We start from the raw sequence: 50,536 nt of genomic DNA on the forward strand, positions 1-50,536 counted from the left end.
TCGAAGCCATGGTGAGGAATTTTGCGCATTTGATTGATGTGGTTGGGCATATTCCGAATGGGAATCGAACTTATTTTATCAGCCGTTCTCAGCCTCCATTTTTTGTTAAAATGGTGGAGTTGTTAGCGGAAGTAAAGCAAGATGAAAGCATTTTGATTCATTATTTACCTCAGCTGGAGCGGGAGTACGCGTTTTGGATGAAAGGGGCTGAGGGATTACCTATTGGGGAAGCCTATGCACGGGTTGTACGATTAGATGAGGAAACAATTTTGAATCGGTATTGGGATGATGTGGACACTCCACGGGCAGAATCTTACCGGGAGGATGTAGAACTATTGCATCAGACCAATGGAGATTCCAGCAGTATGCGGCATATCCGTGCAGCCTGTGAGTCGGGCTGGGATTTTAGTTCGCGATGGCTGATGGATGAGCAGGATTTGAATACCATAGAGGCCGCACATATCATCCCTATAGATTTGAATGTGTTGTTGTTTGAATTGGAGCGAGTAATGCACTATATCTATTCATTGAAAGAAGATCTTGCTTATGCGGCTCATTATCAGCATTTGATGAGGAAAAGATTAAAGGGCATCGAGTTTTTTTTGTGGTCCTCGGAAAGTGAGTTGTATTTGGATTATCATTTTGTCCAACAAAAGTCCATGAAGCGACCTTCTTTGGCTATGCTATTTCCGCTTTGGTCGGGTTTTGCATCAGAGGAACAGGCAAGTTCAGTTTTGAATTATGTTGAAAAGCAATTTTTGAAACCTGGAGGTTTGGTTACGAGTACAAGTTATTCCGGCCAACAATGGGATGCTCCCAATGGCTGGGCACCTTTGCAGTGGATAGGGTTGGCGGCAAGTGTGAACTATGGATGGAAAAATCTTGCTACGACAATTGCTTCACGTTGGACTTTCTTGAATGAACAAGTATTCGAGCGGACTGGTAAAATGATGGAGAAATACAATGTAGAGGATCTGACCTTGGAGGCAGGAGGAGGAGAGTATCCTGTTCAAGATGGATTTGGTTGGTCTAATGGAATTTATTTGGCCATGAAAGAGTTTCTAAGAACATAAACCCTTATTATACATATGCGCTTTAACAAACATTTCTGGATTGCGACAATTGCACTTGTTTTTGCTTTGTCAGCAATTGCTCATGCACAACAAGCTACCCATGCCTTTTATCTGACTTGGACGGAGGATCCTACCAGTAGTATCAGTATCGATTGGCATTCAGATGCGACCTCAAGTACTACACTCAAATTCAGGAGAAAAGGAACCGAAGCTTGGAGAGATTTTGAAAGCACGGTGTTGCCGTATCCTTTTTCAGAGCGTAAAGTACATAGGGTTGGAATTGGTGGTTTGTCTCCAGCAACAACCTATGAATTGATGTTTCCGGGATTGGAAGCGGTCTATCATTTCCATACCATGCCAGCTGACCTGAATACTGCCAGCATTAAAATTGCTATCGGGGGAGACACCATGCACAGGAAAGAATGGTTTGAGCAAACGAATGGAATTGTCACTTCCTATGATCCTGATTTTGTGATCATAGGTGGGGATATGGCTTATGAAAATGGAGTTGCTGAGAATCTTCAACGAATCTATGATTGGTTTGATGCCTACACCAAGACTTTGGTAACTGCTGATAACCGTATTTTACCATGTATTGTAGCTGCCGGAAATCACGAAGTAGTAGGTGGCTATTATTCCCGTAACCCAGGCTATGAGCAGACCAATTCCTTCAGAAACCGTATTGCTCCTTATTTCTACTCCTTATTTCCATTCCCAGGCCAGCCAGGATATAATGTATTGGACTTTGGAAAATATTTGAGTTTGGTTATACTCGATACGGAGCATAGCAATCCTGTGGAGGGAGTTCAGACAGATTGGTTGAAGCAAACGCTAGAGGAGCGTAAAGATTTTCTTCATGTCTTGCCAATCTACCATGTCCCGGCATTTCCTTCTGTGAGAGATTTTAATGGAACTACCCAGACGTTGGTAAGGGATACATGGGTGCCCATATTTGAGCAATATCCAATCAGACTTGCTTTTGAAAACCATGATCATGCATATAAGCGAACCTTTCCTATAAGAAATGGGAAAATTGACCAAACGGGGATAACGTATGTCGGTGATGGATCGTGGGGAACTGAGCCTAGACCAATTCATTCAGTAGAAGATACTTGGTATTTGAAAGTGGCACAAAGTGTGAATGCATTTACCTTTTTGACCATCGAAGGCAGTCAATACTCGTTGATTTCTTTGGATTGGGAGGGAAATGTGATTGATAGTTACCCGCAAAATCCACTTATCGGTAAATAATATCCATAATTGTTGATTAATTTCCTTACAGCCTTTATCTTAGCGCTAGTAAGGTTTAATATTCAAGAGATTTGGCAGTTCTTGACTGACACTTCTTTAAATGGGGCTTCATAGAAGCCTTTTTTGGTTTATAGGCTTTTCTGTAATTTTACAACCGAATTCTCATACCCATACCCGTTCATGTCATTATCCATTCAACAGCTGAGTAAGTTTTATGGAAGCCAGAAGGCTTTGAATCAGATTTCCTTTACAGCAGAAAAAGGTCAAGTCGTGGGTTTTTTAGGCCCTAATGGTGCTGGTAAGTCCACCACCATGAAAATTGCGACAGGATACATGCTGGCAGATGAAGGAGATGTATTGGTAAATGGAATCTCCGTAGCAGAACGACCGCAGCAAATCAGTCAATTAATAGGGTATTTGCCAGAACATAATCCCTTGTATTTGGATATGTATGTGCGTGAATTTTTATCCTTTACGGGCGGCCTGTATGGCGTGTCTGGAAAAAGTCTTAAAAATCGTGTAGAAGAACTAATCGGACTCTGTGGATTGGAAAGAGAAGCCCACAAACAGATCCAGCAACTTTCCAAAGGCTACCGACAGCGGGTAGGTTTGGCAAAAGCCTTGATTCATGACCCGGAAGTCATCATCTTGGATGAACCTACCACAGGATTGGACCCTAATCAACTGGTAGAAATCAGAAAATTAATCAAAAACATCAGTGAAAATAAAACGCTGATTTTGAGTACGCATATCATGCAAGAGGTGGAGGCTATCTGTGATAAAGTTGTTATCATCAATCGTGGGGAAATAGTGGCAGAAGATTTATTGGCGAATTTAACCAAGGGAAGCGGTCAAGTAAGTTTGGTTTTGGAAACTGAAGAAGAACTGAATCTCGGTTGGTTTGAAGGTATTGGTTCGCATACAAGTTCCGAACGTTCTAATCTTATTAAAATCCATGTGACAAATGCTGCGATTGCTAGAAAAGCGATTCTTCAAGTAATTGCCGATCAAAATCTAAACTTGGTCAGTTTGCGACAAGAGAGTAAAAATTTAGAGTCCATTTTCCAACAAATTACCCAATCCTGAGTATGTGGGCACTGTATAAAAAAGAAATCAATGCTTTCTTTGGGAATTTGAGCGGGTATCTCATTTTGAGTCTGTTTTTGGTTTCCCTAGGTTTGATCGTTTGGGTTTTTCCTGATACATCGGTTTTAGAATATGGATTTGCCGATTTGGAGGCACTGTTTGTATACGCTCCCTATGTTTTCACCTTTCTGATTCCTGCTATGACCATGAAGATGATTGCAGAAGAACGGAAAACAGGGACTTGGGAATTATTGATGACTTCCCCACTTTCTATTTCAAAAATTATTTTGGCGAAGTACTTGGCGACAATCAGCTTGGTGTTGATTGCAGTTTTACCAACCTTGATTTACTATTGGAGCATCGTACAGCTAGGACAGCCAGTAGGGAATATTGACCATGCCGGTTTCTTTGGATCTTTTATTGGACTGTTATTTATGGGAGCTGTATTTGCTGCAATCGGGTTGTTTGGTTCTGCATTGACAGTGCATCAGGTAGTTGCCTTTGTATGGGGAGTCTTTTTGTGTTTCTTCCTGTATTTTGGCTTGACTGCCTTGGTGGAACTCAATGTTTATCATCCTTTTGCCTTATTATTGGAAGAGCTGAGTTTGAGCTTTCATTATCGTAGCATGAGTAGGGGAGTCATTGCAAGCAGCAATTTGTCGTACTTCATATTCATCATCGGCTTGATGTTGTTGTTGACTGGTCTAATCATCAAAAGGAGGTAATATGAAGAAAAATTCTGGTATAGCTCTGTTGATCGGTGTAGGTATTTTGGCTGCTATTGTTGTTTTGCTGACGTATGTGATACCATTTCGTATTGATTTGACCGAGGAAAAACGATACAGCCTCAATCCAGCTACAGTTGATTTTTTAAAGGAATTGAATGAGCCTGTTGAAATTGAAATCTTGCTGACTGGGAAGCTTCCGGGAGGTATGCGAAGATTGCAGCGGTCCACGGAGGAAATGATCCGAACGTTTGATGCCTATTCTTCCAAAAAAATAACGTTCTATTACCAAGATCCTTTGGCGCTGCCTAAAGATATTCAGGAGGATTACATCGTAGGTTTGGCAGAATACGGGATTAACCCCACGAATCTGTTTGTGACGGACGATGCTGGTCAGCAATCCATTTTGATTTGGCCTGGGATTGTGGCAAGGACAGAGGAGTTTGAGACAGGAGCTTTGATTTTGAAAGGGGAGCGAATGGCTACCAATGAAGAAAAATTGAATCAATCCATAGAAAATTTGGAGTTTGAACTCATAAACGCCATTCGAAAGTTGGTGGGAGAAAAGCAATATTCCATTGGTTTATTCATGGGACATGGGGAGTTAAGTGAAGATGATGGTTTTGGGTTGGTGGAAGCTTTGGTAGATGATTACGAAGTTTTCAAGATTCCTATTGAGCAAGCGAAAAAAGTAGAGGATTTGGATCCTTTTGCAGTGTTAATCATTTCTGGGCCGCGGGAAAGTTATGATGAGCGAGCCATTTATTTGATTGATCAGTACCTGATGAATGGAGGCAATGTCATTTTCTTAGTAGATGCCTTGGTGTATGATATGAAGGAAGCAGGAGGGGATGGTACGGTGGGGATGCCTTTTGATCACGGGTTGGATAATATGCTGTTTAGGTATGGGATACGTGTGAACAAGGATTTTATTCAAGACATCAATTTCGGGTATTATCCTGTGATGGCGGGTAATTTTGGGAATCAAGAACAATTGGTACCGTTACCTTGGCCTTTTTTCATCAAAGCTAGTTTGATGGCCAAGCATCCGATTACCAAGGGACTAGATCAGGTTTTATTTCGATTCAACAGTTCTTTGGATACGGTAAAAGCCGATGGCGTACATAAAATCCCTTTGATTTTCACCTCAGAATTTAGCCGTAAATTATCTACTCCAGTAAGAATTGCTTTTGAAGACATGGCTAACGAGCCTGATTTGGAAGAATTTAATCAATCCTTTCTTCCATTGATGTATTTGTTGGAAGGAGTATTTACATCGGTATTCAAAAATCGATTTCTACCAGATGGAGTGGACAAAAGTACCTTTCAAGAAAATGGGGATTCAGGGAAAGTGATTGTAGTGGGAAGCAGTACTGTTTTCACCAGTCAGTCAGACTTGGCCTCCAGTAACCCGCTGCCTTTGGGTAATGACCCATTCAACGCTATTACATTCGCCAATCGGCAATTGCTTTTAAATACAATTGCGTATTTGACCGAGCCTGAAGGCTTGATTGCTTCGCGAAACAAACAGTTTAAAATCAGACCCCTTAATAAGGCCAAAGTAAGACAAGAAAAAAGCTTTTGGCAGTGGTTTAATGTAGGAGCTCCCTTAGCATTCTTGATCGTCCTTGGAGGATTGTGGTTTTTTGTGCGGAAATTGAAGTACAAAAACAGGTGAATCCCTTAAATTTTGGAGAGAATTCTACAAATTTGCGAAATCTGTCGAGTTGAAGGCTCAAAATTAGATTTTATTTATAAATTTACTCTATTCAATCATTAGGAAAAAATTAGCAATAACGATATGAAATTCATTGTTTCCTCCTCTGCCCTTTTAAAGCAACTTTCTGCTATCAATGGCGTAGTGACTACCAACCCAGTTGTACCCATTTTGGAAAATTTCCTTTTTGAAATCAAAGAAGGTAAACTGACCATCACCGCATCTGACTTACAGACATCCATGATGACTGAAATTGAGGTGGAGTCAAAGGAGGATGGCAATATTGCAGTTCCTGCGAAGATATTAATCGAAACCTTGAAAAACCTTCCCGAGCAGCCGGTAACGTTCAGCATCGATCATGATACCTATAGTATCGAGATCAGTTCTGATAATGGTCGGTACAAGCTTTCAGGGGAAAATGCAACTGATTTCCCCAAAATACCTACTGTGACTAATGCTACTGCTGTAGATATGTCTACGGAAGTATTAAGTTCGGCGATCAGTAATACCATCTTTGCTACCAGCAATGATGAATTGAGACCAGCGATGACAGGTGTTTACATTAACTTGAGCAGTACCAATGCGACTTTTGTTGCTACGGATGGTCACCGATTGGTGCGCTACAGAAGAGTAGATATTGCATCTGCTGATGCAGCGAGTTTGATTATCCCTCGTAAAGCGTTGAACTTGTTGAAATCTACTTTACCATCTGAAAATGTTCCGGTAACCGTTGAGTTCAACTCTTCCAATGCCTACTTCAAGTTTGGCAGCATCAAAATGATTTGCCGCTTGATCGATGAGCGTTTCCCAGATTATGAAAATGTAATTCCGATTGACAATCCTAACCATATGACTATTGATCGTATGGATTTCTTGAGTTCCTTGAGAAGGATTGCCATCTATGCCAATAAAACTACGCATCAAGTCCGCTTGAAATTGACAGGTTCTGAATTACAAATCTCTGCTGAGGACTTAGACTTCTCCAATGAAGCAAACGAGCGTCTATCTTGTGAGCATGACGGTGAGGATATCGAAATCGGCTTCAACGCAAAATTCTTGGTAGAAATGTTGAATAACCTTTCTTCCAGAGAAGTTACGCTTCAGTTCTCTGCTCCAAATAGAGCTGGTCTGATCGTACCATCTGATAAGTCTGATAATGAGGATATCTTGATGTTGGTGATGCCGGTGATGTTGAATAACTATGTGTAGGAGAAGCGGGCTGGCTTGGGTATAGTTAGATGTTTGGGAAGGTTTGATTTTGAGGTGTAGCGACTGAAATATGCTTACGCGAAATAAATTGAAATATGCCTTCGGCGAAATAATTGGGGCGTGTGAGATTAAAGATTATTCTTAAAAGGAAAGAATAGTTTTCGAGAGATGTAAAATACAGATATAAAATATCCAAGACTCAAGACTCAAGAGTCAAGAGGCAAGAGCCAAGAATCAAGAAACAAGAGTAATAAAGAATTCCCTTTGGGGATCGTTTAAAAGAAAAAAGACCTTAAGGAATTAGGGTCTTTTTTGGTTTTTTGAAACTACCAAAAGGTTGGAAAGCATGGGATAAAAAGTAAGAAAAATATATGAAGACAGTTGATGATATCTTAAAACTGGGTGATCCGCGCTTGTATGAGGTTTGCGAACCTGTATTGGAATCCGAACTGCCTTTGGTGAAGGCTTGGGTACAAGACCTACACGAGGCCATGGAGGATATCCGGAATGTTTATGGTTTTGGGAGGGGCATTGCAGCACCGCAATTGGGGATCATGAAGCGGCTGTTTTACTTGAATTTGGATAAGCCATACATCATCATCAATCCTGAGATTGTTCAAGCGAGTTCGAAGAAGTTTGAGTTATGGGACGACTGCATGAGTTTCCCAAATTTGTTTGTAAAAGTCGAGCGTCATCAGTCTATTGTCTTGGAATACTTGGATGAAAATTGGGAAAAGCAACGATGGACAGTTGATGGTGCGATTTCAGAACTGATCCAGCATGAATATGACCATCTCAATGGAGTACTGTGCACGATGCGAGCGATAGATGAGAAGAGTTTTCGGTGGAGGTAGGTAAGAGAGACTAGAACCGAGACTTGCCTGCTGCAAGCAGGAGATGAGGTTTTAGAGCCAAGAAACAAGAAACAAGAATCAAGACTTGGATTCGTGTAAGAAGGAGGTTTGTCTTTTTGAAATAAGGTAGAAATAAAGTGGAAATAAGGGTAGAAACAGTTTTTAACTTGTTCTAGTTTTCGGATGATATTAGTCAATAATTGTATTTTCTGTGGCATTCAGGGGGAAGAATGATATGTCTAGAATTTTGTTGAAGATTGTTAGGTTTTGTAAGTCCTGAGAAGACCGACCTCGAAGAGGTCAAATGTTTATAGATACACATTGAATAGTAGCCCTATTCGACCCCTTTTCGGGGTCGCACCTTGGCCTTGGTTGATTTTGTGCTATAAACATATGATCCCTTTGGGATCGGAGAGCTTTCTTTTGGATAAAGGGATTCTTTTACGGTTTTGAATGAAAGGAATAGAGGAGGATTTAAAGATGCTATACCAAAAATGACAGTCCTTTTCTTTCCTGAAATCAGAACTTACTTTATAAAGTTGGCCCCTTAATTTCTTTGGTGTAGAATCTAATGGCTAAAGCAGTATATGCCAGCAGCACTATTAGCGCACATATGCCTATAAAGCTAGCATTTGAAAAGTGTATTAATTCCAACCAAACGGCTACTTGGGTTGCAAATAGCAATAATCCAGCTAATCGTAAGGGTTTAGCTACCTTAGATTTTTTTTTAAATCGTTCCAATAAACTGATTTGAGCAATGTTTGCCTGTTCACTGGGGGTAGCCTTAAGGTATTTGTAGAGAGCGTAATTAACTCCCGCTGCCATAAACAGGACAGTTAGCATGGGAATAACTTTTAATTGAGTAGGGCTGAAATAAACAAAGGCCACAAGTGCTAAGGTCCATGTTGGAATAATTATCTTTAGATACTTAATATTCATAATGCAATCAAAAGAATGACTGTTGAATTGGATAACTTCTACTTTTTTTAGATCTGCCTATTTATTGAAAAGTGATGAAATATCGTAAGAAATACTGTCCAAAACGATAATAATTTACCAAGTATATGGCCGTAATCATCATGGAATATACTACCCTGGAGAAAAAGACTTTAACTAGATTAGCTTATGGAATAAAGCTAATAATTAATTATTCTTATTTATCGTCATGAAACTTTGGTTTCCTAATAAAACTAGAATAAATAGCAAGAATTACAGCCCAAAATATTGTAACTTTACTAAATATAACGCCATATTCATCATGGGATATACCTATTATTAAAACAATAGTAACTATTAAAATTATTGCTTTTATAGCTTTATTCATAAGGTTGATATTAAAAGATAGTTCATGAAATTTTATTTCTTGAACTATCTTATGTTTTTTAATATATTGCACAGGCAACTCCGACAGCAGAGATAGTAAGTATTCCTGCTGGACCGATAGGATTCCACCAATTGAATACAGCTCCTGCTGCATAAATTGCTGATGAGGCTGCGAATCCAGCACAAAAGGCAGTAACTCTATCACCACCTGATATTTGTTCTAGTTGTATTTCGTCTAGTTTTCTCATTTTTTTCTAATGTTAATTCTTAACAATCTTTTGCATATTTCCTTACCAGGTCTCCTCCAATTCCTCCTATTGCTAGTCCAACTGCATATCCCACTCCGCCACCACAGATTATTCCAGCAGCTACTGAACCAAGAAAAAAATAATCTGCATCAGATTTGCATATTTGGCTAAATAGACCCCCACTCACCATCTCCATTCTGTCAATACTTAACTCTTTCATAACGAATTTAATTTATTTATTTGAAAATTTATTTAACTATATAAATATAATTTCATGTCGGTGACATTTCTTGTCACCTATTTAATTTTTTTCTAAAAAAATGTAACTGTCTGAATCCTTACAATAGATGATTTCATGTGATGACGAAAGACGTAAATCATCCAAAATCCTATAAACCGTTCTTTTGTGAACTTGAAGCTTTTTTGCCAATTTGGATGGTCCTCCTGTCTTCTTCTTTTCGATCAACTCTATCAAGAGTTTGGTCCGCTCGTAATACTTCAACCCTGCCATAGTTGTATCAGTTTAGTGGTACTAAATGGTGATATGCTTTAGAAAATTGATTCTCTGTTTGTAATAATTCCACGGATGTTCCATAAGCTTTTATTTGCCCTTGCTCCAGGACCATCAGGCGGTCCATGCTTGCTGCCAAAACCGGTTGATGGGTAATCAATAAGAGGGAGGCTTGATTTGACTGGACATAGGATTTTACAATCGAGAGTACCATATGTTCGGTTTCCCAATCCATTGCCGCAGTAGCTTCATCCAACACAAGGATCTTTGGATTTTTTACCAAGGCTCGGGCCAATCCGACCAGTTGGCGTTGTCCTCCGGATAGATTTCTTCCTTCTTCCCCACATATAGTAAGAATGCCTTGTGGGAATTGATTGAAAAACCCTCCTAATCCTAGTTCCTGCAAGGCCTGAATTGTCTTTTCTACTTCTTGGGAATTATTTGTCAGGGCTATATTGTCCAATACTGTCCCGTTAAAGAGCTTTTCTTTTTGACTGACTACACCCAACTGATTTCTCCAAGTCATTAAATCATTGGCTTCACCCATTAAGAAAGGCATAGAAAGCTTCCCCTGTTCTGGAACATAAAAGCGCTGAATTAACTCCACTAAGGTGCTTTTTCCTGTTCCGACAGGAGCAAAAAGTGCTGTCGTCTGCCCTGCTTGAAGTTGAAAACTCACTCCTTTAAGTATCGGGCTTCTACCAGGATAACGGAATACCAGGTTTTCTGCATTTAAAAGGACGTTTGGATTTACCTCTTCTTCCTTACTTATTGAAATTTCCTGATCTTCGGCTTTCAGTCCAGCAATCTCATGCATTCGGTCAAAGGCTACCTTGGCTTCCTGAAATTGTATATTGGCTACTACTAATCCGGCTACAGCTGGTAAAATAGAACTCCCCACCTGAATCAAGGCCATCAATTCCCCTAGTTGAAGATTTTTTTGGAACACTAGATAGACGCCCAAGCCGAACAACAGGCTCATAAATACGGCAACAATCACTTGTGTGAAAAATGAAAAGCTATTGCCAATGATCGCCAAGTGATAGCCCTTGTTTTGATAATGCCCATAGACCTGATCAATTCTGTCTTTGAATACCTGTTCCTTCCCATATGACCTCAATACATGCACTCCTGTCAAGCTATCGATGTACTGCGTCTCATTGAGGGCATGGGCGGCCATCACTTCTTTTTGCTTGGCAATGATGGGCCGATGATAGCGCCACCCAATGAGTAAAAATGCCAAAGAAGCTGCTACACATAACCATCCCATCACCCATGATTGGTAGAAGACATAGGCTAGGGAAACTACTACTACCAAAACATTAATAATGACCGTTCCCGTAATCATTGCGATTGTTTGCTGGATACGAAGGGAGTCATTCATACGAGCGATTAGGTCACCCGTACTGAAACCCTTGAAGTAGTTCATGGGTAGATGGAATACTTTCCCAACAAAGGAAGCTACAATCCGAATATTGAGGCCTTTTCCCTGTCTTGCCATAAATACACCCAAAAAATATCCCAATATTGAGCGGAATAGTAGTAAAGCTCCTAATGCGACCACCCCAAGGATGGCTTTGTCATAGGTTTGATTAGGAAGAAAATCATCAATGAGTTTTTGTGAAAAAATCGCTGTAGAAAGACCTGTGATGGCCATAAGCGTTCCAAGAACTGCCGCGACAGCTAAAATAGGGACATCTTCTGCAATAAGTGATCTGAACCAGATAAATTTAGCATTGGATTGGGATTTTCTGGTCTGAAACTTTTCATTAGGTTTTATTTGAAGTAAAATGCCTGATTTCCAGATTTCGGTTAATTCCTTTTCACTGAAGCTTACAATTCCCACACCGGGATCACTGATCCAGAATTTGCTCCCATCAAACCCAAAACAGACTACATAATGTTCCCTCACTTGATCCATAAGCACATGGAGTATGACAGGCGCTTCCTGTTCTTTCAGGTGCTTGATTTCCGCTTCAAAACCTTTGGCTGTTAGGCCGATTACAGAAGCTGCTTGGATCAAGCCCAAAAGGGTAGTTCCGGACATAGTTGTTCCACTGACATCTCGTAGCTTTTCTTGCGTGACTTCTCCACCATGATATTTTGAGATGGTACACAGGCAGGCCAATCCACAGGCATACTCTCCCAATTGGGTTGTATGGAATTTTTTTAAGTTGGATTCGTTGATTTTCATGGTCTGCCCTCCTTTCTATGTGGTAACTTTTTTAAAATGATATCCAATTTTACTGGGCCTTGATACGATGCCACTAAAGCACGAGAACTATCATAGCAAAAAATACTGGGCACTGACCGCACCCCAAGATAGGTAGATAGGTGCATTTCCTCATCTANATTGATTGCTGGCAAGGAGGATACGTACATGGTTAAATTCTTCTATCCGTGTTTCAAGCGCCTGAAGCGTGATTTTACACATGTCACAGGTGGAGTTGAAGTAAACCAACAGAAAGGGCCGGTCCGAGGCAAACTCATCAATTTGTACTTTTTCTCCATTAAGTGTAGCTAAGGTCATGGAAGGAATAGACTGAATCTGTTGATTGATCCGTGCATCTTGCTCCGATTTTTGGTTAAACATCCATATAAGCCCTGCCATTAGGAACAGTAGAATTCCAGCTAAAGAGGATAATATGATTTTTCGAGGCTGCATGGCTTAAGTAAAATTAAGTGTTAGAAAAAGAACTAAAATCACCCAAAAACTCATAGAAAAGGCATAGGATCCCATGACGATCTTGGAACTTTCTGATTTTTTAAAATCTAGTTCGTGGCTAAAAAAATAAACAAGCAGGATACAATAAATAACCTCAAAAATATTGAGTAGTTGCAGAGGGTAATACCAGATAGAAGGTACGGAGGAGACCTCAAGTAGGCTTAATAGTGAAAATGGGGCAAAAAGCGTAAACTCAGAGTACGTGAGGTCTGATTGAGCCCCCAAAAATACCTTCAACACTCCACCTATTACAATGATGCTTTCGGCATACACCGCAATTGAAAAAAGACTTCCCAGACTTATGTCCTGATGTCTATTGGCGAAGAAGAGTCCTGCATAAAGAACCAAAGCCATCAAAAAGCATTTAATCGTTAAAATAAGGAAAGTTAAGAGCACTGAAAACTTGTTCCAATAGCGCATATCTTCCAACATATCCAAAAGGATATTTTCGGGGATTTCTATCTCTTGTTGGCCAGCAAGCTCGGCAGTAAGCAAGCTTTCAAAGTCTAGCAAAATAAAACTAACTAAGAAGAGGCAAAGCGAATAAAATCCTAGTATTCCCAAAATCTTCATAAATAACCCATTAAAACAGTAAACGACCGCTGGTCTAAAACTATACGATTAAAACTTTCAGCAAGAATAAATCAGAGGTGTTAAAAATCAAAAAAACAGGCATTTAAATATTTATAAAGTAGAATTAAATTGTATTTTTTCAACACTAAGAAACAGAATATTCTATTAAATCTCCCCCCCCCCCTTAAAAAGAAAACTTTCTTTTTCCAATCTTTTAGTTCAAAGAATTTTAAACTTTTTTTAGTTTTCAGTAATTTTTTTTGAGTACAATTTTAAAAAACGATCGCTATGAGAGATTTTGTGGAGAAGAAGAATGACATGACTAGAATTTTCTCAAAGATTGTTAGGTTTTATAAGTGCTGAGAAGACCGACCTAGAAGAGGTCACATGTTTATAGATACCAATTAAATAGTAGCCCTATTCGACCCCTTTCGGGGTCGCACCTTGGTTGTGGTTGATTTTGTGCTATAGGCATATGATCCTTTTGGGATCGTAAAGCTTTCTTTTGGGAAGCCGAATGCTTGAAATCAGCTTTTTCTTCTGTACTGATTTCTCAGGTAGTCTCGTAGAGACGGTCAACATATTAGCCGAGGGTTTCAACCCTCGGATTAAAATTCAGTTGATACCTCAAAGTCCCGTAGGGACGGCCGACATAAAAGCCTTTAGCCTATGTCAATCGTGTCTACGACACTTCGCCATAGTTTGTGATATTGCGTCAACGGGTTGAAACCCGTTGCTAAAATGTCGGCCGCTCCGATGGAGCTGTCAAATGGGGTATAGCATGATATTTTGAAGTAAAAATGCGTTATCCACCGAATACACAGTACCCGAAGATTTTTACCATTAAAATAGTAGAATAGAAGAAGAATGATATGTTTAGAATTTTGTCGACGATTGTTAGGAGTTATTAGTCCTGAGAAGCCTGACCTCGAAGTGGTTACATGTTTATAGATACGAATTGAATAGTAGTTCTATTCGACCCCTTTCGGGGTCGCACCTTGGCCTAGGTTGATTTTGTGCTATAAACATATGATCCTTTTGGGATCGAGGAGCTTTTTTGGATAAAGGGATTCTTTTACGGTTTCGAATGAAAGGATACAGGAGGATTTAAAAATACGCTACCAAAAATGACAGTGATTTTCCTTGCTGGATTTAGGTGGTAAATTTAAAAAAAGGATTATTGAATTTCTCTTTTGAAGAATAAAGCCGCTAATACGATGTAGGCGAACAGCACCACCAACGCTGTAAGTCCTACATAGTTGCTATAAGCGAAATTTAACAGCTCTAACCATACTGCTAAATGGATCGCAAATAAAATCAAACCAGTCCATCTTAATGGTCTTGCCAAAGTAGATTTTTTTTCAAATTGCCCTAATATATTCATCCGTGATTTTTCAGATTGAGTAGGGGAGGTGGTCTTTAAGTATCTGTACAAGGAATAATTAATTCCCGCTGCCATAAGCAAGACAGCAAGCATTGGGATTATCTTTAATTGAGTTGTGCTGAAATAAACAAATGCAACGAGGATAAAGGTCCAAATAGGAACAGCTATTTTTAGATAATTTATTTTCATAACTCATGTATCTGCTGTACCCACATTATTCGATCGGAATACGAGGGCTCTTTCTACATAAACATCTTGTTTCGATCTTTAAAGAAAGGTTTCGAAGTTCAAAATTTATGTATGATCGACTACAAGTTTTTTAGTCAAACATAGTGCTAGCGTATAAATTGTGGCCATCAATGTAATTACATATATAATTTTTAAGGCCGAAAGTTCAAAAGGCCATATCAGAATGATATTTAGCCAACCAACAAAAGGATTATACAAAAGCCAAAAGTTTTCACCAAATGTTCTCGCTGCAATAGTTAACAACCCAATGATGTTACACATAATCATGATTAGGTCTACTCCATGTTTTTTAAACAGATTTGGCTTAAATTCTTGCCATTTTACCAGTTTATTGCATTTTTTTCTTTTCCATCGGGCTACTTTAAATTATTTGCCTAATTTTACGCCAATTTAGCCATCAGTATTTAACCTTACTTAAACCTCCTTGTAATGCCTAAAGACTCCAGCATTAAACACGTCTTACTTATCGGTTCAGGTCCCATCGTTATTGGTCAAGCATGCGAATTTGATTACTCTGGCTCTCAGGCCTCTAGGTCTTTGAGAGAAGAAGGGATTAAAGTTACCTTGATCAACTCGAATCCAGCGACTATTATGACGGATCCGGTGACTGCGGATAACGTGTATTTGCTTCCCTTAGAAAAGAAATCCATCGTAAAAATCCTTCAAGAGCACCCAGACATTGATGCTGTACTGCCTACTATGGGCGGTCAGACGGCTCTTAATCTTGCTATTGACTGCGAAAAAGGTGGCGTTTGGAAAAAATTTGGTGTTCGCATGATCGGTGTAGATATTGACGCTATTGATACTGCTGAAAACCGTGAGAAATTCAAAGCCTTGATGGAGAAGATCGGTGTTGGGGTGTGTAAAGGTGATACGGCTACTTCCTTTTTGCAAGGAAAAGAAATTGCACAGGAAATCGGCTTTCCGCTGATCATTAGAGCATCCTATACCCTGGGCGGTGCGGGTGGAGCTTTTGTGGAAAAGGCAGAAGATTTTGAAAAATTACTATCAGCGGGTTTGCAAGCTTCGCCTGTTCACGAAGTATTGATTGAGCAAAGCATCCTGGGCTGGAAAGAATACGAGTTGGAGGTGATGCGGGATAATATCGGGAACATGATTGTGATCTGTTCTATTGAGAATTTTGACCCTATGGGTGTACATACAGGAGACTCCATTACCGTGGCCCCTGCAATGACACTTCCTGATACAGTCTATCAGCGCATGCGAAATTATGCGATTACCATGATGAATAGTATTGGAAATTTTGCTGGAGGTTGTAATGTGCAGTTTGCCGTAAGTCCTGATAATTCGGAAATTATCGGTATTGAGATCAATCCACGTGTTTCCCGTTCTTCGGCTTTGGCATCCAAGGCTACAGGCTATCCCATAGCTAAAGTTGCTGCCAAATTGGCAATTGGTTACAATTTGGATGAATTGACCAATTCGATTACAGGGACTACTTCTGCATTTTTTGAACCGGCGATTGATTATGTGATTGTAAAGATTCCTCGTTGGAATTTTGATAAATTCAAAGGCTCTGATCGTCGATTGGGACTTTCCATGAAGGCGGTAGGTGAAGTGATGGGTATTGGCCGTAACTTTCAAGAGGCCTTACAAAAAGCTTGTCAATCTCTGGAAATCAAGCGTAATGGCTTAGGAGCAGATGGGAAAGAGTTAAGAAATCAAGAGGAGTTACTCTACAGCTTAGCAAATCCAAGCTGGAATAGATTGTTCCATGTGTATGATGCATTTAAACTTGGAATTTCTTTCCGTACCATTCAGGATATAACAAAAATCGATAAGTGGTTTTTGAAGCAAATTGAGGAGTTGATTCAAATAGAAAATGAGATCGAGAAGTACAAAATCGATACCATTCCTGCTGAATTGATGGACAAAGCCAAGAAAAGAGGCTATGCTGATCGTCAGATAGCGCATTTGTTAAATTGTTTGGAATCTGAAGTTTTCAACAAGCGCTATCACGAAATGGGTATCAAGCGTGTCTATAAATTGGTAGATACCTGTGCTGCTGAGTTTGAGGCACAGACACCCTATTACTACTCCACTTTTGGAGAAGAAAATGAATCTACCACCTCCAAAAAGAAAAAAGTGGTGGTCTTGGGTTCAGGACCAAACCGGGTAGGGCAAGGAATTGAGTTTGACTATTCTTGTGTGCACGGCGTTTTAGCAGCTAAAGAATGTGGCTATGAAACCATCATGATCAACTGTAACCCTGAGACGGTTTCTACAGATCCTGATATTTCTGATAAATTATATTTTGAACCAGTTTTCTGGGAACATATTTACGAGATCATTCTTCAAGAAAAGCCAGAAGGGGTCATTGTACAGTTGGGTGGACAAACAGCTTTGAAGTTGGCCGAAAAGCTGGATAAGTACGGTATCAAGATCATCGGTACGAGCTATGAAGCCCTTGATTTGGCAGAAGACCGTGGAAGATTTTCTACCTTATTGAAAGAAAATGAAGTGCCTTACCCTGAGTTTGGTACGATACACAATACAGACGAAGCGCTTGAACTTTGCAAGACCATCGGATTTCCACTATTGGTAAGACCTTCTTATGTATTGGGAGGTCAAGGTATGAAGATTGTAATCAATGAGAAAGAATTGGAAGAGCACGTAGTGAATGTATTGCGTGATATTCCAAACAATGAGATTCTCTTAGACCATTTCTTAGAAGGTGCCATTGAAGCTGAGGCGGATGCCATCTGTGATGGTGAAAATGTTCACATTATTGGTATCATGCAGCATATAGAGCCTGCTGGTATTCACTCAGGAGATTCTTATGCAGTATTGCCGCCATATAATTTGGGCGATTATGTGATGCGTCAGATTGAGACCTACACCAAAAAAATCGCTTTAGCACTCAGGACTGTTGGTTTGATCAATATTCAGTTTGCCATCAAAAATGACAAGGTTTATGTAATTGAAGCCAACCCAAGAGCGTCTAGAACCGTTCCATTTATCTGTAAAGCGTATCAGGAGCCTTATGTAAATTATGCTACGAAGGTGATGCTGGGAGAGAAAAAGGTCACAGACTTTGAATTTAACCCTGTGAAAAAAGGTTATGCTATCAAAGAACCGGTATTCTCCTTCCACAAATTCCCGAACGTCAACAAGGAATTAGGACCTGAAATGAAGTCTACAGGAGAAGCTATCTACTTCATTGAAGATTTGATGGACGACTACTTCCTCAAAATCTACGCTGAACGAAATTTATATCTTAGCCGTTAATCTAAAAGTACTCATTACTACTGATTAATATATTGAGTGAGAGACAAGACTTAATTTACAGAGTCTTTTCTCTCGCTTCTAAATTCTAATTGTCTCCCCATGGGTTTTCTTTTAAAATTTATACTGATTGCTATTGCTGTATCTTGGATATTTTCCAAGCTATTGAAATTCTTTGTGCGTACTAAAATCCGTCAATTTGCTGCACATGCAGATGAGTTGAGACGGGAAGAAGAGCGCAGAAGGAGACCGGAACAGCAAGGAGTGAAGGTTGACCATATTCCACCATCGTATCAGGAAAAGAGAAATCGTGATTTAAAAGGTGGAGATTATATAGATTATGAAGAAGTAAAAGACTAAGTCTTTTTGTTCTTTTTTCATCTGGTCAATTGCGAGCTCCAAAGTCAATCACTTTCTCAAATAAGTTTTTTTTAAAGTGGCTCAATCCAGTTGAGTCTCTTGCTTCGTATGTGATAAAAAACTAAATCACATGAAGCATATCAACATCTTAGTCAACAAGGCATGGTTAGTACTTGTTGGCTTACTCATCTTTTCGAGCTGTAATGATGATCAGTCAGAATCTCCAGTTTTAGACATGCCCGAAATGGGTCAAGCTCCTGATGTATCATTTGTTGGATTAACCAATGACAACAGGATTGCTACGTTCAATGCAAGATCTCTTAATAATCCCATGGATGTTAGGATGATTAGTAATCTTCCGGACGGAGAGCAGATCATAAGTATAGATTTTAGACCAGCTACTGGACAATTGTATGCATTGGGTTCAAGCAGTAGACTTTACCATATTAATGAGTTGAATGGAAGAGCTACGGCATTAGGCAGTGGCCCATTTGAACCTCGCTTGAATGGGGCAAATGCATCTATTGACTTTAATCCGACTGTAGATAGAATCCGATTAGTGACCGAATCTGGGCAAAACTTACGTCTACATCCGGAATTAGGGACGGTAGTAGCAACGGATGGGCAGATTTCCGGAGGTAATAATCCAAGAATTGGAGCTATTGGGTATACGAATTCAGTGGCTGGAGCTACATCCACGCTGCTCTTTGATATTGACTTTCAAAATGACAGACTTTTTGTACAAGATCCGCCTAACGATGGTGGTTTAAGAGATATTGGACCTTTGGGTATCGATTTTCAGGGTGTAGGGAATTTTGATATCAGTCCTTCCAATGAATTTTCCTTAGCAGTGACATTCGTAGACAATGAGTCTAAGTTGTATACGATCAATCTTGAGAATGGTAACGCAACATGGGTGGGGACATTTAACCTTCCGATAATTGGTCTATCATTTAAAACTGACCCTGTGGTATTTGCAACTCTTACAGATAATTCCTTAGCCAGAATCAATCCTTCTACTGGAGCCATGTCAACCGTTGCAATTGGGAATTTGAACACGGGAGAAACCGTGACAGGTATTGATTTTAGACCAAGAAATGGTGCCTTGTATGGTGTAACCAATCAGAATCGATTAATTACCATCAATACTGCAAATGGACAGGTCGCTCAAGTAGGTTCTGCTCTATCACCTATGATTGATGGTGCCGCTGTTGGATTTGACTTTAATCCATTGGTTGACCGTATCCGATTAGTAACGAATACAGGTCAAAATTTACGTTTGCATCCGGATTTAGGGACAGTAGTTGCTACGGATGGAATGTTAAACCCTAATGATCCGAATGTCACAGGTGCAGCTTATACAAATAATTTCGACGGAACCACAAGTACTTTGTTGTATGTGGTGGATTCTGAAAGTAACATGCTGATGGTACAAGATCCACCAAATGATGGTGTTTTGGTAGCAAGAGGTCCGCTTGGGATTATGATCGGTGATTCTAATGGGTTTGATATAGGCGGATTTACAGATAATGCATATGGTATTTTTACAGTTGGAACTACGACTGGTCTTTATTCTATAAATCTTTCTACCGGACAAGCTACCCTGGTAAGACAACTAAGTTCAGCAGTAACAGGAATGGCCGTAGGTTTAGGTTTTTAAGAAAGTTTGATTAGGTTTTTTTGTTTAGTGAATGGTGAAAGTGGCTGCTCACCTCTAATATCTTTAGCATATTAGCAGGTAGAGCAGTCATTTTTTATTATTCTGCGATCAGTCGTTATTAGACTAATTTTCCAATCCAAAGTTTGAAATTCGCACCTTCTTTGGCACCGATTAAAAACTGATTACCACCATCTTTTAGCCTAAACTTTTTTTTCAGCTCCTCAGCTCCCATACTGTAGTTGCGGGTGAGGACGTTGATTTTTCCATCTGGCACCAAAGCCTTTAATTCCTTTTTAGGATGGTGTATCTCGTAAAGAATTTCAAAAACTCTTCCCGGGATTTGATTAGAAATGCTAGTTCCTGTGTAAAGATGGGTATTAGATCCTAGTTTTTTAAAATTATAGCGAAGCGCAAACAACTGAAAGCCACCTGCTTTGAGAATAGAGCTTTGGGGTTCAATAAGGAATTTTTCAACTGGCCCTATGGGTGCAAATGATTCTTGCTCTTCTTCAAAAGTAAAGTCAAATTGTCTTGCGCCCTTCTCAAATAAGGGATGTAGGCTTACACAGGATATAGAAACTGCTTGCTGTTGTGAGCTTTTTCCTCCGATCAATAAAATCTCCTTTACTTCGTTTCTTACATCCAAAACAATTACCTGCTGTATGTAAGGGAGTTCCTTTAAAGCTTGTTTGATATCCAACATAGGGGAAGCCTTGACCATGACTTTTTTCCCTTTTTCAAATAGGAGTTCGGCATAATCCACAACATTTGGTTCACAGTCGGATAGCTTGTATAATTTTTGATTGGAATCCCCTCTTCTGGCAGGGTCAATAAAAATCCAATCAAATGAATCTTGTCTTGACTTTAACCAATTTATGCTATCACCATTGATACATTCAAAGTGAGTAGGCGATAATTTTTCAAGGTTGTGTTGGGAAATTTTAAATAGCTCCTCATTTCGCTCACAATAGGTAGCTTTTTTGAAATGTTTGCCAATAAAATAACTGTCTATCCCCAAACCTCCCGTTAGGTCTACAAAAGTTTCTCCACTAAGCAAAGAAGCTTTGTAAAGCGCGGTTTCTTCTGAGGAGGCTTGCTCCATGGAAAGGCTTACAGGGAATAGTAGGGACTCATTTGCATACCATGAAGGTATTTTTGTTTTGGCTTTTTGTCGGGCTTGAATTTGTTGCACTGCAAACTTCAGGTCAAAGTCTACCTTTCCTGAATAGCTCAAAAGCAAATGTGCAGGATCCTCCATCAGGTGGTCCTGCACAAAAGCTTGTATCTTGTCAATATGTTCTTGGCTGAAATCCAATTAGGCCATGCTATGATCTACCAAGTATTTTGCAATCTGAACGGCGTTTGTAGCAGCACCTTTTCTCAAGTTATCCGCTACAATCCACATATTGAGTGTATTTGGTTGCGATTCATCTCTTCTTAATCGACCCACAAACACTTCATCTTTTTTGTGCGCCGTCAAGGGCATTGGGTAGATATTATTTGCAGGGTCATCTTGTAAGATTACTCCAGGGGTTTTTCTAAGGATTTCTTTTACTTCTTCTAAGTCAAAGTCCTGATGAAACTCCACGTTCACCGACTCTGAGTGTCCTCCCATAGTAGGGACACGGACTGTTGTAGAGGTTACCTGTATGGTATCATCCCCAAAGATTTTTTTGGTCTCGTTGATCATCTTCATTTCCTCTTTGGTATATCCATTTGGTTGGAAGACATCAATATGGGGCAATACATTTAAGTCGATTTTGTGTGGATACACCATTTCGGCCGGTTCTCCGGCACGCTCTGCCATCATTTGGTCCACGGCAGCTTTGCCAGTTCCTGTTACGGACTGATAGGTTGACACGACAATTCTTTTGATACCATAGCGTTCTTTCAAAAGATTCAAGGCAACCACCATTTGTATAGTAGAGCAGTTAGGATTGGCTATGATTCGGTCGTCAATTCTTAAATCTTTTGCATTGATCTCAGGGACAACCAATTTTTTGCTAGGATCCATTCTCCATGCCGAGGAATTATCGATGACAATCGTCCCAACAGCTGCAAATTGTGGAGCCCATTCTAAAGAGGTGGAACCACCTGCGGAGAAAATAGCAATATCAGGCTTCTCAGAAACAGCCTGTTTGAGCCCCATGATGGTGTATTCCTTACCCTTGTAGGTCATCTGTTTACCTGCTGATCGCTCAGAGGCCACTAAGAGTAATTCGTCAAAAGGGAAATTGTGCTCATCCAGCACTTCGAGGATTTCTGAGCCTACCAATCCGGTAGCTCCTACAACGGCTAGTTTCATGATTTAAACTGATTTTTTTAAATGAACCGCAAAGGTACGGGAAGAATTCCCAAAAAAAATATAGACATGGCTTTAAATTACATAAACGAAAAAAACACCCGATGATTTTTGTGTTTTTTTTAATTTTAAGTGATTAAACGTTTACTAACCGTTTGTAGGAATTTCATTTTTTAACTTTTGCTATGCTTAGGACTTTATGCATAGCTTTTTTGGTGGTAGGTTGGCAAATAGTTTTTGCCTCCAACTATTGTGCTGCTCAACAATTACAGGATTTTGAGTCAGCCTTCCGGATTGTATCAGCTCCAGAAGAGTTTCTTCCAAACTGGTCTGCCAATGAGGTGCGTGGAACTGCTGCACGAGTTTTTCAGGCGAATGGACAAGGAAGGAATGGTTCTAGAGCTTTAGCTGTACAACCGATTGCTAGTTTTAATGGACAAATCTTTATTCGTGTGGATTTTTCTAACGTAGAACAACCTAAACTTGCTTTTTTTGCGCGAACAGGTGTCAATGGAACTGGAAATCGGGCATTGGAGGTATTTGTATCCTTTTCTTTGGATGGTGGGGATATCTTTGAGGACCGTGTTCAAATTGGTTCATCCACTACTTTCCCTAATGCTAATACCTCTTACAGGCTTTATGAGGTGATTGTTCAGGAAAAGTATCTTTCGCAGTCGGATGTATTGATCAGAATGGAGGTGAACTTTGCCCAAGGGACGGGCTCTGCTGCACGTTTTTTTATGGATGACTTTGGGGTATTTGAACTTGAAGATGAAGTTAATCCATTACAGGTGACTAATGCACGGCTTCAAAGTCCCTATCAGTTACTATTGGAATTTGATCGCCCATTTAGATTTCCGGAAAAAACGCAAGTACGTCCACAAGGTTGGAATATTTTGCAAATGCTGCAGCAGCGAGATAAGTTTCTCCTGCTTGAAATCGGTCAAGGCCTTCACTTAGATCGCTATTCTTTGGAATTAGTGGATTTGGAAGATTCGGATGGGTTAGTTACAAGCCTGATAAGCGTTGCTGTGGATAATAGTTTAGCTGTGTTGGGAAATGTTTGGATATTTTCTCCTACTAAGCTTCGATTGCTTTTTTCACAGGAATTGGACCCATCGTCAATTGTACAAAGTGGGTTATTTTCAGTTGGCGGTCAGCAGCCGGTAGCAGTGGACTTATTAGAAAGTGGCTTTGAGGTGGACCTGACACTCAATCAGGAGCTCGTGGTAGGTCAGGAGTTAGTTGTTAGGGTAGGTCCATTTAGAAGTGCTCAAGGAGAAGCTACTGCAACTTCGCAGCTTTCCGTGCTCTATCAACCGACAATTTCAGATGTTTTGGTAATTGACGATAAGACGATTGAGTTAGTCTCATCTGAGGCTTTGGAGAGTTTCTTAGGGGATTTTTCTATTCGTGAACAATCGATAGGAGTCTCTCATATCATTTCTTCCGATGGCAAAACAGTTCTGGTAAATTTGGATGCTCCAATGGAGGAGTTTTTGGTGTATGAACTTCAGATCCCTTTGGCATTTACCAAAGAAGCTGTTGTTATTCCGGGTTTCTCATTAGATGTTATTTATGATCGTACAGCCCCTGAGGTTACCTCTGTACTTGCGCTTTCGGATACCCGTTTATTGTTAGTCTTTTCGGAGCCAATAGATCGGGCCTTTGCTGTCAAACCTGAGCAATTCCAGATTGAAAACCACTTTCCATCAAGGATTGAATTCACAGGGAATGAAAGTGAGTTGATTTTGGAGTTCTCAAACGCATTTCAGGTTGATTCGGAGTATGTAATTCTGTACAAAGGGATTGTAGATATGTTTGGAAATGTGCAGAAAGAGGGGCGATTTGATTTTGTATTCCGGGTTCCAGCATCATTAGGATTTAAAGATATTATTATCAACGAGCTGATGCCTGCACCGCGTTCGGGTAATGCATTGCCAAATGTGGAATATGTGGAACTTTATAATAGAACCGATGAGCTATTGGCATTAGAGGGCTTGCAATGGGCTAATTCCAGGAGGGTGACCCAGATTCCCGCATTTGTCATGCCGCCTAAATCCTATGTGCTGCTTACGCCGAGAAATCAAGTCCATCAATTTGCTACATTTGGACCTGTACTGGGTTTGACTAATTGGCCTACTTTACTTAATTCGGCTGACCAAGTACGGTTATTGGATTCCAAGGGGGTGGTGTTGGATAGTCTTTCTTATACTACAGCCAATTTTGGAGGAAGTGCCTTTGCTTCGGGAGGATATAGTTTGGAAATTGCTAATCCTGACATTTTATGTGACTTGCCTACTAACCTGCGGTCTTCAACTTCACCAAAACGTGGTACTCCTGGGAAAACCAACTCAATTTTTGATTCAAATCCAGATCGAACCTTATTTGTGTTGGAGCGGGCTACAGTTTTGGATAGTCAGCGGGTGTCATTGACTTTTTCGAAAATCTTAGGAGACATTGCTAGCATGAGGCTTCAATTTTCACCCTCACTTTCAATTGGTCAGATCAATTTTGGTAGTAGTAGAACGATTTTGGAAGTCCGTTTGGATAGTCCTTTGGAACAAGGTAAGCTGTATCATGTTCAGGTGGAAAATTTATGGGATTGTACGGGGAGGTCACTAGAGGAAGCAAAAAATAAGGTAGCTGTCATCTGGCCATTTGATGCAATAGAAAATGAGATTGTGATCAATGAATTACTTGCCAACCCACGAACAGGAACTCCACGATTTGTAGAGATCTATAATGCCTCCAATAAATACCTAAATCTTCAAGATTGGAAGTTGGCCAATGTGAACACGGCAGGAGAGATAGCTAATCGAAGGATTTTGTTTTCAGAGCCATTCGTATTAGAGCCGCATGAATATCTTGTGTTTACCACTGATGCTACCCAATTAAAGCAAGAATACCCCAAAGGAAGGGAAACTCGATTTATAGAACTGTCTTCACTGCCCAGTTATCCGATTGCTGGAGGAACAGTTGTGCTTTTGAATGCAGATGAGACAATTATCGAATTGTTTACCTATCATGATCGTATGCATCATCGTCTACTGAGGGATTCAAGAGGTGTGTCATTAGAGCGATTGAGTGCTCAGGTGTCTAGTCAAGATCCGGCTAACTGGACTTCGGCCTCCAGTTCTATGGGTTTTGCAAGTCCAGGGTTTAAGAATTCCCAAAGCTTTTCTTTTGGAAATGCGGAGATGAATATTCGTATTTATCCAGAGATTTTTGTTCCCGAGGCACCAGGAGAACAAGGCTTTTGTTCTATCAGTTATCAATTGGAGCAGTCAGGTATGGTGGGGAGTATTCACATCTATGGTACGGATGGTCGTAGGGTGAAAGAGATATGTCAAAATGCGATCTGGGGATATCAGGGATTCTATGTGTGGGAAGGAGTAGATGATGCTGGCAGAAAAGTCAGGCCTGGGTATTACATTGTATTTGTGGAAATGTTTGATTTGCAGGGGAACCTAAAACAGGTAAAAAAAACAGTCGCCGTTGGTACAAGATTTTGAATTTGTGTATCTTAATTTAATTTTTTTCGTACATTTAAGAAAGTGTCTCACCCAAAACCTAATAACCATGAAAAAAGATCTCATCAGCCAGGTTCTTAAAAAGTACTTTATTGACAAAGGAAAAAATTTAACTATTATTCATCGGTATTTGCGAATAAAATATAGGATGTATGTAGATGAAAAGTTACTTGAGAAAAGATTAAATAATCTTTCGTTAAATTAAAAAAAGCCGCGTGAAGCGGTTTTTTATTTTTTAATTCAATAGCTCCCCTTATTTTAGGGGAATTTTCCGTAGAGGGTAATAAAATCAACCACTTTAAAATTAACAAGCGTATGAGTCACGAAGAAAAAACAGCGTATTCTCCAGAAGAGTTGAAAGAATTTGAGGAGATCATTTTAAATAAACTTTCGATCGCCAAAGGTGAGCTGACGAACTTGAAGGAAACATTAAGTAAGAAAAATGATAGTGGTACAGATTTTACAGCTTCTACATCAAAGCTGCTAGAAGATGGCGCTGATACCTTGGAGCGGGAAAGTCTCAACCAACTTGCTGCTAGACAGCAAAAATTTATTATAAACTTGGAGAATGCACTCATTCGAATTAAGAATGGTACTTACGGAGTGTGCATCGATACCGGTAAACTCATTGCCAAAGAGCGCTTGAAGGCAGTTCCTCATACCATGCATTCCATTGAAGCCAAATTAGCAAAAAAGTAATTGGACTTTCTACACAAACATATTGAAGCATTGATTTTTTGCTCACCGTCTCCGTTAGGCAAGGAGGAAATCCAACGTTGCCTAACGGAGATGTTTGAGTCTGAAGTGCCTCTAGCGCATATCACCGAAGCTATCGATCAGCTATTAGAAAAGTATCTATCAGATGACTTTTCGTTTGCTCTTGAAAATATTGCTGGGGGATTTCAGTTTTTGACCAAGCCTGCTTATCAGACAAGTATCGGTATCTTGCTCAAGCAGCAATCACAAAAAAGATTGTCTACCGCACAGTTAGAGACCTTATCAATTATTGCTTACAAACAGCCAGTGACTAAAACAGAGGTAGAGCAGATAAGGGGAGTAAATTGTGATTACTCTATTCAAAAACTCCTGGAGAAAGAATTGATTGCCATTAAAGGGAAAGCTGATAGTATTGGTAAGCCGCTATTGTATGGTACGAGTGACAAATTCAAGGAGTACTTTGGGATCAATTCGATTCAAGACCTTCCACAGCCTAAGGATTTTTCAGAGGAGGAAAATCAGATTGGAGCCCAAAAAGAGTAAGTAACCAAATTCTATTCGATAGGTAATACCTCAGCTCTCCCTGAAATTAAATACCTAGATCCGCTTGGGACTTCTTCGCAGAGAACTCGTGTTCTCCGGCTTTCTTTTTTTACAAATGTTCGTTGCTGAAGGATAAATTGTTCTCCTACCTTCAAATCCATCAAAAAAATTAAAGACTCATCCCGATTGCTGTCAAAAGCCCTGATAGCCTTGATTAATTGATGGTCTGATCCTGTACTGGCTTTTGGGTTTCGCATGTATTTCCCCAAGGGTAGGAGTATGTCTAAAGGAAATACTTCGGTAGTGAATACAGGATACATTAGATCCCGAAATTTCGTTTTCCATTCATTCCCATGTGGTTTTACAGCTGTACCATAAGTCTCATAGGTGTGAAGATGGGCAACCTCATGAAGAAAGGTGATTAAAAATTGATAGGGATTCAGATTATGGTTAATAGTAATCGTTTGTATGCTTCGATTCCTTTGATACCGAAAATCCCCAAGCTTGGTCGTCCTCTCCTTGGTAATCTTAAACGTGAAGGGTTTTTCTTTCCACAAATGAAAGCAATGGTCAACTGCTTTTTCGGGGAGGTATTTTTGAAAGGCGTTTCGGAATTTATCGTCTGTACTCACAGAACAAAAATAAAAAAAGTCCGACAATAATTGCCGGACTTTCATTTGAAGTTTAGTAAGAATTAACCTTCAACTTCTTCAGTTACTTCTTCCATAGCTTCTTCGATTTCTTCAGTAGCCTCTTCGATAACTTCTTCAGTCTCCTCGATGATTACTTCGATTTCTTCAGTAGCTTCTTCAGTTTTGTTTCCGCAAGCAGCAGTGAATAACATTCCAGCTACAGCGAACATTGCAAATACCTTTTTCATGATGTTTGGTTTGTTTCTATTTTGAGCTTGCAAATGTACGACCATTCATGTAAAAGTCAATAGCAAGCTTAATATTTTTTATTTTTTCTTATAAGTTATTTTAATTGGAACTCCTTCAAAATCAAAGTTTTCACGAAGTCTGTTTTCCAAAAACCGTGTATATGGGTCTTTAATGTACTGTGGAAGGTTGCAAAAGAACGCAAAAACAGGGTTTTTGGTTGGGAGTTGGGTGATGTATTTTATTTTAATATATTTTCCTTTCAATGCTGGTGGAGGATATTTTTCGATTTCCGGAAGTAACAAATCATTGAGCTTGGAAGTGGAAATTCTTCGTGTTTTGTTATCGTAGACTTTAACTGCCAATTCGATTGCTTGGAAAATCCGCTGCTTTTCTTCCACAGAAGTGAAGATGATTGGGATCCAACGGTTTTCACCGAGTTTTTCCATCATTTCCTTTTTAATCTTTTCCATGGTTTTGTGATCTTTTTCGATCAAATCCCATTTATTGACCATGATCATCACTCCCTTATTGTTCTTGATGCCTAAGCTGATCAAGTTTATGTCCTGAGATTCTAATCCGCGGGTAGCATCTACCATCACAATGATAACATCAGAGTCTTCTAAAGTACGCAAGGAACGCATGACCGAATAGAACTCGATATCCTCTTTTACTTTGGCTTTCTTACGGATACCAGCTGTATCGGTGATGATGAAATCCTTGCCAAATAATTTATATCGGGTGTGGATGGCATCACGGGTAGTTCCGGCCTCATCTGTTACTATGGAGCGTTCTTTTCCTAGTAAGGCATTCAAGAAAGAGGACTTTCCTACGTTAGGTCTTCCAAGAATAGCGATTTTTGGGATACCCTCATCCGGGTTTTCATCGCCTTGGTCAGGGAAGTGTGTAATTACCTCATCCAATAAATCTCCTGTACCGCTACCGCTGACCGCCGCAATCGGGAAAATTTCGTGATCCGTCAGTCCTAAGGAATAAAATTCCGCTGCCATCAGTGCTTTTTCAGCAGAGTCAGCTTTATTGGCGACAATGTAAATAGGCTTGTTACTTGTTCGCAGTACATTGGCAAATTCTTTGTCTAGGTCAGTCAATCCGTCATGACAGTCCACCACGAATAGGATCACATTTGCCTCCTCTAAGGCTAATTTTACTTGTTTACGTATTTCTGCCTCGAACACGTCTTCTGAACCTGTAACGTACCCTCCTGTATCGATGACGGAGAAGAATTTTCCACCCCATTGGGCATGTCCGTAATGCCTATCACGGGTTACCCCGCTGACGTTGTCCTCGATTGCTTTTCGTTCTTCTACTAATCTATTGAAAAAGGTAGACTTTCCTACATTGGGTCTACCGACGATTGCTACTATATTAGCCATACGATGCTGTATTTTTATTGGTCGTAACCAAATCTTCTTAATTTATTTTTGTCTTTTCTCCAGTTTTCGGCCACTTTAACGAATGTTTCCAGAAAAATTTTCTTTCCGAAGAATTTTTCCATGTCTTCTCGTGCTTGTGTTCCGACTTTTTTGAGGGCTTTGCCACCTTCACCGATGATAATGCCTTTTTGGCTATTACGCTCGATGTAGATAACAGCTCTGACGCGGATGATGCTGTCTTCTTCATAGAAATCCTCGATAGCTACTTCTGTAGAATAGGGAATTTCCTTTTTGTAGTTGAGGAAGATTTTTTCGCGGACAATTTCTGAGGCGAAGAAGCGCTCAGGTTTGTCTGTCAGTTCATCTTTATCATAAAATGGTGGATGGACAGGGATTCTGTCCAAAATCTCTTGAAGGATGCGTTCGGTATTGAAACTTTCGGTAGCAGAAATCGGAATTACTGTTTCTGCCTTGATTCTTTGCGTCCAATAGGCGGTTACCTCCTCCAGTTGATTTTCTTTAGACAAATCAATTTTGTTGATTACAAGAAGTACAGGAACACCTGAATGGTTGATCTTTTCAATTACGTCTTCTATTTCTTCGTCTGTTTCGAATAGATCGGTTACGAAAAGAATCACATCTGCATCCTCCAAGGACATATTGACAAAGCTCATCATATTTTTGTGCAGCTCATATTTTGGTTTGAGCATGCCCGGAGTATCGGAAAATACGATTTGATAATTGTCATCATTCATGATACCCATAATCCTGTGACGGGTTGTCTGGGCTTTGGAGGAGATGATCGAAAGTCTTTCACCTACCAGCACATTCATAAGCGTAGATTTGCCAACGTTGGGTTTACCCACGATGTTTACAAATCCAGCTCGGTGTGTAAGTTCGGTCATGACTATAGTTTTTTGTGCAAAGGTACTCGAAATTTTTGGGCTTTTGGTTAAATCCATCGAATAAACCAAAGATAGTTTGGTTTCTAGGGTGGAAAATTCATCCAAATGCATAAAAATGAATGATTTTATTGAAAAAACTTTCCGTTAATAAGTTGCTAATTTTCAGGAGGTAAAAGAAATCATTGGTTTGCTGTGCAAAATTATATTACCTATTCATTTGCATTTTATCATTAAACTCTCTACTTTTGTACCACGAATTCAGCAAATGGCTGACATAATTTAGAAAAAGGCAAATTTAAGAAATATCGCGGGATGGAGCAGTTGGTAGCTCGTCGGGCTCATAACCCGAAGGTCACAGGTTCGAGTCCTGTTCCCGCTACTATAAACCCCTTATACAAGCTGTATTTGGGGTTTTTTATTTTTGGGGGACACTTTAGGGGATACTTTGCCGAAAATTGCCCTATATTTTTATCCTAATGATCCTTTTTTTTAATGTCGAAAAACTCTTTTTTTATGGACTCCAAAAATTCAATTTCATCCATGGCAAAAATATTCTGCAATGATTGTAAAATCAGTATGCCTGCCAAAAAAGGCTTTATGGTATTAAACGAACTTTGGGAAAAGTTTGGAGTTGGAAAAAATCATCTTTGTATGGACTGTTTTGAAAAACGGCTAAACAGAAAGTTAACCAAAGACGATTTAACAAAATGCTTCTTAAATGAAAATGTCAATCCGGATACTATCAAAATTTTGCAGACTTGACTTAGTTAGTTAGATATGCGTATAGGGTTTTAACCAACTAACTAAGTTCAAATCCATTCAATCTTTGGGAATGTCATTCCAAAAACCCTTGATAATAATTCCCTTCTCTTTTGACTCGCTTCCTCTTTAGCTTTATTTTCAGCTGGTATCCATTCGATAATTGGGATATGTAGGCCATTATCTAAAAGAAACTTCATTTCTTCTTTGTCTATGGTCTTATCCAAATAGGCTTCTAAAATCTTTCTTTTGTCTTCTACTCTCATTGATTGACGATTTTATTTATCAATAAATCCAAATCATCTTCACTCATGCTGTCCAAGTCAATCCTTTGGCTGTATGTGGTGGATTGTAGCTTTGGCAGTAGATATGGCAGTAAATCAGTCATAAATTTAAGTCTGTCCTTAGGTTCCAATGATTCCAAGTCTTCTTGGATGGTATCAAAGTTTGCATCAAATAACTGCTGTATTAAATCCCTCATTTGAGTATTGACTTTGTTCTTGGCTCCTTTCGGACGTCCTGCATTCCCTTTTTCAAACTTTCCCATGTCACCCGTATTTATACCGTAATTTACGGATTTTTTTAAAGCTTCTCATCATTGAATAAGTGAGGATTCCAGCCTGTATCTTTTAAGTAATTCCTTATTTGCCAAAATTGCCTTTTCTGAAATTTCACAATCTGCAATCTCGTTTCTAAGGCGTTGGTTCTCCTTATTTCTTTTTCTAATTTCTTGGATAGTTTTTCTAATCTTATAAGATACAGATTTAATTTCTGATTCAAGTCTGTCAATGTCTGCTTGGGTGTCATCGTTTTCAGTGATTAAAGTTTTTTTTTGTGGTACCTGATAAACACAAACAGTGTCAATTCTGAATTTCTTCCATGCGTTTTCCTGATAGGCAGGCGGTTTTGATTCTGCCATCATCAGAAAGTTTTCAGATACATAAAAGCCAAAATCCAGTATTTCAAAGACTGTGGACTTGGGGATATAAAAATGATCGTCCCCCTGCCATATCTTAAATGCTTTGTCTGAATAGTCCTGAATGTCTGTAAATGGGACAAACAAACATTTTAAGTCGGGGTGGATAGGTGCTTTCAATCCGTCTGCAATTCCTTCCCTGATCGTCCTGATTTCCCTGTCTTGGACGTCCTTGGCATCATGTCCCCCATACTGTGATAAGTATGCACTGATGATGGTTTCCTCCATGGTGTGTGGCAGGTATCCCCCTGCAATCAATCCCCCTGCTAAACGTGAATATTCAAGTCTTTTTGCGTGCCGTTTCCCCTCCACTGCTTCTGATATCCTTTTTAAGATCCAGTTTTCTAACCATGCAAAGTATCCATCAGATACGGGCGTTTTAAGCGGTGGAGGTGTGACTTGGGGGACGGGGTACGTTTGTATCATCTTTGTAAATTGAACGGCCTGATGATTAAAATAAGGCTCTAAATCGTATGAATAACCCCTTAAGGATGCTATGTTTTTTGGCTGTCCGTCCAATTCAATCCCCCATCCGAGAAAGATTTTTTCAAGGCTGTCAAAATATCGTTTATGGTTTTCGGGTTCGGGTGGTATGGGGATAAGTCCCCAAAATCCCCGTCCTGATGCAGACAGTCCAAAGTATGCTATGTTTGGCAGTTTACAAAGTTCTGCTTTCAAATCATCCCAGTTTGATATCCCAAGATTGTTTTTAGACTTGTCGATATCAATTTGAATAAATCCTGAATGCTTCACCAATTTTTCCATTAATGGTATCCCCCTTTTCCTGTTTTTCAAAATTGCACTTGGAGTGATGGCAGGCAGTGTGGATTTTATTGCATCCCGTTCTTTCTTATCGTCTAATGTCCGGATAAGATCCACTTTATCTTTGTACTTGGTGGAGGTTAACCAACTCAGTAAATTTACTGTCTTGGGGTGTGCTGTTTCTTCATAATCTTTAAAGCAACTTACTTCTATATCAAGGATTGATTTCATGTTTTGAACTTGTTTAAGTTGGTTAACCGAGTAACTTAACCGAGCAACCAAGTAGAGTTTTGAACTTAGTTAGTTAGATAAAACCCTATGCACGTATCTAACCAACTAAGTAGAGTTATTTAGGAATTCAAAGTATAGACTGTTTTCGGGCTGTTTAGGCGTCCGTTCCTGATTATCCATTTTTGGGACAGATAGTATGTCCTGAATTCCTTTGCCCTTGTGTCCCCGATTTCAAACAGTGTCTTGATCCTGTCTAATACTTCGCTTCCCTTGACTTCATCCCCAAGATCATCAAATATTTGCTTAAGGATTTTTTTGTGATCGTCTTCTGATATTTCATTTGGTGCCATCGTCTTTTTGCTTTTGATGTCAGGTTTTTTCCAGTCCCCAACTAATTCAGGCAGTCCATTTTCATTGACAGTAAAAGCGAAAACATCAGGCTCCCTGTCCCTGCAAAATTCAGGTTCCACTATGGAAATTTTTCTGTCTTGGCGGTCGAGTGATACGGATAAAACTGTTTCTGCCTTATTGACTAACTCAGTCCCCAAATGTCCCCTTGCGTTTTCATCCCCTTTATTCTGATGCAGGACTGTGATGATGTGAATATTTCTTTCTTCTGTCCATCTCAGTAGGTGTGATGCAATCTTTGTGGCTTCTTCTTCATCGTTGATGGATGTGACTAAATCCCTGATTCCGTCAATCGCAACAAAACCCAAATCAGGTTCTGAATTGATGTAAAAATCAATGATTTCAAGACGTTCCTGTGGTGTATGCCTTCTTAAGCAGAAAGTTTCAAAATTGACAGGCTCTTCTATGCTTGATAGCCTGCAAACTCTGTGATAAAAACTTTGTACGTGCTTTCTTGACTGTTCTGTATCAAAGAAAACCACCTTTGTTTTATCATTAGGCAGGTATCCTTTAAATTTTCCTGATAGGGTTTTATTTGCCACTAATGCAGACAAAAACAAAGACAGGCTAAATGTCTTCTTTGACTTAGCTTTCCCGATTATCAAGGAAAAATTTCCCAGTGTTGAAATTATCCCATCATGCGTATCCCCAACCAATGACAAACAAGTGATGGAGTCTTCTATTTTTTCCTTTGGGTCGATTTTAGCCATTCTAAGCCAGTCTTTTACCTTAACTTTGTTATTTATCGGTTTTGGCGGTTCGGGCGTTCCTGATGGCTCCTTTATAGCCTCATTCATTGACTTAGCAACTTCATTCAGATCCATGGCAGGCAGACTGACTTTTCTTTCATTCAATTCCATCGTCCTGCCTCCTTTCTGCTTTTCTGAAATTCATCGCTGTCAAGGTATCCGTCAATAATGAAGTCTATTGCACTTCTTGCCATCAAGTTTCCAACTTCACATTCCATTCGTCCAATCAAGATGCCATCATGTTTGATGACAAATAAGGCTTGATTTTCAGGTTCGGACAGTCCAATTACATCAAATGAAACTATTTCACCGGATGGGGACACTTTCTCAATTTTAAACCTGCATGCTTTCATCCTTGGCAGGCCTCCACCCCTGTAAAAGTTGAATTTAGATATCCAGTCTTGTCTGTCAGGCCTAAAATATCCGTATATTTGAATACTGCTTTTGATTGGATACCATAAGCGGTGGTGGCATCAATGGGATTCTTTCCGATTGGTGCCATTTTCTTTTTTAGCTCCATCAGATTAATACTTTGTAGTTTGCGTTTTGTAAAGTGATGCTTCTATTTCGCTGTCTTTATACAGGACACGTCCCCCGATAAGATAAGACTGAATAAGTCCCCGCTTAGTCCAATCATTAAGCGTGACAAGTGATATTTTCAACTTGTCTGCACATTCTTTTCTTGTCAGTAGTTTTTCACTTGGGGTGGAGGTGTTAACAGGCATGATGTCCTTGACTGCTTCTTTGATGGCAGTGTGGATAATCCCTGTAAGTTCCTCAGGGGTGTAGGTGGTTAAAATCAAATTGTCCATAACTATTGTTTTTTAGTGATGGCACAATTTTAAAAAGTAGAAAAGCGGGGAATTTTCGGGGATTCCCCAACTTGTTAAAAAAGATTAATCATCATCAAATGATGAAGTCAGTCCCAAGTTATTTAATATTTTCTTGGTGTTCTTTTTTGCTGTTTTTGACAGGTATTCTTTTTTTCTTAATGAAGACCTGATATTTTCCACTTCATCAATATTTAGGATGGTAGCAATAAGTTTGGCCTTGTCTGTTTCCCTTGCTCTGCCTGAATAATTTTTGTTAGTAAACTTTTCCTCAATAAGATCCAGTATGCCTAAATCATCCAGTATGCAAAGTGCGTGTGGCAGGTTCTTTAATGCCTCCACTTTTTCGGGTGTTGTAAACAGTTCTTTATCAATTTTTTCACTGTATTCCTTTGCCCACTTGAGAATGATTTTTGGGTCTTTTATTAATTCAGGAATTGTTTTAAAATCTAACTCTAGTCGTTCTTCCTCTGTATGTTCTTTGTCTAAATACCATTCCCAAAATACTTCTTTCCAGTCCCTTGGTAGAATTAATGACTTTTGTTTTAAGATATGTTTGACTGTTTTTAAGGTTTTTTTGAAAATAGCCTCATTATTACTTTCAAATTGACTGAATGCCTTTGTAAAATCAGATACGGCTTTTCTCAATTCAGGTGTTATTTTGTCATTAAAATCATCCCCCAGTTCTTTTTTGATCCTTGAGTTTTCCATATCAACTTACTTTTAAAAATGACTTATTCCAGTGATCCAGTAGCTGTTTTGCGTTTTCTTCCGGAGTGACTTTAATGTAGAGTAAAAAAGATTTCTCTGTCCGGTGTCCTGTGATTTTCATCAAACTGATGGCAGGAAAACCACTTTTATAAACGTTTGTCGCAAAGGAACGGCGGGCGGTGTGTGTTGTAACCAATTCATATTTCTGCATTTTGGTGGAGGTTTTTAGGCCTCCTTTGATGCGCTCCACTTCTACTTGGGTTCTCAGGATATCCACCCGCTGTGCTATTTCTTTTAGATAGGAATTCATCTTTTGGTTTGATATGGCAGGGGGCAGACTGTTTGAATGTTTCCCCTCATATTTTGCCATGATCGCTTTTACCATCGGATGGATGGGGATGACTACTTTTTCCCCTGTCTTGAATGTCTTGATTTCAAAAAACCTGTCCTTGATATTTTCAGGCCTGATGGTGGTGAAGTCTGAAAATCTTAAACCTGTCCAACATCCCACTACAAACAAGTCCCTGACACGTTCCAAGTGTGGTTCCTTACTTAGATCCAGTTCAAAGATTTTTTGCACTTCATTTTCATTCAGATAAATGGAAAAGCCTGCCACTTTGTGAGACTTAAACTGTTTTGATTGGAAAAACATATTTGTGTTATATCCATTTTCGGTGGCATACAGTAAAAACGTCTTAAGTACTTGAATATACTTACCTACTGTATTGAGTGTAAAACTTGGCTTGATGACTACTTTTTCCCCATTGACAGTTTTAGATTTTTCTTTATTCAGATAGGCCACAAACTTTGTATAAAAGTTTTGGTTGATGGTTTCAAAATCCAAGTGATAAGTCTTGGAAAAGTCCATTAGTAGTTTTTTTGTGGTCTGATATTTTTGAATTGATCGCTTATCAAATCGTTTCCCCGAACTTGTCAGGCGTGTCCCGTCTTCTGATTCCCTGATAAATCTTTCAAACAGTTCCATGAATGATGGCAGTCTGTTTTCATCGTCCGGACTTTGGACAGGGATATCTTTCAGGACTTCATCCAGTTTTGATTTTAGCAAATCGGGTGCGGGTGGATGTCCTAATTCATTTTCGAGTTCTGATAAAATCCTTTCTGCTTCCGACCTGATAAACTTCAATCTGTCATTTAATGTCTTGGCCTGTGGGAATTCCTTGACTTGTCTTGAAAGTTGGGTGTCTTCATTCCAGTACTTGGGATGGATGCTTTTTGATGTGGAGTATTTAAAGCGGTTCCCATGATAACTGATAAATAATAAAATCGGGGTGTCCCCGTCTTTGGACTTTTCTTTTAGGTAATAGTTAAACTTTGCCATGATGACTGTCTTTTGATTGGATGCTTAAATATACGAAAAAGAAAAAGCAGGGGACACTTTAGGGGACACTTTTCCTTAATTTAATCTTATTTCTTTTATCCTTATTTAATTAGGTAAAAATGTAAAATACTGAAAAACAATGTATTTAAATAAAATGCTATTAGTTTAAAAAAGGGGGTATTTAGCCCTGTTCCCGCTACTACGAAGACCGGTCACAATTGACCGGTTTTTTTGTTTCCGCTAATCTCGTCGGGCTCCTATCCGCCGCGACGGACACAGTTCGGTCTGTTCCCGCTACTACAAAGCCAAGCAGAGATGCTTTTTTTTTGTTTAATTGATTTTTGAAGTAAATATTTACAGTACATACAGTTCAAGTTGATATACTTGTCCAGAAGAATTATACTGTTCAAATAAAAGTAATATGACTTAAAAAGTTTGCGCTGTCTTGTTGATTAGCTATCTTTAGAGCTTCTATATGTTCATAAAATTATGAAAAATTTATTGAAATACTATTCATTATTATTGGTTTGCTTGTTGTTCCTCTCTTCCTGCAATAATGATGATGAACCTGAGGTTTCGCCAATTGTGGGAACTTGGAGTTTTGACGATTTTGAACTGAAAAGTGTTACTGTAAATGGTCAGCCTTTGGTGCAATTTCTACAATTTTTGGGAGCATCCCAACAAGAGGCTTTGGAAGCAGAAGCTGAAATTAAGGAGATAATATCGGCGACAGCAAATTTTGAAAACACAACTTTAAATTTCCGGTCTGATGGCACTTATGAGATTCGAGTGAATGGCGTGATAGAGGAATCTGGTACTTATGAATTGATTAATGGGAATACATTATTGCGCCTCTTATCAGAAGGTAATGTAGATGAACTTCAAGTAAGTAGGTTGACTACTAATCAGTTAACGTTATTAATAGATGAAGAGGATAGCGGGGATTTTCTAGGAATTGGGTTCCCTGTTTTGGTAAGAGCTCAATTGGAATTAAATTTACGTAAATAGGGATAAAATTCTAAGAGAAAAATTATTAGCGTGTTTTTCCTTCTTAAAAAACCTCAATTTCCGAAAACCAAATAAAAAGTTGTCCTTCAGCATTGCGGTGTTCAGTTGCCATGAGGATGCCATCAGATTCCTTCTCCATTTCCCAAGTGAATGATCTTCCTTCACTTCCATTACCTTTTCGAAAGGTCCACTCTTTGATCATGTATTGATCATTTAAGTATAAATCATAGGCATCTCCGGGAGTATACCCATCTTCGTTGTTGTAGACTATTGTCAGTTTAGTGCTTGATCTTCCTGAGATTGGTGCATTTACATGTTCCTCAACTTCGTAGGTGTAGCCGGTATCCCAAGCCAACTGGAAAGGATAGAGTAACCAATATTTATCATTGATAAATCCAGCATCAGCAGGTGGAAGTTCTTCTTTTGGCAGGTCCAAACTATAGGTATAGCTTGTGTCAGCTGTGGTGTACGTTACCATTCGCCCATCTACATTCCACTCCCAACGACGTGTACGTACCTCATCTCCAACTTGTACATTCCAAGTGTAGCCAATGGAAGATACCTTGTCAAAGTTATCAATTCCATAGGCCTTAGCCACTTTCATAGGAAGCGAAAGCTCTTCTTTTGGAGCCTGGCAGCTTACGATAACTATAAGCGTGAGTAAAAGTAGTAAGTTTCTCATAAGAAGTATTTTGCAGGAATTTACTTAGCTTGAAACAGGCTTCCAAGCCTTTTGTTATTAAGGGGTATTGGTGTTTTTAATTGGTTTGGGGAGGAGGTGAGGATTTTTGTAGGTACGTTTTCAATTTTGAGCGTTCTATGCTTTGGTAGATGGTTTTAATGAAAGGGAATAGTTTGTTGAGTTGTAATGAAAACCAAAACAACTTGGAAGGGAATATCTCTCTTTTTCCTGCCCCAAGTCCTTTTATGATTGCTTGGACAACCTCGTCAGCTGTTTGAACAGGCCAGGCCATAGGTACGTCTTTTCCGGCCTTTTCAAAAAAAGATGTTTTGGTAGCCACGGGATGTACTAAGGTCAACCAATCACCATCTCGCTCCGACCAAATGCCTTTTGTAAACTGCCTGATAGCAGCTTTGCTCGCACTGTAGTAACTGTATCCTGGGATCGCCCAAAAAGCAATGGCAGAAGCGGTAATGATTAACTTTGGGGTATCATGAGGGAATTTATTTTTTAATAGATGGGCATACATCATTGGGACTAGCACATTGAGCGTAAAAATTTCCTTGGCTTGCGCTGGCTGAATCTGTTGCCACTGATGGTAATACCCAAGTCCCGCGTTAGCAAAGCACAAGTCAATACCTCCTAATTTTTGCTCCGCAAGATGCAAGGAGTTGAAAACTGCCTCCTCATCCAATAAATTGATGGGTGCAATCATAATCGAGCTACATGCTTCTTTTAAACATTGGAGTGCGATTTCGTCTTTATCTACTGCCAGGATTTGGTTTTCTTTATAAAGGGATTTCACCAAAGCCTTTCCTATGCCTGAAGCAGCACCTGTAATCAAGATTTTTTTATTAATGAGCTTCATACAAGCGTTGGAATTGGAAAAGACATCCAAAAAGGACTCACATGCACACACATCAATGGTTTTTGTTGACTGATGTCAGGGAATCCAAGTGGGTCGACATGGATCTTTTCAAGTTTAGCGAACTTTCCCCAACCTTTGCCCTCTGGTTTGGTGAGGTATTTTTGTTCATTCAAGCGTTGGAGTAAATTAATGGGTAAAATTTTGGTAGAGACAGGTAGAGGAAAAGAACCAGTCTTGATTTTACTAAACCAAATGGGGCTTTCTTCGCTTCCTACGCCAATGGTGGTTACAGCTCCTTCGTTATTCCAAATAAATGGAACAGTTTCCTTAGGGATTCCCCAATTGTATTTCCCGTTTTCTGTGCTGGAATCGCTATCAACATAGATTTTGGTGATGCATTGTTTGTTTTCGGGGCCAAATTTGCCTGGAATAAAAAGCAACTCTCTATATGGCCCAACGGGAGATTCTTCATAATTGACCAACATTACATATCCGAATCCACCTTTGAAGTTGCCTAGTTGATCTTCTCTAAGAAAACCTGATTCATACACGAAGTTTTTGGTGAATCGATACACCAGAATAAACCCTTCACCTTTCAACTTCCAAGGGGCTGCAAAATGAGGGCTAGGTTTAGCAATTGGATTCATGTACACGTTAGTTATTTCTTCTCTTCCAAAATATACATTATTATCATTCTGAAAAAAAGAATCAAACCACATAGAAAGGGTTTTAATTTAGAAACACATAGGTACATAGGGAACATAAGGTTGTTACCACATAGATTAATGTAGTAAACAAAAATTAAGGAATAAAAATGAATAGGTTTTCACTAAAATGTTTGATTCATAATACTCCCTAAAACAAAGAATATGTTACCTGTGTGCCCTATGTGGTTCATCTCAATAATCAGGAAGACGATCATAGATTTTATTAACGAATGTTTTTTGACCTTGCTTAAAGATGTTTTCAACGTTGAAGTTTACTAGTATTCCTTTTGGGGCATTTAGTACCTTCATATAGCTGATGATTTGAGCATTGAAAATAGGATGCATTTCTTGCACTGCCTTTAATTCCACAACGATGGAATTTTCCACAAAGAAATCGCAGATGAGATTCAAATGAATAGACTCTCCTTTGTAGTCGTAGGGGATGATAAGTTCGTTTTCGTAGGAAATACCACGGAGTTTAAATTCCCTAGCTAAACACCGTTGATAGAATTTTTCGAGCATGCCTGGGCCAACGATTTTGTGAACCTCGATGATCGCACCAACGATTTCATAAGATAATTGGTCAATTTCCTTTTTAGTCATATAGTTCCACATATTAAAAATCATTTGATGGTAGACTAAAAATAGGTAGAAGTAAAAGTAATTCGATGTTTCTTTTGCAACTTAAACGTTTAAATTGCAGAAGCCCTTTCCAAAAATGAAAAGGGCTTCTTTGTTAAACTCGTTGGATATCTGCTCCGAGGGCGTTGAGACGTTGGTCTATGTACTGGTAGCCTCGGTCGATTTGTTCGATGTTGTCGATAATGGAGGTGCCTTCAGCAGACATGGCTGCTATTAAGAGGGAAACCCCTGCTCGGATGTCTGGGGAGGTCATGCGGATACCTCTCAGCGGATACTTTCTATCCAATCCGATTACTGTAGCACGGTGAGGATCACAAAGGATGATCTGCGCTCCCATATCTATCAGTTTATCTACAAAGAACAAGCGGCTTTCAAACATTTTTTGATGTACGAGTACAGTACCTTTTGCCTGTGTAGCTGTTACCAAAACAATACTCAAAAGGTCGGGTGTAAAACCAGGCCAAATTGCATCAGCAACAGTCAATATGGATCCATCGATGAAAGTTTCAATTTCATAGTGTTTCTGAGCTGGGATAAAAATATCATCTCCTCTAAATTCCATTTTGATACCCATGCGCTTAAATGTATCTGGAATGATTCCTAAGCGATGAATCTGGGCATCTTTGATTGTAATCTCAGATTGGGTCATAGCCGCCATCCCGATGAATGATCCAATTTCGATCATATCCGGAAGCATGGTGTGCTCTGTACCTTTTAATTCTTTGACACCTTCGATATGTAGGAGATTTGAACCAATACCGGTGATTTTTGCACCCATGCGGTTAAGCATATCGCATAATTGCTGCAAGTAAGGTTCGCATGCGGCGTTGTAAATAGTGGTCTTGCCTTCCGCCATTACAGCGGCCATGACGATATTAGCGGTACCTGTTACAGAAGCCTCATCCAAGAGCATGTATGCTCCTTTCAGATTTTTTCCGTCGATGTAATAAATCTCTTTTTTGCTGTCGTAGTGGAATTCTGCACCCAATTTTTGAAAACCATAAAAGTGGGTGTCCATCCTTCTTCTTCCAATTTTATCACCGCCTGGCTTGGATAATCTTCCGTGGCCAAAGCGGGCTAATAATGGACCTAAGATCATCACAGAACCTCTCAATGCAGAAGCTTTCGTTAGAAAATCATCTGTGTCCAAATAGCTGGTATTGACATTATCAGCTTGGAAAGTGTACGATTCAGGACCGATTTGTTCCACTTTTACACCCATATCAGCCAAGAGTTCAATTAACTTATTGACATCTCTAATATTGGGTATTTTATGGATGGTAACTTTTTCAGGTGTAAGTAATACTGCACACAATATTTGGAGCGCTTCATTTTTGGCTCCTTGAGGAATGATTTCCCCTTTGAGACGTACGCCTCCTTTTACTTTAAATGATGACATTTACCTGCGTTTTTTTGAGTGACCGCCGTTTCTTCTTCTGTCTTTTCCAAAATTCTTTCTACGATCTCCATTGGATTTCTCTTTTTCCATGTCGGAAGGTAATTTGAAATCTCGACGGGTATTGGTCTCGAACAGCCCCATTTCTTTTACTTTTTCCAAGTCAATGTGAAGCTTGCCCTTGGATAAGGTTTTGATATCATCCAAAATGATGGCATCATCAAAATTGTCTCTGTTCCAAGTGGAGTGAAAAGAACGCATCAACTGTCCGATATAGATAATAGCTGATTCTTGTTCTTCGCTATTTTCGATTTCAATGGCTTTCTCGATCAGCTTCTCGATGTTTCGGCCGTAATGCTTAAACTTTACTTCACCTTTAGGATAACCAACAGATTTTGGTTTACGGGTAAGCAAGTCTTCTTCCGGCTTGGGGAATGGTCCGTCAACATCTAATGTGAAGCCCGACATAATGTGGATATCATCCCAAATTTTTTGGTCAGACTCTCCACGCATGTGTGGGTTTAATTGTTTGACGATTTCAACGAGGGTGTAAGTACTGGCTGTTCTCTTTTCCCTATCCTCAATACCTGCGATATGAATAGCCAATCGCTGAATGTTTTTGCCGTATTCCTTCAAGGTAACGGAGTAATTATTGCTTTCTTTATTTTCCATGTATGCCCTTGGATTGGATTGGTGAGGGGTAAAAATCTTACCAATCAACTATAATTATACGATTCGGAGCTTTGCAAAGCTAAGTAATAATACCTTTTCTCCAAAATTATCAAATACAATCGTGGCTTTCTTGTTGATTCCTTCTATTTCAATCTTTTGCACTAGGCCAAATCCAAACTTCGGATGCTCCACTTTCATGCCTTCCTGCAAGTTGTTGGTGTTGGATGGCTTGAAGTCTGGACTAGGGGTATGGACCTTTGCAGTGGTCATTGGTCTTACAGATGGATTTTTCTTGATTCCGATAAATCCTGAGCGTGGCTCAACAGATTCTGTACGGAGAGAGCCTGCTGGAGATGCTGTAAACCGTTTGTTGACTCGTATACAGCCTGAGTCTATTTCTTCCAAGAATCTACTGGGCTCACAATTCAGAAGTCGACCAAACCTGTAACGGGTCAATGCATAGGTTAAATACAATCGATCCATTGCACGGGTGGTGGCTACATAAAACAGCCTTCGTTCTTCTTCCAAATCTTCCCTGCTCTGCATCATCATTTGGGAAGGGAAAAGATCTTCCTCCATTCCCACCACAAAGACCTGCTTGAACTCCAGTCCTTTAGAAGAGTGGATGGTCATTAAGGTAACAGCATCTGTTTCATCCTTATCTCGGTCATTATCCGTTAAAAGCGCAATTTCCTGTAAGAAGGCTCCGAGATTTTTCTCTTCATTCTCAGGATTATCCACATATTCTTTGATGGCGTTTAGTAATTCCTGTACGTTTTCATAGCGATTAAGCCCTTCGATGGTTTTGTCCTCGTACAGATCTCTCAATAAACCAGATTGTTTGGCAACGCTGGATGCTACCTCATAGGCATCTTTTCGCTCCATTTCTATTCGGAAACTTTTGACCATGGTGGCAAAGTCGTCCACAGAGTTAGCAGCCCTTCCACTTAAAAATGAATTGGCATTGGTCACGACCTCCCACAAGGGAATATCATGTTCGTAAGCGGCCACAAGAATTTTTTCTACTGTTGTATCACCTATGCCTCTTTTGGGATAATTGATGACCCGTTTGAAAGCTTCCTCATCGTCATGGTTGACAACAAACCGCAGGTAAGCCATCAAATCTTTGATTTCTTTGCGCTGATAGAAAGAAAGACCACCGACGATTTTGTAGGTGATGTTCATTTTTCTCAAGGCTTCCTCTATCGCCCGTGACTGGGAGTTGGTGCGGTAGAGTACTGCAAAATCACTGTTGTGTAGCTTTTTGTTATTTTTTTCTTCAAAAATAGTTGTAGCTACCATTCTGCCTTCTTCGTTGTCCGAACTCGCTTTCATCAACTCGATTTGGTCACCTTCTTGATTTTGGGTCCAGACAGTTTTTTTAAGTTGGGCTTTATTTTTGGCGATGATGCTGTTGGCAGCATGTACAATATTTTTTGTAGAGCGGTAGTTTTGCTCCAGTTTGACCACAAATAAATCCGGGTAATCCCGTTCAAAATTCAGGATGTTTTGGATATCTGCTCCACGGAAAGCATAGATACTTTGAGCATCATCACCCACAACACAGATGTTTTGATGAACGGCCGCCAGTTTTTTGGTGATCAGGTACTGGGAGACGTTGGTGTCCTGAAACTCATCTACCATCACATATTTAAACCGCTGCTGGTATTTATTGAGCACATCCAAATGGTCTCTGAAGAGAACATTGGTATTGAATAGTAGGTCATCAAAGTCCATCGCCCCTGATTTGAAAAGCCTTTTTTGATAGGTTCTGTAGATTTCTCCCATTCGGGGCTTCATGGCTGCATCATCATCGGCTTTAATGTAGGGGTCGTTGAGATAAGTTTCCCAAGAAACTAACCGGTTTTTTGCTCCTGAAATCCGAGCTAGAACCGTGTTAGGCTTGTACACTTTATCGTCCAACTTCATTTCTTTGACGATGGTACGAATGAGTGATTTGCTATCGTCTGTATCGTAAATGCTGAAGTTGCTTGGATAGCCGATTTTGTCAGCTTCTACCCGGAGAATTTTGGCGAAGATGGAGTGAAAAGTTCCCATCCATGTATTGCGAGCCTCTAAACCGATGAGTTTCTCAATCCTATGCTTCATCTCGGCAGCTGCCTTGTTGGTAAAAGTAAGCGACAGGATGTTAAAGGCATCTATTCCTTTGGCATGAATGAGGTGTGCGATTCTATAGGTAAGTACTCGTGTTTTGCCCGAACCTGCACCTGCAATAATCATCACTGGGCCATCGGTGTGTTCTACAGCTTCTCGTTGTGGGGGATTCAGTCCTTTTAAATAGTCCATGCTTCTTTTTTATCCAACAGGCTTCAAATTTAGGGATTTTTTTTACTCTGCCTTTTTCCACTTCCAACGATTATGACTCCACAGGTAAATTTCAGGTTGTTCTCGAATATTATTTTCCAAAAGCTCAATGAACTGATCCGTGATGCTGTGTTCTAGTTTATCAGAAAAAGGAGGACTGTCCATCAATTCATAACGAAATACATAATGTCCTCTTTTGGGTTTGGATACGTGGGCATATAATACCGGGTGATTAAATCGCTTGGCGAGTTTTTCAGCTCCTTCGAAAAACGCTGTATCTCTACCCATAAATTCCCTCCAATAGCGGATATCCCGATTGCCGGGGCGTTGGTCGGCTGCTAGTACGATCATGCGTGGTTGGTTTCGCTTACGGAGATAATCCCGTTGGAAACTGTCTTTTTCCACCATCTGCCCTCCAAAGCGTGTACGAATGATCATCATGAGTTTTTCAAAAAATGCATTGCTGACTTTGGTGTACACCACATCTACCCGATTGTCAATGTTGGCCATCATTTGCAGCAAATGCCACTCCCAATTGAAAAAGTGTCCGGTCATGCCAATCAATACTTCTCCTTTTTCAATATGACTTGTGACAATTTCTGAGTGGATGATTTGAACTCTTCTATTAAACTCCTCTTTGCTCATTGAGTAGGCTTTAATGATTTCTGCAAAGGAGTCGGTAAGATTTCTAAAAAATGCCTTGGCTATCCGATGATGCTCTTGAGCTGTTTTTTCAGGAAAGGCCTCTTGTATATTGGTAAGGATGACTTTTTGTCGGTATTTCAAAACATGGTATCCTAATAGATATACTCCATCACTGAGGATGTAAAGCAGTGAAAGGGGCAATAATGAAAGTAGTTTGAAGAAAATCATGCCTTTTTGACAAGGGAATTGGATACAATTTTCAAAATAAACCAAAAGCCTCGACTTTATTCCAAAAATAGTAGCTATAAATTCGCCCATTGATTACTTTTGAACTTTATGTCTGAAGTACAGAGAAAAAAATATTCGGATCAGGAGAAAAATAGAATTTTCGACCAGGAGTTTATGCCTCACATAGACTCCATGTACAATTTTGCTTTTCGACTGACTTTTGATGAAGACGATGCCAAAGATCTGGTGCAGGATACCTATCTCAAAGCGTATCGGTTTATCAACTCCTTTGAGCAGGGCACCAATGCCAAGGCTTGGTTGTTTCGTATTTTGAAGAATTCCTTCATCAACGATTACCGCAAAAAAAGTAAGCAACCAGCCAAAGTTGACTATCAGGAGGTAGAAACGTATTACAACTCTGATGATGTGGATTACAGCAGTACCACAGATTTAAGAGCTGATATGGTGAAGGATATGCTGGGAGATGAAATCTCCAATGCCCTAAATAGTTTGGCGGTGGATTTCCGTACCGTTATCATTCTATGTGACCTTGAAGGCTTTACTTACGAGGAAATGGCAAAGATTTTGGACATCCCAATCGGTACGGTAAGATCAAGATTGCACAGAGCGAGGAACTTATTAAAGGAGAAATTACGTTCCTATGCACAGACCATGGGGTACAATACGGATGAGGAGGAATAATTGCTCCTGAATAAGAACGGGATATCAGTTGGATTAAGAGTATAAGATTATATAGTTTACAATGGAGTCAAATTCATCATCGGCAGGAGATAAGAAAATCACGTGTGCTGAACAGAGTAAATGTTTTCAGCTACTGGAGAGTATTCTGGACGGGGAAAATATCCCTGAGGCCGATAAAATCGTGAAGGAAAAGTTAGAAAAGTGCGAGCCGTGTTACAGGCATTTTCACTTAGAAAAAGCTATAAAAGAGCTTTTACAGACAAAGTGCTGCTCTCAAATTACCCCTTCGGACCTTTTCGAAAACATTCGCAAAAATATTCAAGAAATAAAATAAGCACTATGGGTTCTGGTAAAGCCATTATTTTTTCAGCTCCATCAGGGTCTGGTAAGACCACAATAGTCAGGCATTTATTGACTAAATTTCCAAATATCGGTTTTTCTATTTCGGCCTCTACCCGTGATAGACGGGGGAGAACAGAGCAACATGGAAAAGATTATTATTTTTTGTCCCCAGAGGAATTCAAGCAAAAGATTGATGAGGATGCGTTTATAGAATGGGAGGAAGTCTATGAAGGCAACTTTTATGGAACATTAAAAGAAGAAATTCAGCGATTATGGGATAGTGGCAAACATGTCATTTTTGATGTGGATGTCAAAGGTGGGCTAAATCTAAAAAAGTATTTTGGAGATAAGGCCTTGGCTATCTTTGTTAAAGTGCCTTCTATGGAAGTGTTGACAGATCGCTTGAAAGACCGTGGCACGGAATCAGAAGAAAGTTTGTCCAGACGTTTGTTCAAAGCAAAGTTTGAGATGACTTTTGAAGATAAATTTGATGTCGTTATTGTCAATGACTATCGTGAAAAGTCCTTCCAGGAAGCTGAAAAGCTCGTAGGAGATTTTCTAAAAGATTAATACTAAAAGCTTTGAAAATTGGATTATTTTTCGGATCTTTTAATCCTGTTCACATAGGGCATCTCATTATTGCCGATGCCATGAAGAGTAGGACAGATTTGGATGAGGTTTGGTTTGTAGTCAGTCCTCAAAATCCTTTTAAGAAGCAAAAAACATTACTTCACGAACATGATCGGCTAAAGATGGTAGAGCTCGCCATCGCCGATCATTTCTTTTTTAAGGCAAGTGATGTGGAGTTCCGGATGCCCAAGCCTAGCTATACGATTGATACACTTACCTATCTTTCTGATAAATATCCGCAGCACGAATTCCGCTTGATCATAGGGGGAGATAACCTGACGCATTTTCATAAGTGGAAAAATTATGAGCAGATTCTAGAGCATTATGGCTTGTATGTGTACCCAAGGCCGGGAGAAACTAAACAATGGGACCATCCTAATATCCAACTAGTGGAAGCGCCTCTAATGGATATATCCGCTACCTACATCCGAGATTGCATCAAAAAAGGTCTTTCGGTAAAATACTTGCTTCCAACCGATGTGGAAGCGTATATTTTAGATAGAAAATTGTTTCTGTAGTCTTTAGCAAAATTTTTAAATAGTTTCACTTAAATCACTTTTGTATTTTTCAATTATTGTCGAATTGTAAAGAGGATGACCAAAAAATTTAATGTTGTTATTTTTATCAAGTAGAAAGGTGCGACGATTTCTATCGGTAGTAAGTAAATCATTTGTGTTTTCGAATGTATAAGCTTCATCCCATAGAATTATGCCCTTCACATCAATAGATGGCTCAAAATGCCTTAAAAAATATATTGAATCTGCTGCTGGAACATTCAATACATAAATTGTTTGAGCAAGTATATTTTCTTTTGTGATCTCTCGAAATAAAATGTCAGCTTGGTTGAGGTCATTTATAACACATTTCATGCAAACTCCATCTACGATTGAGACGATTTTCTTTTTGTGCATAGCTAGGTTTAAAACCGAATCACTAGCATACAATTTACCTTTAGCCAAATATTTTAATTCGGGATTAAAATGTACCTTAGATTGTTCAGATTCGGCTAAGGAAGTAATATCTTTCTTACTGTCACAAGCAAAACAAGATAACGAAATTACTATGGGGAATATAAATACCTGAATTATAAATTTAATCATAATTAAAATATCCGATTTGGTTTTCACGATCGCTGAAACTGCAAATAATTCGCTTATTATCTTCATCCACCACGAAGGAGATAATCCCATATTCAGTCTCTACAACTTTTTCTAGTTTGCCATTAAGATTAAAGAATAGTAGCTTACTTGGCTCAATACTTTTTGGTCTCTTGTTTTTATCTCTTTTAAAGGCTGGCTTTCCTGAGTATGAAACGATAATATAATTCTCTGTAATATTTATGGGACCAAAGAAATGCAAATTTTTATTTTCTTCACTCATTTCATGTTTCCCAATGATGTTGAACTGTAAAGCCCCGTCTTGGTTAAAAATACTTAGGATATCATAATTGATGTATGATAGAGCCATTAGTGATTGATGTTGAGAATATGTAAAGAAGGCATTAGTCCTCTTACCATCTAATTCTGGATGTTCATAACCAAATTTTTCAGTTTTATTTCTTTTTAAATCCCATTTTCCCAACGCTACTCTGAAAGTGCCACTACTTAGAACTTCTACTCCTGAGCCTACTGCCAGACTATCTGAAATTACATTGAAACGAGTCAGGAAAAAATCATTGGTTATTGGAATGGAAAAACTTGGTTTATATTCATTATCAGCAATTAACGAGTCAATTTCAAATTTAAATAATTGCAACTTTGCAAAATCAGGCATCCAAAATTCTTTATTGTTGTGGCTTTTCGCAATTTCTCCTATTCTTATTATTTCACCTGGACCTTCTCCTAATTCGCAAGTTTTTGTGATATAATTTAAGGTATTTTTATTATAGATTTGGATTCCTTTTCCCGTTGATGTAGCTAAATCTGTAACAAAAAAGTAATCACCAATTAACGTGAGAATTGGGGCAGTTGTGATCTCTATGGTATTAAAATCTATAATTTTTTCTTTGATAGAGATAGTTTCCACACTATTTATATCAAACTTTTTCGTTGGATCTTTTGGTGAAGAGCAGGATAAGATGATTAATAATAGATAAAGATAAAATTTCATAGAAGAGAGTTTAATAGTGTTATTAAAAAGATAGGTTTAAATAGTAGTCTATGGTAACATAGACTACTGGATTTCTTCGTCATCCCAATTATATTCACTTAAGAACCAATAAAATGAATGGCAATAGCAACCAGTGTAACCTCTGACACATCCGTTTGGACAAGTTGATGACGCTTGTAGTTGATTAACACTACTCATCATCATTCCGCCTGCAACAAAAAGGATACAGGCTACTAAAGTAATTTTGATTTTTGAAAACATAAGTGTTGTTGTTTTAGTGAGTTGTCGTAGTAGGTAACTGTTACCTAATACACAATTTTTAAATATTGATGTTTTAATATATATATAT

At 39.3% G+C, this 50,536-nt stretch carries 51 protein-coding genes and 1 tRNA gene (1 of these 52 running past the window's edge); 19 read left to right on the plus strand and 33 right to left on the minus strand.

Translation table 11 applies throughout. The features are described 5' to 3' along the window. The 7 genes from treF to IE080_RS14185 form a co-directional block, all read left to right on the plus strand. A protein-coding gene (gene treF, locus IE080_RS14155; RefSeq protein WP_189583880.1) for an alpha,alpha-trehalase TreF crosses the window boundary here: on the plus strand, nt 1-1,073 show its 3' portion. The gene continues 421 nt to the left of window position 1, outside the view; the window shows 1,073 of its 1,494 coding nt (coding positions 422-1,494); the start codon falls outside the window, past its left edge; the stop codon is at nt 1,071-1,073. 15 nt (nt 1,074-1,088) lie between these two features. Continuing rightward, complete coding sequence (locus IE080_RS14160) at nt 1,089-2,324, plus strand: purple acid phosphatase family protein (protein WP_189583883.1); 1,236 nt, start codon at nt 1,089-1,091, stop codon at nt 2,322-2,324. A 180-nt stretch (nt 2,325-2,504) separates the two neighbouring features. After that, on the plus strand, nt 2,505-3,410 hold the full coding sequence (gldA, locus tag IE080_RS14165; protein WP_189583886.1) for a gliding motility-associated ABC transporter ATP-binding subunit GldA: 906 nt from the start codon (nt 2,505-2,507) through the stop codon (nt 3,408-3,410). A 2-nt stretch (nt 3,411-3,412) separates the two neighbouring features. Continuing rightward, complete coding sequence (gldF, locus tag IE080_RS14170) at nt 3,413-4,135, plus strand: gliding motility-associated ABC transporter permease subunit GldF (protein ID WP_189583889.1); 723 nt, start codon at nt 3,413-3,415, stop codon at nt 4,133-4,135. Between the two features lies 1 nt (nt 4,136). Further along, nucleotides 4,137-5,813 (plus strand): gliding motility-associated ABC transporter substrate-binding protein GldG, encoded by a 1,677-nt coding sequence (gene gldG / locus IE080_RS14175; RefSeq protein WP_189583892.1) that lies wholly within the window; start codon nt 4,137-4,139, stop codon nt 5,811-5,813. 123 nt (nt 5,814-5,936) lie between these two features. After that, entirely contained in the window at nt 5,937-7,061 is a 1,125-nt protein-coding gene (dnaN, locus tag IE080_RS14180) for a DNA polymerase III subunit beta (RefSeq protein WP_189583895.1), read from the plus strand. 371 nt (nt 7,062-7,432) lie between these two features. Further along, complete coding sequence (locus IE080_RS14185) at nt 7,433-7,915, plus strand: peptide deformylase (RefSeq protein WP_189583898.1); 483 nt, start codon at nt 7,433-7,435, stop codon at nt 7,913-7,915. 531 nt (nt 7,916-8,446) lie between these two features. On the opposite strand, the gene IE080_RS14190 is transcribed toward IE080_RS14185, so the two are convergent. From IE080_RS14190 to IE080_RS14225, 7 genes are all read right to left on the minus strand, one after another. After that, a complete protein-coding gene (locus IE080_RS14190) occupies nt 8,447-8,854 on the minus strand; it encodes a hypothetical protein (RefSeq protein ID WP_189583901.1) in 408 nt (135 codons plus the stop codon). Nucleotides 8,855-9,297: 443 nt separating this feature from the next. After that, nucleotides 9,298-9,486, minus strand: coding sequence for a hypothetical protein (locus IE080_RS14195; RefSeq protein WP_189583904.1), 189 nt, complete (start codon nt 9,484-9,486; stop codon nt 9,298-9,300). A 19-nt stretch (nt 9,487-9,505) separates the two neighbouring features. After that, entirely contained in the window at nt 9,506-9,706 is a 201-nt protein-coding gene (locus IE080_RS14200) for a Blp family class II bacteriocin (RefSeq protein ID WP_189583908.1), read from the minus strand. A gap of 81 nt (nt 9,707-9,787) precedes the next feature. Then, the gene (locus tag IE080_RS14205) at nt 9,788-9,997 is read right to left on the minus strand and encodes an HTH domain-containing protein (RefSeq protein WP_189583912.1); all 210 of its coding nucleotides are present in this window, start codon (nt 9,995-9,997) and stop codon (nt 9,788-9,790) included. 7 nt (nt 9,998-10,004) lie between these two features. Then, on the minus strand, nt 10,005-12,191 hold the full coding sequence (locus tag IE080_RS14210) for a peptidase domain-containing ABC transporter (RefSeq protein WP_189583915.1): 2,187 nt from the start codon (nt 12,189-12,191) through the stop codon (nt 10,005-10,007). A gap of 474 nt (nt 12,192-12,665) precedes the next feature. After that, entirely contained in the window at nt 12,666-13,235 is a 570-nt protein-coding gene (locus tag IE080_RS14220; RefSeq protein ID WP_229800649.1) for a hypothetical protein, read from the minus strand. A gap of 1,237 nt (nt 13,236-14,472) precedes the next feature. Beyond that, complete coding sequence (locus IE080_RS14225) at nt 14,473-14,868, minus strand: hypothetical protein (RefSeq protein WP_189583918.1); 396 nt, start codon at nt 14,866-14,868, stop codon at nt 14,473-14,475. 489 nt (nt 14,869-15,357) lie between these two features. Between IE080_RS14225 and carB the strand changes: the two genes are divergently transcribed. The 3 genes from carB to IE080_RS14240 all read left to right on the plus strand — a co-directional run bounded on the left by carB (nt 15,358) and on the right by IE080_RS14240 (nt 20,194). Beyond that, complete coding sequence (carB, locus tag IE080_RS14230; RefSeq protein WP_189583920.1) at nt 15,358-18,177, plus strand: carbamoyl-phosphate synthase large subunit; 2,820 nt, start codon at nt 15,358-15,360, stop codon at nt 18,175-18,177. A gap of 99 nt (nt 18,178-18,276) precedes the next feature. Further along, a complete protein-coding gene (locus IE080_RS14235) occupies nt 18,277-18,534 on the plus strand; it encodes a DUF4834 domain-containing protein (protein WP_189583921.1) in 258 nt (85 codons plus the stop codon). A gap of 130 nt (nt 18,535-18,664) precedes the next feature. Further along, nucleotides 18,665-20,194 (plus strand): DUF4394 domain-containing protein, encoded by a 1,530-nt coding sequence (locus IE080_RS14240; protein ID WP_189583922.1) that lies wholly within the window; start codon nt 18,665-18,667, stop codon nt 20,192-20,194. Between the two features lie 118 nt (nt 20,195-20,312). Here IE080_RS14240 and IE080_RS14245 read toward each other — a convergent pair whose 3' ends face one another. Continuing rightward, complete coding sequence (locus tag IE080_RS14245) at nt 20,313-21,509, minus strand: THUMP-like domain-containing protein (RefSeq protein ID WP_229800650.1); 1,197 nt, start codon at nt 21,507-21,509, stop codon at nt 20,313-20,315. Beyond that, nucleotides 21,510-22,499 (minus strand): aspartate-semialdehyde dehydrogenase, encoded by a 990-nt coding sequence (locus IE080_RS14250; protein WP_189583924.1) that lies wholly within the window; start codon nt 22,497-22,499, stop codon nt 21,510-21,512. A 182-nt stretch (nt 22,500-22,681) separates the two neighbouring features. On the opposite strand from IE080_RS14250, the gene IE080_RS14255 reads away from it, so the two are divergent. From IE080_RS14255 to scpB, 3 genes are all read left to right on the plus strand, one after another. Beyond that, nucleotides 22,682-26,011, plus strand: a complete 3,330-nt coding sequence (locus tag IE080_RS14255; RefSeq protein ID WP_189583927.1) for a lamin tail domain-containing protein — start codon at nt 22,682-22,684, stop codon at nt 26,009-26,011. A gap of 333 nt (nt 26,012-26,344) precedes the next feature. Then, nucleotides 26,345-26,728: a TraR/DksA family transcriptional regulator gene (locus IE080_RS14260; protein WP_189583930.1), complete on the plus strand. Its 384-nt coding sequence runs from the start codon at nt 26,345-26,347 to the stop codon at nt 26,726-26,728. Beyond that, nucleotides 26,729-27,289, plus strand: coding sequence for an SMC-Scp complex subunit ScpB (gene scpB, locus IE080_RS14265; RefSeq protein WP_189583933.1), 561 nt, complete (start codon nt 26,729-26,731; stop codon nt 27,287-27,289). It abuts the gene before it with no gap. Nucleotides 27,290-27,300: 11 nt separating this feature from the next. Here the strand turns inward: scpB and IE080_RS14270 are convergent, their stop codons facing one another. From IE080_RS14270 to era, 4 genes are all read right to left on the minus strand, one after another. Further along, a complete protein-coding gene (locus IE080_RS14270; RefSeq protein ID WP_189583937.1) occupies nt 27,301-27,966 on the minus strand; it encodes a SprT-like domain-containing protein in 666 nt (221 codons plus the stop codon). A 17-nt stretch (nt 27,967-27,983) separates the two neighbouring features. After that, nucleotides 27,984-28,169 (minus strand): hypothetical protein, encoded by a 186-nt coding sequence (locus tag IE080_RS14275; RefSeq protein ID WP_189583941.1) that lies wholly within the window; start codon nt 28,167-28,169, stop codon nt 27,984-27,986. 78 nt (nt 28,170-28,247) lie between these two features. Further along, nucleotides 28,248-29,561 (minus strand): ribosome biogenesis GTPase Der, encoded by a 1,314-nt coding sequence (der, locus tag IE080_RS14280; protein ID WP_189583944.1) that lies wholly within the window; start codon nt 29,559-29,561, stop codon nt 28,248-28,250. 14 nt (nt 29,562-29,575) lie between these two features. Beyond that, entirely contained in the window at nt 29,576-30,466 is an 891-nt protein-coding gene (gene era / locus IE080_RS14285; protein WP_189584025.1) for a GTPase Era, read from the minus strand. A gap of 306 nt (nt 30,467-30,772) precedes the next feature. On the opposite strand from era, the gene IE080_RS14290 reads away from it, so the two are divergent. Both IE080_RS14290 and IE080_RS14295 read left to right on the plus strand, forming a co-directional pair. Beyond that, a tRNA-Met gene (locus IE080_RS14290) sits at nt 30,773-30,845 on the plus strand. A gap of 161 nt (nt 30,846-31,006) precedes the next feature. Further along, nucleotides 31,007-31,228 carry a hypothetical protein gene (locus IE080_RS14295; RefSeq protein WP_189583947.1) on the plus strand — a complete coding sequence of 74 codons (222 nt, stop codon included), beginning with the start codon at nt 31,007-31,009 and terminating at the stop codon, nt 31,226-31,228. Between the two features lie 47 nt (nt 31,229-31,275). Here the strand turns inward: IE080_RS14295 and IE080_RS14300 are convergent, their stop codons facing one another. The 9 genes from IE080_RS14300 to IE080_RS14340 form a co-directional block, all read right to left on the minus strand. Continuing rightward, a complete protein-coding gene (locus tag IE080_RS14300) occupies nt 31,276-31,491 on the minus strand; it encodes a hypothetical protein (RefSeq protein WP_189583950.1) in 216 nt (71 codons plus the stop codon). Further along, nucleotides 31,488-31,772, minus strand: coding sequence for a hypothetical protein (locus tag IE080_RS14305; protein WP_189583953.1), 285 nt, complete (start codon nt 31,770-31,772; stop codon nt 31,488-31,490). The genes IE080_RS14300 and IE080_RS14305 overlap by 4 nt, the downstream gene beginning before the upstream one ends. A 48-nt stretch (nt 31,773-31,820) precedes the next feature. Beyond that, nucleotides 31,821-33,194, minus strand: coding sequence for a BT4734/BF3469 family protein (locus IE080_RS14310; RefSeq protein ID WP_189583955.1), 1,374 nt, complete (start codon nt 33,192-33,194; stop codon nt 31,821-31,823). Nucleotides 33,195-33,313: 119 nt separating this feature from the next. Further along, nucleotides 33,314-34,462 (minus strand): AAA family ATPase, encoded by a 1,149-nt coding sequence (locus IE080_RS14315; protein ID WP_189583957.1) that lies wholly within the window; start codon nt 34,460-34,462, stop codon nt 33,314-33,316. After that, on the minus strand, nt 34,453-34,674 hold the full coding sequence (locus tag IE080_RS14320; RefSeq protein ID WP_189583959.1) for a hypothetical protein: 222 nt from the start codon (nt 34,672-34,674) through the stop codon (nt 34,453-34,455). The genes IE080_RS14315 and IE080_RS14320 overlap by 10 nt, the downstream gene beginning before the upstream one ends. Before the next feature lie 26 nt (nt 34,675-34,700). Beyond that, entirely contained in the window at nt 34,701-34,871 is a 171-nt protein-coding gene (locus tag IE080_RS14325; protein WP_189583961.1) for a hypothetical protein, read from the minus strand. A gap of 4 nt (nt 34,872-34,875) precedes the next feature. Further along, a complete protein-coding gene (locus IE080_RS14330) occupies nt 34,876-35,163 on the minus strand; it encodes a helix-turn-helix transcriptional regulator (protein ID WP_229800653.1) in 288 nt (95 codons plus the stop codon). A gap of 84 nt (nt 35,164-35,247) precedes the next feature. Continuing rightward, entirely contained in the window at nt 35,248-35,892 is a 645-nt protein-coding gene (locus tag IE080_RS14335; protein WP_189583963.1) for a hypothetical protein, read from the minus strand. Between the two features lies 1 nt (nt 35,893). After that, complete coding sequence (locus IE080_RS14340; RefSeq protein WP_189583965.1) at nt 35,894-37,231, minus strand: site-specific integrase; 1,338 nt, start codon at nt 37,229-37,231, stop codon at nt 35,894-35,896. A 489-nt stretch (nt 37,232-37,720) separates the two neighbouring features. Here IE080_RS14340 and IE080_RS14345 point away from each other — a divergent pair, with 489 nt between their 5' ends. After that, nucleotides 37,721-38,239 carry a lipocalin family protein gene (locus IE080_RS14345; RefSeq protein WP_189583968.1) on the plus strand — a complete coding sequence of 173 codons (519 nt, stop codon included), beginning with the start codon at nt 37,721-37,723 and terminating at the stop codon, nt 38,237-38,239. A 43-nt stretch (nt 38,240-38,282) separates the two neighbouring features. Here IE080_RS14345 and IE080_RS14350 read toward each other — a convergent pair whose 3' ends face one another. The 8 genes from IE080_RS14350 to IE080_RS14385 all read right to left on the minus strand — a co-directional run bounded on the left by IE080_RS14350 (nt 38,283) and on the right by IE080_RS14385 (nt 46,494). Then, a complete protein-coding gene (locus IE080_RS14350; RefSeq protein WP_189583972.1) occupies nt 38,283-38,921 on the minus strand; it encodes a hypothetical protein in 639 nt (212 codons plus the stop codon). 76 nt (nt 38,922-38,997) lie between these two features. Beyond that, nucleotides 38,998-39,789, minus strand: coding sequence for an SDR family NAD(P)-dependent oxidoreductase (locus tag IE080_RS14355; protein ID WP_189583975.1), 792 nt, complete (start codon nt 39,787-39,789; stop codon nt 38,998-39,000). Next, nucleotides 39,786-40,508 (minus strand): acetoacetate decarboxylase family protein, encoded by a 723-nt coding sequence (locus tag IE080_RS14360; protein ID WP_229800655.1) that lies wholly within the window; start codon nt 40,506-40,508, stop codon nt 39,786-39,788. The genes IE080_RS14355 and IE080_RS14360 overlap by 4 nt, the downstream gene beginning before the upstream one ends. Nucleotides 40,509-40,688: 180 nt before the next feature. After that, nucleotides 40,689-41,099, minus strand: coding sequence for a GxxExxY protein (locus tag IE080_RS14365; protein WP_189583978.1), 411 nt, complete (start codon nt 41,097-41,099; stop codon nt 40,689-40,691). 133 nt (nt 41,100-41,232) lie between these two features. Continuing rightward, nucleotides 41,233-42,537 carry a UDP-N-acetylglucosamine 1-carboxyvinyltransferase gene (gene murA, locus IE080_RS14370; RefSeq protein ID WP_189583981.1) on the minus strand — a complete coding sequence of 435 codons (1,305 nt, stop codon included), beginning with the start codon at nt 42,535-42,537 and terminating at the stop codon, nt 41,233-41,235. Beyond that, entirely contained in the window at nt 42,538-43,206 is a 669-nt protein-coding gene (locus IE080_RS14375; protein WP_189583984.1) for a DUF4290 domain-containing protein, read from the minus strand. It abuts the gene before it with no gap. 54 nt (nt 43,207-43,260) lie between these two features. Next, nucleotides 43,261-45,513 carry an ATP-dependent helicase gene (locus IE080_RS14380; protein ID WP_189583987.1) on the minus strand — a complete coding sequence of 751 codons (2,253 nt, stop codon included), beginning with the start codon at nt 45,511-45,513 and terminating at the stop codon, nt 43,261-43,263. Nucleotides 45,514-45,555: 42 nt separating this feature from the next. Then, entirely contained in the window at nt 45,556-46,494 is a 939-nt protein-coding gene (locus IE080_RS14385) for a lysophospholipid acyltransferase family protein (protein ID WP_308428174.1), read from the minus strand. 18 nt (nt 46,495-46,512) lie between these two features. Between IE080_RS14385 and IE080_RS14390 the strand changes: the two genes are divergently transcribed. The 3 genes from IE080_RS14390 to nadD all read left to right on the plus strand — a co-directional run bounded on the left by IE080_RS14390 (nt 46,513) and on the right by nadD (nt 48,596). Next, a complete protein-coding gene (locus tag IE080_RS14390) occupies nt 46,513-47,106 on the plus strand; it encodes a sigma-70 family RNA polymerase sigma factor (protein WP_189583993.1) in 594 nt (197 codons plus the stop codon). Nucleotides 47,107-47,445: 339 nt separating this feature from the next. Continuing rightward, a complete protein-coding gene (gene gmk, locus IE080_RS14395) occupies nt 47,446-48,018 on the plus strand; it encodes a guanylate kinase (RefSeq protein WP_189583996.1) in 573 nt (190 codons plus the stop codon). A gap of 11 nt (nt 48,019-48,029) precedes the next feature. After that, entirely contained in the window at nt 48,030-48,596 is a 567-nt protein-coding gene (nadD, locus tag IE080_RS14400) for a nicotinate (nicotinamide) nucleotide adenylyltransferase (RefSeq protein ID WP_189583999.1), read from the plus strand. A gap of 15 nt (nt 48,597-48,611) precedes the next feature. Here the strand turns inward: nadD and IE080_RS14405 are convergent, their stop codons facing one another. The 3 genes from IE080_RS14405 to IE080_RS19530 form a co-directional block, all read right to left on the minus strand. After that, a complete protein-coding gene (locus tag IE080_RS14405) occupies nt 48,612-49,178 on the minus strand; it encodes a hypothetical protein (protein WP_189584002.1) in 567 nt (188 codons plus the stop codon). Next, nucleotides 49,171-50,187 (minus strand): TolB-like 6-bladed beta-propeller domain-containing protein, encoded by a 1,017-nt coding sequence (locus IE080_RS14410; protein WP_189584005.1) that lies wholly within the window; start codon nt 50,185-50,187, stop codon nt 49,171-49,173. The genes IE080_RS14405 and IE080_RS14410 overlap by 8 nt, the downstream gene beginning before the upstream one ends. A gap of 63 nt (nt 50,188-50,250) precedes the next feature. Continuing rightward, nucleotides 50,251-50,536 (minus strand): hypothetical protein (locus tag IE080_RS19530; protein ID WP_229800659.1); only part of this gene is annotated, 286 nt, incomplete at its 5' end.

Origin of the sequence: Mongoliitalea lutea, from assembly GCF_014652135.1 — a bacterium.
GTDB lineage: Bacteria > Bacteroidota > Bacteroidia > Cytophagales > Cyclobacteriaceae > Mongoliitalea > Mongoliitalea lutea.

Excerpts from the sequence above, each read along its gene's own strand:
- IE080_RS14365 (WP_189583978.1), bottom strand. The coding sequence starts at position 41,099 with ATGACTAAAAAGGAAATTGACCAATTATCTTATGAAATCGTTGGTGCG.
- IE080_RS14410 (WP_189584005.1), bottom strand. The coding sequence starts at position 50,187 with ATGAAATTTTATCTTTATCTATTATTAATCATCTTATCCTGCTCTTCA.
- IE080_RS14360 (WP_229800655.1), bottom strand. The coding sequence starts at position 40,508 with ATGTGGTTTGATTCTTTTTTTCAGAATGATAATAATGTATATTTTGGA.
- carB (WP_189583920.1), top strand. The coding sequence starts at position 15,358 with ATGCCTAAAGACTCCAGCATTAAACACGTCTTACTTATCGGTTCAGGT.
- IE080_RS14275 (WP_189583941.1), bottom strand. The coding sequence starts at position 28,169 with ATGAAAAAGGTATTTGCAATGTTCGCTGTAGCTGGAATGTTATTCACT.
- IE080_RS14210 (WP_189583915.1), bottom strand. The coding sequence starts at position 12,191 with ATGAAAATCAACGAATCCAACTTAAAAAAATTCCATACAACCCAATTG.
- IE080_RS14160 (WP_189583883.1), top strand. The coding sequence starts at position 1,089 with ATGCGCTTTAACAAACATTTCTGGATTGCGACAATTGCACTTGTTTTT.
- IE080_RS14405 (WP_189584002.1), bottom strand. The coding sequence starts at position 49,178 with ATGATTAAATTTATAATTCAGGTATTTATATTCCCCATAGTAATTTCG.
- IE080_RS14270 (WP_189583937.1), bottom strand. The coding sequence starts at position 27,966 with ATGAAAGTCCGGCAATTATTGTCGGACTTTTTTTATTTTTGTTCTGTG.
- der (WP_189583944.1), bottom strand. The coding sequence starts at position 29,561 with ATGGCTAATATAGTAGCAATCGTCGGTAGACCCAATGTAGGAAAGTCT.
- IE080_RS14390 (WP_189583993.1), top strand. The coding sequence starts at position 46,513 with ATGTCTGAAGTACAGAGAAAAAAATATTCGGATCAGGAGAAAAATAGA.
- IE080_RS14325 (WP_189583961.1), bottom strand. The coding sequence starts at position 34,871 with ATGGAGCTAAAAAAGAAAATGGCACCAATCGGAAAGAATCCCATTGAT.
- IE080_RS14205 (WP_189583912.1), bottom strand. The coding sequence starts at position 9,997 with ATGGCAGGGTTGAAGTATTACGAGCGGACCAAACTCTTGATAGAGTTG.
- gldG (WP_189583892.1), top strand. The coding sequence starts at position 4,137 with ATGAAGAAAAATTCTGGTATAGCTCTGTTGATCGGTGTAGGTATTTTG.
- IE080_RS14335 (WP_189583963.1), bottom strand. The coding sequence starts at position 35,892 with ATGGAAAACTCAAGGATCAAAAAAGAACTGGGGGATGATTTTAATGAC.
- IE080_RS14380 (WP_189583987.1), bottom strand. The coding sequence starts at position 45,513 with ATGGACTATTTAAAAGGACTGAATCCCCCACAACGAGAAGCTGTAGAA.
- IE080_RS14295 (WP_189583947.1), top strand. The coding sequence starts at position 31,007 with ATGGCAAAAATATTCTGCAATGATTGTAAAATCAGTATGCCTGCCAAA.
- IE080_RS14240 (WP_189583922.1), top strand. The coding sequence starts at position 18,665 with ATGAAGCATATCAACATCTTAGTCAACAAGGCATGGTTAGTACTTGTT.
- gldF (WP_189583889.1), top strand. The coding sequence starts at position 3,413 with ATGTGGGCACTGTATAAAAAAGAAATCAATGCTTTCTTTGGGAATTTG.
- IE080_RS14225 (WP_189583918.1), bottom strand. The coding sequence starts at position 14,868 with ATGAAAATAAATTATCTAAAAATAGCTGTTCCTATTTGGACCTTTATC.
- IE080_RS14330 (WP_229800653.1), bottom strand. The coding sequence starts at position 35,163 with ATGGACAATTTGATTTTAACCACCTACACCCCTGAGGAACTTACAGGG.
- IE080_RS14350 (WP_189583972.1), bottom strand. The coding sequence starts at position 38,921 with ATGAGAAACTTACTACTTTTACTCACGCTTATAGTTATCGTAAGCTGC.
- IE080_RS14355 (WP_189583975.1), bottom strand. The coding sequence starts at position 39,789 with ATGAAGCTCATTAATAAAAAAATCTTGATTACAGGTGCTGCTTCAGGC.
- IE080_RS14375 (WP_189583984.1), bottom strand. The coding sequence starts at position 43,206 with ATGGAAAATAAAGAAAGCAATAATTACTCCGTTACCTTGAAGGAATAC.
- murA (WP_189583981.1), bottom strand. The coding sequence starts at position 42,537 with ATGTCATCATTTAAAGTAAAAGGAGGCGTACGTCTCAAAGGGGAAATC.
- gmk (WP_189583996.1), top strand. The coding sequence starts at position 47,446 with ATGGGTTCTGGTAAAGCCATTATTTTTTCAGCTCCATCAGGGTCTGGT.
- IE080_RS14385 (WP_308428174.1), bottom strand. The coding sequence starts at position 46,494 with ATGGGCGAATTTATAGCTACTATTTTTGGAATAAAGTCGAGGCTTTTG.
- IE080_RS14200 (WP_189583908.1), bottom strand. The coding sequence starts at position 9,706 with ATGAAAGAGTTAAGTATTGACAGAATGGAGATGGTGAGTGGGGGTCTA.
- IE080_RS14185 (WP_189583898.1), top strand. The coding sequence starts at position 7,433 with ATGAAGACAGTTGATGATATCTTAAAACTGGGTGATCCGCGCTTGTAT.
- IE080_RS14340 (WP_189583965.1), bottom strand. The coding sequence starts at position 37,231 with ATGGCAAAGTTTAACTATTACCTAAAAGAAAAGTCCAAAGACGGGGAC.
- IE080_RS14250 (WP_189583924.1), bottom strand. The coding sequence starts at position 22,499 with ATGAAACTAGCCGTTGTAGGAGCTACCGGATTGGTAGGCTCAGAAATC.
- IE080_RS14190 (WP_189583901.1), bottom strand. The coding sequence starts at position 8,854 with ATGAATATTAAGTATCTAAAGATAATTATTCCAACATGGACCTTAGCA.
- IE080_RS14310 (WP_189583955.1), bottom strand. The coding sequence starts at position 33,194 with ATGAAATCAATCCTTGATATAGAAGTAAGTTGCTTTAAAGATTATGAA.
- IE080_RS14235 (WP_189583921.1), top strand. The coding sequence starts at position 18,277 with ATGGGTTTTCTTTTAAAATTTATACTGATTGCTATTGCTGTATCTTGG.
- era (WP_189584025.1), bottom strand. The coding sequence starts at position 30,466 with ATGACCGAACTTACACACCGAGCTGGATTTGTAAACATCGTGGGTAAA.
- IE080_RS14305 (WP_189583953.1), bottom strand. The coding sequence starts at position 31,772 with ATGGGAAAGTTTGAAAAAGGGAATGCAGGACGTCCGAAAGGAGCCAAG.
- IE080_RS14300 (WP_189583950.1), bottom strand. The coding sequence starts at position 31,491 with ATGAGAGTAGAAGACAAAAGAAAGATTTTAGAAGCCTATTTGGATAAG.
- dnaN (WP_189583895.1), top strand. The coding sequence starts at position 5,937 with ATGAAATTCATTGTTTCCTCCTCTGCCCTTTTAAAGCAACTTTCTGCT.
- IE080_RS14345 (WP_189583968.1), top strand. The coding sequence starts at position 37,721 with ATGAAAAATTTATTGAAATACTATTCATTATTATTGGTTTGCTTGTTG.
- IE080_RS14195 (WP_189583904.1), bottom strand. The coding sequence starts at position 9,486 with ATGAGAAAACTAGACGAAATACAACTAGAACAAATATCAGGTGGTGAT.
- IE080_RS14255 (WP_189583927.1), top strand. The coding sequence starts at position 22,682 with ATGCTTAGGACTTTATGCATAGCTTTTTTGGTGGTAGGTTGGCAAATA.
- IE080_RS14260 (WP_189583930.1), top strand. The coding sequence starts at position 26,345 with ATGAGTCACGAAGAAAAAACAGCGTATTCTCCAGAAGAGTTGAAAGAA.
- gldA (WP_189583886.1), top strand. The coding sequence starts at position 2,505 with ATGTCATTATCCATTCAACAGCTGAGTAAGTTTTATGGAAGCCAGAAG.
- IE080_RS14315 (WP_189583957.1), bottom strand. The coding sequence starts at position 34,462 with ATGGAATTGAATGAAAGAAAAGTCAGTCTGCCTGCCATGGATCTGAAT.